The sequence below is a fragment of the Aquimarina addita genome (genome assembly GCF_039539305.1).
GTDB lineage: Bacteria > Bacteroidota > Bacteroidia > Flavobacteriales > Flavobacteriaceae > Aquimarina > Aquimarina addita.
The window spans coordinates 173,014-230,684 of sequence record NZ_BAABCW010000006.1 but is presented as its reverse complement, the minus strand read 5'-3'; the positions used below and the strand labels follow the sequence as shown (position 1 = coordinate 230,684).

Sequence of the window (57,671 nt, the reverse complement as noted above, 5' to 3'; positions counted from 1 at the left end):
GTAGCTTTTATGCCAACATTAATTATCGTTGTTAAAAAGTAACGATAAAGCCGATTACAGGTATTTATGATTGATACATTTTCACAAAGTTTACGTACAATTATTTAAGAAAGATTTTTTTAAAATACTGTTCGTTTTTTAAGAAACAGTATTTTTCTGAAATACACTTTGCAAAGCTTCCACCATTTTTGAAGCTCTTTCTTTTACCTGTTCTTCTGACCATCCTACTTTGATAAGACATGAAATAGTTCTCCCCATCCAGATATCACTATCAGGAAAAGAGCGTCTATTTTTTATTAAACCATCTTGTTGTTCTATAGAAAGTTTTCCTAACGATTTTTGTTCTAATAAATGCTCCCATTTTTTATAGTAATGCCAATTATTATCAAACCAGTAAAAACAAGCATCTACCTGATGTGCTCCTAGTACTGTATGTCCTTTTTTAGCAGTTGTTGCCGAGGGTAAAAAAATGTTCAAAAAAGCATAACTTTCTACTCCGGATTCAGGAACTCTTCTAAAACTAATTTCAGGAATCTCCTGTAAAGCTTCTCTCAGAATTGTATAATTTCTTTTTTGCAGTTTTATAGTGTGATCTAATTTACGTAATTGCGCAATTCCTACAGCAGCATTGAGTTCTGAAAGTCTGTAATTATAACCTAAAAAAGGGTGTGTTTCTGCTCCTCGATCAGAACCAATATGATCGTGACCGTGATCTTGATATTTATGAGCATTATCTGCATAACTATCCGAATTCGTAATTAATGCTCCCCCTTCTCCACAAGTAATTGTTTTTACATAATCAAACGAAAAACAACCGATATCTCCATAGCTACCTAAAGGCTTTCCCTCATAGGTTCCACCTATGGCTTGGCATGCATCCTCAACCAGTAATAAATTATGCTTCTCACAGATATTCTTTAAAGCCTTAAGGTCTGCCATTGAACCACACATATGCACAGGCATTACTGCTTTTGTTTTTGAAGTTATTGTAGATTCGACTGCTTTAGGGTTAAGAGTGAGGGTATCATCGATATCACATAATACAGGAACAGCACCTACAGATAATATAGCTTCAAAACTAGCTACAAACGTAAATGTAGGCATAATCACCTCATCTCCGGCTCCAATACCAGCGGATGCCAAAGCCACGGTTAAGGCAGCAGTACCACTTGATACTACCTGCGCATGTTTGGTTTGCATTTTTGAAGCGAAGTCTTTTTCTAATTCTAAAGCTTTATAATGACCATTTCGATTGCCATCAAAACCATAACGCATCAAGACTCCATTGTCCAATACATCCTGAACTTCTTTTTTTTCTTCAGCTCCAAATAATTCAAATCCTGGCATAGTTTTTTTGTTTAATTAAGAACTTACCACTACTTTATAAGTTTTTATGCTCTTAGTACAGGTTAGTTTAGTTATTCTTAAAACAAAAATACCGAAAAGAGTTTTTATATTTATAGTATAGCTTTTATCTTTTCTAAAAAAAAGGTAAAAAAGTATATTTTTCGAGCTATCAGGGTGTACATAAAGATGAATTTTTTTCTGATAGCCTATACAGGAAGATTAATTTTAATTGTAGCTCATTTAATAATTATCAATAATCATATCTACAAAACTAAAGTAACGACTAGGATCTCTTAAAGAAGAACTATAAGAACCTTGTGTTCCTAATACTTCACCCTTGTGGTTGAGCGCAATTATCTGAGGAAACCCTTTTTGTTTATTGTATTTAGCAAGTAATTTTTTATTTTCTTTTAGCTGATTTTCTGATATAATATCTGTTCTTCTTGGGATATCAACTTTAACAAGTACCAGTTCTTCTGTTTTTTCTTTGAATTTTTCTGTTCCAAAAAAATCTTCTTGTAACATTTTGCAAGGAGCGCACCAGTCGCTTCCTGTAAAATACATTAGTATAGGTTTATCATTTTCTTCAGATATTTTTAATGCTTCTTCAAAATCATCAATCCATAATAGATGATCTTCTTGCGCAAATACTTGCATCGGAGAATTTACTACTAAAAGTAAAAGTAAAAAAAGGGGTTTCATGAAATGAGATTTGGTTACATACAAAAATAATCTTTTTTTAACAACTTCAATAACCTTGCCAATATATTGGTAATGATTGTGTTATAGTAAAATTACAGTATCATTAATAGGTCGTCTCACTTTTTTAAAATCTGCAAACATATCATCATCAGCCCTATATCCTATAGGTAGTACTAATACCGATGTAAGTCCAAGTTCATGTAAATTCAATATTTCATCATATTTTTCAGGAATAAAACCTTCCATTGGGCAAGCATCGATCTTTTCTGTTGCACATACTGTAAGTAAATTACCCATCGCTAGGTATGCTTGTTTTGTAGCCCAGTTAGAAATTTCTTCAGGATGTTTTTCTTTAAAAGAGTTAATAAGTTGGTCTTTAAAAGGCTTTAAAATCTCATCTGGAGTATTTCTAATTGATTTAATCGTGTCAAAATGTTTGTCAATATAGGCAGTGTCTATTGTAGTTTCGATACAAATTACCAGAATATGTGATGCGTCTGCTATTTGCTGCTGATTCCAGGAATGAGGGGTAAGATCAGCCTGTTTACTCTTGTCTTTTATAATAACCAGTTTTAGTGGTTGTAATCCATAAGAGGTTGCTGTAAGATTAAAAGCTTCTATAAGTAAATCAATCTTCTCTTTTGGAAGAATTTTGGTAGTATTAAATTTTTTCGTTGCATAACGCCATTTGAGGCTTTCTATAATTTCCATCTGTACTTTTTAAAAAGATACTGCAAATATAGGAGTATAAGATTTACCTTTGATATGTATACTCATAAGAAAAAACTATATCTCAATTGTATGAATACTATAAATGAATTAATTCAGAAATCTGAAACCAGAATTTTTAAAGCAGTATTTCCTAATACTACAAATCATTATGAAACTTTGTTCGGTGGAACTGCTTTACAATTAATGGATGAAGCTTCTTTTATCTGTGCTACTCGTTTTAGTAGAAAAAAAGTAGTAACGATTTCTACAGGCAAAATTGATTTTGAAAAACCAATTCCGGCTGGAACAATCGTTGAGTTAATAGCTAGAATTCAAGAAGTGGGAAGGACAAGCTGTACCGTTTTGGTCGAAATATTTAGGGAAGACATGTATAGTTATGATCGTGAAAAAGCAGTTTCTGGCTTGTTTAAATTTGTAGCTATTGATAAAAATAAAAAACCAACACCAATTATTGATCTTAAGGAATGAAATAAAAATTTCATGAGACTGCTGTAGATGTTCGACTTTTTTATAATCGCCTTTACTTTTTTAAATAACTCCCGTTTAGTTGTTTTATTTTAATTCTAAAAGCAGCAAAGAGTAAGGTCATAAACGGACTTATAATATTAAAAAATGCAAATGGAATGTATTCTACCATTCCTGGTTGTCCAAGGAGTACTTTTGATTGATATGCACCACAAGTATTCCAAGGAATCAAAACGGAGGTAACAGTTCCTGAGTCTTCTAGTGTTCGGCTTAGATTTTCTGGAGCAAGCCCTTTGTCTTTAAAAGCTTTAGCATACATTCTACCTGGTACTACGATAGCTAGATATTGATCAGAAGCAGTTAAGTTTAAAGCGAGGCAACTTACTACAGTACTAGCAAAAAGTCCAAAAACTGAATCAAACCATCCTAATAAGGTTTTACTTATTCTGGCTAATGCACCAATTGCATCCATTACTCCACCAAAAACCATTGCACATACAATAAGCCATATAGTTCCTAGCATTCCATTCATTCCTCCAGAGGTAAATAAGTCATTTAATTCTTTGCTGGACGTTTCTACTCCTGTATCTACAGTTATTGCTTTCATAACACCTTTATAGGCGGTATTAAAGTTTAAGGTTTCACTACCAGCAATATTCATAACGATATCTGGTTGAGCCACAATGGCAGCAATTGCACCTAGTAGTGTCCCTGCAAGTAAAGCAATCAAAGGAGGAGTTTTTTTAATAATAAGTCCGATCACTATTATCGGCACAATAAATAACCACGGAGAAATATTAAATGCACTACCTATAGCAGTAAGTTGATCAGTAATATCCGGACTACCGGTTGTATCCAGTGTAAAACCAATTATAATAAATATTATAAGAGTCAAAATAACTGTAGGTATAGTGGTATAAGTCATATATTTAATATGCGAAAATAATTCACCTCCTGCCATAGCAGGAGCGAGATTAGTGGTGTCAGATAATGGTGACATTTTATCTCCAAAATAAGCTCCGGAAATTACCGCACCCGCTGTCATACCTATTGAGATACCCAGCGTATTTCCGATACCGATAAGCGCAATCCCAACAGTTGCCGAGGTAGTCCAGGAACTACCCGTCGCGATAGAAATAATGGCACAAATAATAACACATGCTGCTAAAAATATAGTGGGATTAAGGATTTGTAATCCATAATAAATCATTGTGGGTATAATACCACTAATAAGCCAGGTACCAGCTAAAGCTCCAACCATTAATAAAATGAGTAAAGCACTAGTCGTTGATTGCACATTTCTGGCCACTTCTTCCATCATTTGTTTATAGGATACTTTATTAAAAAAACCTACTATTGCTGCCACAGCAGCACCTAATAACAATATGAACTGATTACTTCCGCCTAAAGCATCATCTCCAAAAACAAAAAACACATTATAAAATAACATACCTACTAATGCAACGATAGGAATCAGTGCTTCCCAGATGTTTAATTCCTTATTTTCAATTATTTCTTCGGTTTTAGGATCTGAAGGGGTAATATTTTGACTTTCCATAGAGTGAGTTCGCAATTTTTAACGATGTAATGTTACGATTTTAAAAAGATGTATGCAACGTATTAATTACGTTTAACGAAACGGTTATAGTTCTTATTAATCAATAGGAATTGTTAAACGGTTTTGTTAAATTAATAAGTTAGTGAGAAAATATTGATGGTCTTTTTACTTGTGTTTTTTATTCTATAACTTCTATAGAATATGTTATTTAATTAGTAGCAAAATACTGGTATAAAAGCTAAAAACATTAATTATACGTATTTAATCCTTTATAACTGCTTTTTGTCGATTATCAATTGATTTTTGATGACTCATTTTGTGATGTTGTTTTAAGGGTTCATTACTTTTGATGTATAGAAATAAAATATAGATAACATTAAGAAAGAACTTCCTAAAATAATTCTGATTACCCCTTTTATAGCCTAAACCTATTTTTGCCCCATTAAAAGAAGCCTCATACCCCAAGAGGCTTTTTTGCTGTTTCAATTTTTTATTTAGAAATTAGTAGAAAAAATAAATGCAACATTCTAAGATTATAAGAGGATTAGAATTATTTCTATTATTTGTTTTACTTCCTGTTAGCCTATTATTTAATTATCCTGTAGAATTTAAGATAGGATTCATATTAGTTGGTTTTATATATGTTATTATGCAAATAAAAAGATCAGGTCTTTTAAAATTTAAATTACCTGAGTCAATGTATTGGAAAGTATTTTGGAAAGAAACACTTATAAAATTGAGTATTGTAATTGTAGTTACAAGTTTGTATGTGTTCTGGGTTGCTCCTGATCAACTATTTGCTGTGGTTATTCAAAAACCGGGAATGTGGATTGCTATTTTATTTATCTATACCTTCTTATCCGTTTGGCCTCAGGAAATAATTTATAGAACCTTTTTCTATGATAGATATGAGAGGCTATTTAATAATAAATGGTTATTTATATTCATAAATGCTATTCTTTTTTCTTTAGCACATATTTTCTTAAAAAGTTTTTTAGTGCAATTACTTACATTCATCGGTGGTTTATTTTTTGCGTTTACTTATCAGAAAACAAAATCTACAACGTTGGTTTCTATTGAGCACGCTATATACGGCAACTGGTTATTTACCGTAGGTATGGGAGAAATGTTAGCCTTCCCAGGAGTTGATTAACTGGATGTAAGATGTTCTACAAGCTGTTTTATCGCTTTTCCTCTATGACTTATATTGTTTTTTTCTGATAACGATAGTTCTGCAAATGTTTTATCAAACCCATCTGGTAAAAAAACAGGATCATAGCCAAATCCTTTATCACCTTTTTTCTGCTTTGTAATAGTTCCTTCACAAATACCTGAGAACGTATTGAATACTCCATTTATATGCAGAGCAATTACAGTTTTAAATTGTGCTTTTCTATTTTCTTTATTGGATAGCTCTATGATTAGCTTATCCATATTAGCTTCTGGATCTCTGGCATCTCCTGCATATCTTGCAGAAAATACACCTGGTGCTCCATTAAGAGCTTTGACTTCTAAGCCCGTATCATCAGCAAAACAATCATAGCCATAGTGAGTACGAATATATTCAGCTTTTTGTAGTGCGTTTCCTTCGATAGTATCAGAGGTTTCTGGAATATCTTCTATACAACCAATATCAGAAAGACTAACTAATTGAATGTGCGAAGGTAGTAGTGATTGTACTTCCTTAATCTTGTTGACATTGTTTGTTGCAAATACAAGCTTCATTTTTAGTTTTTTAATTGTTTTGAGAGTTTCAGAGTTTCAAGGTTTATTTTAAATATCTGATACTTCATACTTTGTACTTCGTATCATTTTCAGGCTTTTGCATCATAATTAGCAACCCATTTTCCTTGTACTTTTAATACTTGTTCAATTACGTCTCTAACGCATCCTTTTCCTCCTTTTTTATAAGAGATATATTTAGAAACTTCCTTTATTTCTGCTACTGCATCTTGGGGGCATGTTGGCAATCCTATAATTTTCATCACAGGTAAATCAGGGATGTCATCGCCCATATATAAAACATTCTCAGATTTGATACCATGGGTTTCCATGTATTCTTTTAATTGATCTACTTTTTGATGTGCACCTAAATAAATGTCTGTAATCCCAAGGCCTTTTAGTCGTTCTCTAACACCTTCATTTTTTCCTCCAGAAATAATGCAGACATTGAATCCTTGCTGTGTAGCCGCTTTTAGGGCGTAACCATCTTTGATATTCATAGTTCTTAACAATTCTCCATCTGTAGTGATAAGGACATCTCCATTGGTTAATACGCCGTCAAAGTCAAAAATAAAGGTGGTAATGTGTTGTAGATATTCTTTATAGCTTTTTTCCATAATTAGATTGTATTGATTGTGTGAGTAGAGTATATAATTCTTTTTGAGAATCTTTTTTTAATATGTGTAGATGTCTTTGTAGTGTTTTATTATCTTTTCTGATAGCTGGTCCGGTTTGTGCTTTATCAGGATCTAATACTGTTATTTTTTTTGCAGTTTCCTGGATAAGTGGATGTAAAATTTCAAAAGGAATCTCATTTTCTGAACAAATTTGATTTCCTACAGAAAACAAATGGTTGGTAAAATTATTAACAAACACTGCTGCCACATGTAATACACTTCGTTGCTCAGAAGAAATATCATATACTTTTGGAGATAATATCAGTGCTAATTTTTTAAGCAATAATCTATCTGTATCTTTTTCGGCTTCTATGCAAAAAGGAATAGTGGAGTACTTAATTGTAGAGTTAATACTAAACGTTTGTAAGGGGTAAAAAACACCTCTCCGATTCACACTATTCATGGATAACATTGGAACACTACCTGAAGTATGAACAATTAATTTATTTGTAAAAGGTAAATTGTCAGAAACTTCAGATATGGCATCGTCACTTACAGCTATAATGTATATATCGGCTTCAATAAGATCTCTTAAGTTCTTTGTTATGTTTTCCTTTTTCTGATCTTTATGAATAGAAACTCCTTTGCGATTATAGCATTGTATAATGCGTACTGATTTTTGATTTGTAAAAGCAGTATATATATGTTTAGCTACGTTCCCGGCACCAAGAATAATAATAGTAATCATGTGGCTAAAATAAGGAAGTTACTGCTAAAAATATAACAACTTATATACTTCTGTTAAAACGAGTAAATCGAATAATGAAAATTTAAGATAATCGTAGCAAAAACACTAAATTTGCCGTGCAAAAAAAGAAGCATTATGCAGAAGAAGTTGGTCAATATTTTATTTTCTACACGATTAACCGCAATTTTATTTATCGTTTTTGCTATTTCTATGGGAATAGGTACTTTTTTGGAGGACGATTATGGCACTACAGCAGCTAGAATTTGGATTTATAATACTTGGTGGTTTGAGGCTATTATGGCTGTGTTTATGATTAATTTCTGTGGTAATATTGTTAGATATCAACTCTATAAAAAAGAGAAATGGGCAACGTTGTTGTTACACTTGTCTTTTATTTTGATTCTATTAGGTGCATTTGTTACACGATATATTAGTTATGAAGGTGTAATGCCAATACGAGAAGGTGAAACAACAGCTACTTTTCTTTCAGAAAAAACGTATCTAACTGCTTTTTTAGATGGTGAGATTGATGGAAAACCTTTACGAAGAGTAGTTTCTGAAGCATTAGAACTGGCAGAAGCTACCGCTAATGATTTTACAATAGAAACAGATTACAATAACAATCCCGTAACCATTCAATACAAAAACTATATCCAGGGTGCAGAAATGGGATTGGTAGAAACTATGGATGGTAAAAATTATCTAAAAATAGTAGAAGCTGGTGATGGCAATCGACACGAACACTATTTAGAAGATGGAGAAGTTTCTAATATCCATAATATTCTGATTGCATTTAATAAACCAACCAAGGGAGCTATCAATATTACGTATGATGAAGATGAATATTTTATAGAGTCTCCTTTTGATGGTACGTTTATGAGAATGGCTGATCAGAAAAAAGGCATTGTGGTAAAAGATAGTGTTCAGCCGTTAATGCTGAGATCACTATATCAGACAGCAGGTATGCAATTTGTAATACCGGATCCTGTGATGAGAGGAATTTATGATGTAACTCCTGTTGCAGTAAAAGAGAAAGGACAGCAGGACGCATTAATTATAGGTGTTACGGTAAATGGAGAGTCTAAAGAGGTTAAATTGCTAGGAGGTAAGGGATACGCTAATGATATGCAGAAAATTTCTTTAGGTGGATTAGATATGTATTTTAATTATGGATCTAAACGGCTGGAGCTGCCTTTTTCATTAAAACTCAATGACTTTATTGCAGAAAAGCAACCAGGAACAGAAAAAGTTTATAAATCATATATGAGTAAAGTAGAACTTATAGAAGATACTAAAAGCCCGGAACCTTTTGATATTTATATGAACCACGTATTAGATCATAAGGGATATCGCTTTTTTCAGGCGTCTTTTGACCCGGATGAAAAAGGTACCGTATTATCTGTTAGTCACGATTATTGGGGAACGATGATCACTTATGTAGGTTATATATTATTATATCTCGGACTTATGCTGATTCTATTTACAAAAGGTTCCAGGTTTAAAGATTTAGATAAACAACTTGCTAAAGTAAAGATTAAAAAGAAAGCATTATCGGTTTTTATCGGGATCTGCATATCTACATTTTCATTTGCACAACAACAGCCACAACAATCGGGTCACGTAAATCATATATCCACATTACCTAGTAAAGCTAGAATTGATTCTGTGATCAAGGCAAATGCAGTAAGTAAAGAACATGCTGCTAAATTTGGAAGTATTGTAATTCAGGATGATCGTGGGAGAATGAAGCCAGTGAATACATTTTCATCAGAATTACTGCGTAAGTTAAGTAAAAAAGATACTTATGAAGGATTAACTGCGGATCAGGTTTTTGTGTCTATGGTTGAGAATCCATTTATTTGGTATAGTGTTCCTCTTATAGAGATAAAAAAAGAGAATGATAGTATTCGTAGAATTCTGGGGGTTGCTAAGTCAGAGCTAAGAGTTTCTTTAATTGATTTGGTAGAACCTGATGGGACCTATAAGTTGGATCCATACCTGGAGAAAGCCAGTAGTACTAATACGCCAAGTAGTTTTGAGAAGGACTTTTTAAAAACCCATGAAAAGTTTTATTTATTAAATCAGGCATTAGGAGGAGGGATTCTTAGAATTTTCCCAGTACCAGATGATGAAAATAATAAGTGGGTTTCCGTACCACAACTTAATGAGCATAAGTTCACAGGAATGGATTCTGTATATACGAGACAGATTATTCCTATATATAGACAAGCATTACAAGAAGCCAGAGCAAATAATGATTATAGTAAGCCTGATCAATATATAGAGAGTATCAGAAGTTTTCAACAGAAGTTTGGAGGAGAAGTATTACCTACAGATGAGAAGATAAAAGCAGAAATCGCTTTAAATAAATATGATATATTTAAAACTTTGTATAGATATTATCTTTTAGTCAGTTTGTTCTTGATGTTCTTTATTGTTTTTAAAATATTCATTGATGCTAAAGGTTTGAGACTAAGTTTTTTTAATTTAATAGTCTTTACCATTCCAGAAAAAGTATTTCGATTTATAATTAATGGAACTATTGGGATAGTAGTCATTCTTTTTATGTTACATACGGCAGGATTAATTACAAGATGGTATGTTTCTGGTCATGCCCCATGGAGTGATGCATATGAGACCATGATTTATGTTTCTTGGATAGTGTTGGCTTTAGGATTGGTGTTTGGAAGAAAAAGTAATCTTACACTTGCAGCTACGGCTTTTGTAACATCTATTATATTATTTTATGCACATCAGAACTGGACAGATCCGGCGATTGCATTATTACAGCCAGTATTAGATTCTTATTGGGTATTGATTCATGTGTCTATTATTGTAGCGAGTTACGGTCCTTTATTTATAGGTGCAATATTGGGAGTATTGTCGTTAATTTTAATGATTTTAACCACAAAATCAAATAAAAAGAAAATGGCTCTAAATATCAAAGAAATTACCATTATCAATGAAATGGCATTAACTATAGGACTTGTGATGCTGACCATTGGTAATTTTTTAGGCGGTATGTGGGCTAATGAAAGTTGGGGTCGATATTGGGGATGGGATCCAAAAGAAACGTGGGCCTTAATAAGTATTATGGTATATGCCTTTGTAATACATATGCGATTAGTTCCCGGATTACGTAGCAGATGGTTTTTTAATTTAATGTCGGTATTAGCAGTCGGATCTATTATGATGACATATATGGGAGTTAATTTCTATTTGAAAGGTTTACATTCTTATGCTAGTGGTGATCAAGTAGTGACCCCTTCATCGGTTTATTATAGTGTGATCATATGGGCTGTTTTAGGAGTATTATCTTATTGGAGATATCGCATACATTATAAAAAATGATATGAATACAAGGTGGTTGTATTTTTTGGTATATTCTTAAAAATAACTATACAAAAACTATACAGCCTTAATTTTTTAGCATAATTGTTAACAGTATTGAATAATAATGATATTTTTATGATCTTATACAAATCATTAAAATTCAAACATGGGCATTCTTTCATTTGTTGGCTTTACACTTTTAGTCGCAATCATATCTTATTTAGCAACCAGGAAAACAGATGAGTCATCATCAGATGGATATTTTCTTGGTGGGCGTAGTTTGGGTGCTGTAGTAATTGCAGGTTCTTTATTATTAACGAATTTATCAACAGAACAAATTGTTGGATTAAATGGTGCCTCCTATAAAGAAGGTGTCTTAGTCATGGCTTGGGAGACGTTAGCTGCTATAGCTATGGTAGTTACGGCAATATTTTTGTTGCCAAGATATTTGAAAGGCGGAATTTCTACAGTACCTCAGTTTTTAGAAAACAGATATGATACTACAACAAAAGCAATTACATCAGGACTATTTTTGACAGGTTATGTTGTAGTATTTTTGCCAGTAGTTTTATACTCAGGTTCACTTGCAATTACAACTATGTTTGATGTTCCGGAAATATTAGATATTTCTAAGGACACTTCAATTTGGATTTGCGTTTGGGGTATCGGTATTATAGGATCTATTTATGCAGTTTTTGGAGGGCTAAAAGCAGTTGCAGTTTCAGATACTATAAATGCTGTAGGTCTATTGATCGGAGGAATAATGATTCCTGTTTTTGGTTTAATTGAGATTGGAGATGGTAGTATATCAGAAGGGATAAGTACGATTATGAATACTAATCCAGATAAATTTAAGGTGATCGGTGGTCCTGAGTCATCTATACCAGTAGCGACAATATTTACAGGGATGATGTTGGTTCAACTATTCTATTGGGGAACAAATCAAGCAATTATACAAAGAGCATTAGGAGCTAAAAACCTAAAAGAAGGTCAAAAAGGCTTATTGCTAGGTTCTTTTTTGAAAATATTAGGACCAATAATTGTGGTACTACCCGGAATTATTGCGTTTCATATTTTTAATGGAGAATTAGGCGATGCAGATGAAGCTTACCCTGAACTAGTAAGAAAAGTGTTGCCAGTATCTCTTGTTGGTTTCTTTGCCGCTGTATTATTTGGTGCGATTCTCAGTTCATTTAATAGTGCTTTGAATAGTTCAGTCACTCTTTTTGGGCTGGATATTTATAAGGAGTACATAAATAAAGAAGCTACAGAAAAACAAGTAGTGAAAGCAGGAAAGACATTTGGAGTTGTATTAGCATTATTAGCAATGCTTGTTGCTCCATTTATTGCAAATGCGGGAAGTATATTTGAATATTTACAAGAGGTAAACGGAATTTATAGTATCCCTATTTTAACAATTATAGTCGTTGGATATCTAACAAAGAAGGTTCCGGCAATTGCTGGAAAAATAGGAATATTATCTGGATCTATACTTTATATTATAAGTCAGTTTGTTTTACAACCTTATTTTATTAGTAATGATCTCAAAGCAGAGTCTCCATCTATTTTACAAGAACTAGCTTTTGTAGAACAAAATTTATCAAGTGAAAAAGCGGTTACCGTAGATTATGAGAAAGCTATAGAAGCAATAAATAAGAAAGAAAATAATACAAAAGACGATATAGAATCGATTAAAAAGTTAAAAGAATCGATTGATTATAAAAATGTTTTAAAAGCTATTAATGAATATAAGAACAATTCTGATCAGGGTTTAGGATCCATTAAATTGTTAACAAAATCAATGAATGAACTGACAACTTCCTTTAATTATGTAAAGGATGAATATAAAGAAAAAGGTATCATATTAAATCCAGACATAAAAACGAGTATAAAGGAGGTAAAAGCAAGTATTGATAAAGTAAATGTTGTTATAGATAGAACTAAAAAACTAGCCTACCCACATTTTCTTCATATAATGGCTATTCTTTTTGTTGTGAATATACTCATTATGTTAATAATCGGTAAATTGTATCCTAGAGAAACGGCATATGAACAATTGTATACTCAAGAAGTAGATATCACTCCTTGGAAATACACAAAAATTGTAGGTGTGATTGTATGCTTAATTGTTATATCTACTTATATCTATTTTAGGTAATTGAAATCTTTAAAAGAAACATTTTTATTTTTATTATATATTGGATCGCTGATAGTTTCATCTCAGGAACTTCCGCCGATCGAAGCATATCTGCCGGAAGCATATGGAGGAGAAACTCAAAATTGGTCAATATCTCAATCAGACAATAAATATATATATGTAGCTAATAACAAAGGACTACTAGAATTTAATGGTGCCACCTGGGAGTTATATGAGACACCTAATAAAACCATTATAAGATCGGTTAACGTAGTTGGTGATCGAATTTATACCGGGTGCTACATGGATTTTGGTTTTTGGAAAAAAAATGAATATGGTAAACTAGAATACACATCCTTAAGCAATCCGATTAAAGACAGTCTTATTGAAGATGAGCAATTTTGGTATATTTTAGATGTAGGAAACCGAGTTCTTTTCCAATCCTTACATAGAATTTACATATATAATTCAGACACTGGCGAAATTAATAATATTAGTGCTGAACTGGCCATGCTCAGTATGTTTGATGTAAATGGAGTAGTTTATTATCAGGAGTATCAGAAAGGAATTTTTAAGATTGAGAAAGGGGAACCCAAACTCGTTACAGATCTTTCTATTTTAGACAATGATAAAGTTGTTCATATTTCCGACTCTTCAGAAGGGCTTATTATTCTAACAAGCGCCAACGGTTTTTTTATATATAAAGACGATAAGATCAAGCCCTGGGAGATAATGAAGCTTGATTTTTTTCAAAAAGCGACAATTTATAGTGCAATTAGACTACAGGATAAAAGCTTTTTATTAGGAACTATATCAAAAGGTGTTATACATATATCAGAGGAAGGAGTAATTCTGTCCCAAATTAATCAAAGCAATGGATTGAGTAATAATACCATTTTATCTTTATTTGAAGATAATGAAGAAAATATATGGTTAGCTCTTGATAATGGAATTAATTGTGTCAATCTTAAATCACCAATCAAAATTTTTAATGATGATCGTGGCAGTATTGGCGCAACATATGCGGCTGCAGTTTTAGGTGACTTTCTTTATTTGGGGACCAATCAGGGATTGTTTTATAAGAATAGAAATACAAATGAAGCATTTCAATTTATAGAAGGTACTAATGGACAGGTATGGAGTCTGTTTGTTCATGATGATTTGTTGTTTTGTGGACATAATTCCGGAACATTTTTAATAGATAATTCTAATGTTTCCAAATTGATTTCGCCTATTGCCGGAACCTGGGAATTTGCTACTGTACCAGGATATCCAGAATTGCTGATACAAGGAACGTATAATGGACTTAGTCTTTTAGAAAAGAAGGATAACAATTGGCAATTTAAACATAGTATCAAAGGGTTTAGGTATTCTGCCAGGTTTTTAGAATTATATGAAGACGAATTGTGGATAAATCACGAATATAAAGGAGTTTTTAGACTTAAACTAGATGGTGATTTTACTACTGTTAAACAAGTGATTAGAGATAGTAGTCTGTCAAAAGGTAAGAACTCAGGAATCATAAAATACAAGGAGGCTCTTTTGTATGCTAATGAGCAAGGGATTTTTACTTATAATAAGGAGAATAAAGAGTTTAGTAAAGACACTGTTTTAAGTAAAGCTTTTGCAAAAGATCAGTATATATCAGGGAAATTAATAACAGATAATTCTGGAAAATTATGGAGTTTTTCTAAGGAGGATATTAATTATATTTCTCAAAGTCAATTTTCTGATGATCTTAAAATTACTAAAATACCTATTCCAAGTTCTTTAAGAAAACAAATGATAGGGTATGAGAATATAATGCATCTTCAGGAAGAAGAATATTTATTGGGAACAGCTAATGGATATATGATTTTAGACTTATCCATGATTGATTTAGGTACCCATGACATTGTATTAAATAGTGTTTCTATAAAAGAAAAACACACCGATTTTGAAAAAATATCGTTATCAGAACAAAATCCGGTTTTTGATGCTGGTCTTAATACAATTTTGTTTACATATAATATTCCTGAGTATGATAAGTATTTGATCTCTAAGTTTCAATATAAGCTTGAAGGTTTTTATGATGATTGGAGTGAGTGGTCTACAAAAACATCGATTATTTTTGAGAATTTGCCATTTGGAGAGTATACGTTTAAAGTGAGAACTAAGACAGGTAATCAACTGAGTGATCATATGGTTGTCTATAATTTTGTTATAGATAGACCTTGGTATCTATCTGTAATGGCTATCATTATTTATATAATTTTGTTGATTATAGCGATAACTTTTACACATAGAGCATATAAAAGGTATTATACCAGGCAAAAGCAGAAATTAGTCGAGGATAATAAAAAACAGTTAGAACTTAAAGAATTAGAGAGCGAACGAGAGATCATGAGATTGAATAATGAAAAACTACTACAAGATATAGAAAGTAAAAATCGTGAATTAGCTTCGTCTACTATGAGTATTATAAAAAAGAATGAAATTCTCAATACGATTAAGAAAGAAATAGAAAAATCAACACAAGAAAAAGGAGGACTTAAAAATGTAGAAAGGATTATTGATAAAAACCTGAATAATAAGGACGACTGGAAACATTTTGAAGAAGCATTTAATAGCGTGGATAAAGATTTTCTTAAGAAAATAAAGACAAAACACACTGATTTAACACCACACGATTTACGTTTTTGCACTTATCTAAGACTTAACTTGTCTTCTAAAGAAATTGCCCCTTTATTGAATATTTCTGTAAGAAGTGTCGAAATAAAGAGATATCGTTTAAGAAAAAAGTTAAAATTAGAGCATGTTCAAAGTTTGGTTAACTACATCTTAGAGATCTAACACTACAACAATACCAAAATATACCACAACATTACCTATACTATAACGTTTTAGTTCACATAATATTAAATAAAACATAAATTTCTTCAATTTTTAAAAAGGTCTTCCCACACTGTTTTTACTGGTTTTTTAGTTATACACTATCTCTTTTCAAAAGACTGTATATTTTTTGTTGTAGTTCTATATTGAGGATTTGATAAAGTTTAGGTTTAGATTTGAGTAAATCAAACAAAAACTTTTATGAAAATTAAATATTTCTTAATGGCTGTGTTTTTATCCACAGTTATTTATGCTCAGGAAATTCAGATTACGGGGAAAGTAACAGATGTTAATGGACAGGAATTACCAGGAGTTAATGTAATTGTCAAAGGAACCTCTAATGGGGCGGTTACAGATTTTGACGGTTTTTATACATTATCTAACATTTCTAACGGAGCAATTGTAACATTCTCATATTTGGGATTCATTACATTAGAAAAGACAGTGGTAGAGGATACTGTTTTAAATATTGTTTTAGAAGAAAGCAGTGAATCGCTTGAGCAAGTAGTGGTTATTGGATACGGAATGCAAAAAACGAAAAACCTTACAGGCTCAGTATCTGTGTTAGATTCAGAAACTATTGATGATTTAAGGCCTATCCAGGTAGAACAGGCACTACAAGGAACGGTTACTGGTGTTAATGTAGACGCACCATCCGGATCACCCGGTGAAAATCTAAATATTACTATTAGAGGGATTAGTTCTAATGGTAGTAATCAGCCTTTGGTAGTTATCGATGGATATTATGGAGAATTAAATTCTATAAATCCTAATGATGTAGAATCAATTACAATTCTTAAAGATTCACAAGCAGCTATTTATGGGATAGAAGGAGCAAATGGAGTAGTATTGGTTACTACAAAAAAGGGAAGGAAAAATAAAAAAACATCATTTAGTTATGATGCATATACAGGATTTCAGCAAACGACTAAAAAACTATCACTATTAAATGCTACAGAATATGGAGCATTATTAAATGAAAGTTATGCAGCTAATGGACAGGAATTATTGTTTTCAGATTTATCTCAATTAGGAGAAGGTACGGACTGGCAGGAATCTGTTTTTGAAACTGCTCCGATCATCAGTCATAATATGAGTTTCTCCGGAGGAAGTGATAGAATTACTTACTTTGTTAGTGGTTCTCATTTGGAGCAAGCAGGTATTGTAACTAAAGAGATTTCTAACTTTAAACGTAATACTGCAAAGATTCGTTTGGGGGTGGATCTTTCGGATAAATTTGATTTCGACACCACTATAAATTATTTTCATAGAAAGAGAAGGAATACAAATAATGGTGAAGATGAGTATGGATTAGGAACGTTACTCTTTAACGCAATAAACTATGCTCCCACATTTACAGAAGATCAAGAAGATGTGAATGGTTTCTTAGGAAATGAAGTTATCAATCCACTTTCGCAAACTAGAAATACATATAATAGATATACAGAGAATGGCTTAGAAGGAATGGGGCGTCTGGATTATAAGCCTGTAGATGGATTAAAAATAACGACCAGAATAGGATTTAGAACCCTTAATGCGGATTATAAAACATTTAGTCCTATTGTGGATTACGGGGCAGGTAAAGTTTTTAATACTATTAGAAGTAGTGTTACAGAGGGTAGAGTAAAAAGTGATGAATATACGTTTGAACTTTTTGGTACATATAATAAAGTGTTCGCAGAAAATCACGATATTACTATTACAACAGGTTTTAGTTTAAATGAATCTTTTTATAGTGAATTAACTGCTACAGGATTTGATGTTCCTAATAACTCTTGGGAGTTTGCTGATATAAGTTTAGCAGATGGTTTGAATACATCAAAAGCAACTAGTAAATATTCATTAAACGATAAACTAATTGGCCAATTTGCTAGATTAGAGTATAATTTTGATGAGCGTTATTTATTTTCTGCCCTATTAAGAAGAGATGCTGCATCTGATTTTATAACTGACAATAGAGTTGATTATTTTCCCTCCATTACAGCAGGATGGAATGTATCAGAAGAAGCATTCTGGTCAGATACTGCTTTTGTAAATTATTTTAAATTAAGAGGGAGTTATGGGCTTTTAGGTAATCGTGTAGGAGGAAATTTGTATAGAGCCTTATTAGATGGAGAGGCTACTTATGTTTTGGATGGTCAGATTGTAGATGGTGTAGCTAATGGGAGAATCTCTAATAGAAATGCTAGTTGGGAAGTAGCAAAAAAAATAGATATAGGAACAGATGTAAAGTTTTTAGATAGTAAGATATCTATTATAGCTGACTTTTTTATAGAAGATAGAGAGGATCTGTTAATATCAGATTTTCCTGTTTCAGGAATCACAGGAGTAGGAGCTCCTGGTGCTGGTGCGCCAACTGTTGGAGCAGGAACTACAAGAAATACGGGATATGAATTTCTAATTTCATATAATGATAAAATATCAAAAGATTTTTCTTTTGGAGTAAGTTATAATGTATCTTATATAGAGAATGAAGTTGTTAAAATTACAGGAGATAATTTTGTAGAAGGAGGTGTTTTTGGAGTAGGACAATTGGCTCCTTCCAGAATGGAAGTAGGTAAGCCTATCGGATATTTCTATGGTTTGCAAACAGATGGAGTTTTTCAGAATCAGGCAGAAGTAGATGCGCACCCATCACAATTACAATTGGGAGCTGAGGCATCTCCAGGAGATATAAGATATGTAGATACTAATAACGATGGTATTATTGATTTTGATGATAGAACAGATATAGGAAAACCACAACCCGATTTGTATATGGGTTTTAATCTTAATTTTAAATATAAACAATTTGATTTTGTAGCTTATTCATATGCTAATCTTGGACAAGAAATGGTTCGTAATTATGAACGTGACCAACCTAATGTAAATCGTTTGGATTTGTATCTGGATAGATGGACAGGTGAAGGAACCAGTAATACAGTACCACGAGCTACTACAGGAACAAGTACCAATAAACTATTCTCTGATTTCTTTGTAGAGGATGCTTCTTTCTTGAGAATTCAAAATGTGCAATTAGGATATTCTTTACCTGAAAACGTGCTGGAATCAGTAGGGATTAATAAACTGAGAATATATGTATCGGGCAATAATTTATACACATTTACAGATTATAATGGTTTTGATCCAGCTGCAACGACTGGGGATGCTATTGGAGGTGGTATCGATTATGGGTTTTATCCAATTTCCAGACAGTATTTGTTAGGTGTAAATCTTAATTTTTAAAATTGAAAGCGATGAAAAAAATAAAAATAATACTATATACTTTTGGCTTATTAATATTCTCTGGTTCTTGTGGAAATGATTTTCTTGATGAAACAGATGTGTTTTCGATCGATTCAGAAAACTATTTCAATTCAGAACAAGACTATAACGACGCATTAATAGGTGCATATGATCTTCTTCATTCGACGTATCGTGGAGTAATGCTAGGAGAAATTGCATCAGATAATACCCTTAGTGGAGGAGAAAGCGCTACAGATGTAATATCTATCCAACAGATTGATGATATGATTCATACACCGGTTAATAGTAGTTTAAAAGATATTTGGGACTGGATGTTTGCAGGAGTTTATAGAGTAAATTACATACTCGAGTTTCAAGATAAAACAGATTTTGAAGGTAAGGAGCAGATTATAGCAGAAGCTCGTTTTCTTAGAGCATATTATCATTTTGAACTAGTAAAGTGGTTTGGTGCGATTCCACTTAAAGGAGATCAACGTTTTCAGGTAGGTGATGAGACTTCCATTCCTAGATCACCTGTAGAAGATGTATATGCTTCTATAGAGGCAGATTTAATATATGCATCTAATAACTTGACAGTTACTGCACCTCAAATTGGGCGTGCTACAAAAGGAGCTGCTCAGGCATTATTGGGAAAAGCATATTTATATCAGGATAAGTTTTCTGAGGCTGCTACTATTTTAGATCAAGTAATAGTGTCGGGAGCTTACGACTTAGAAAGTGATTACAATCTAATATTTGAAAGCGCAGGAGAGAATGGTGTAGGGTCTGTATTCGAAGTTCAATATACCGATGCAGAAGGTGCAGGGTTTGACTGTTTACAATGTAGTGAAGGAAATGTGGCAGTAGGATTTAATGGAATCAGGAATTACAACGGTCCTACTTTTGACTCTGGATTTAGTTTTAATATACCAACCCAAGATGTAGTAGATGAGTTTGAAGCGGGCGATTTAAGATTAGATGTTGCTATACTGGATATTGATGCTTGGTCAGCTGGTAATGGCGCCACATTTACTATTGGAAATAAACATACCGGGTACTACAATAGAAAGTATATTGCCCGTAAAGGAGATTTAAATACAGGAGATCAGAATCTTACAAATCCCAATAACTACAGAGCAATTCGTTATGCTGATGTTTTATTAATGGCAGCAGAAGCAAATAATAGAAAACCTGCAAGTGATGACGCTAAAGCACAAACATATTTAAATCAAGTACGAACACGTGCAGGTTTAGGTGATATTACATTAGGAGGAACTGCTTTGACAGATGCTATATATCATGAAAGAAGAGTAGAATTAGTAGGAGAAGGGCATCGTTTCTTTGATTTGGTAAGAACAGGAAGAGCTGCCGCAGAAATTAGTGGTTTTACAGCAGGAAAAAATGAAGTATTTCCTGTGCCAATAGAAGAAATTCAATTTGCTAATGGAAATTGGACTCAAAATGAAGGTTATTAAGAAAAAAATAAGCATTATGAAAAAAAATAAATATTTATATAGTCTAATTCTGATGGTAACCTTTTTTGTAGGATGCTCTGAAGATGAAAATGATTTGTCATTTATCAATTCTGTTGCCTCACCAACAGAGGTTTCTGCAATTACAACAATAGCTCAGGATAATACAGGTTTAGTTACTTTAACTCCCTTAGGTACTGCGGTCATAAATTTTGCAATCGATTTTGGAGATGGATCAGAAATAGTTGAAGCTATCGAGCCAGGTAGTAAAATTGATCATATTTATACAGAAGGAAGTTATCAAGTGAAAATAATAGGTAATGGTCTTAGTGGAAAATCAACAGAAACTACGCAAACAGTAGAAGTTTCTTTTAATGCTCCAGAAAACCTTGTTGTTACTATAGAAAATGATACCACTGTATCAAAACAGGTAAATGTTACTGCAAGTGCAGATTTTGCAATGTTTTTTGATGTATATTTTGGGGAAACGGGAAATGATGAACCTGTGACAGCTACTATTGGTGAAACTGCATCTTATGTGTATACCGATCCAGGTACTTATACTATTAAAGTGGTGGCAAAAGGAGGTGCCTTAGCAACAACAGAATATACAGAAGAGTTTTTAGTAACAGCCATTGTACAGCCAATTACATCTGCGGCAACACCTCCTGGTAGAGCTGAGGAGGATGTAATATCTATTTTTAGTGCGGCTTACATTGATGAAGGTGGAGCTGATTATTTCCCAGATTGGAATCAAGGGTCTCAGGGCAGTGGTTGGGGACCTTTTGATGTCAATGGAGATGATATGTTACAGTATACGAATTTGAGTTATCAAGGTATTCAATTTGGAGCTGCTGTAGATGTTACCTCAATGGAGTTTATTCATTTAGATGTATGGACAGCAGATGAGATTACCATAGAGACCTCTCTCATTAGTGTTGTTAATGGAGAGCAACCTTATGTAAGTGATTTAACACCTAATGAGTGGACCAGTATCGATATTCCTATCTCAGCATATACTGATCTTGGATTAATTGTAGATGATATTCACCAACTCAAATTTGTTGGAGCTCCTTGGGCAGAGGGAACAGTTTTTATTGATAATATTTATTTTTATAAAGGAACGGTACAAACCATTGGGGCAGCGCCGACTCCATCATTGCCAGCGGCAAATGTAATTTCGATGTTTAGTGATGCATATACAGATATTCCTGTTGATACCTGGATCACTTCTTGGTCAAATGCCGTCTTGAATGATATTGTATTAGATGGTAATGCTACTAAGGAATATAGTGCTTTGGATTTTGTAGGAATAGAAGCTACAACAACTACTATTGATGCTACATCCATGACTCATTTTCATACAGATATATATTCATCTGATTTTACTGAATTTAAAATAAAATTAGTGGATTTTGGGGCAGATGGAGCATTTGGAGGTGGAGATGATGTTGAACATGAGATAACGTTCTCAAGTCCTGCAACAGGAACCTGGGTTAGTCTGGACATTCCGTTGTCAGATTTTACCGGATTAACAACTCGTGCAAATATAGCGCAACTAATTTATGCCGGATCTCCAACTAGTAATACTACAGTACTAATCGATAATGTATATTTTCATAACTAATAATTAAAAGAAAAGCTATGAACGCAATAAAAAAAATAAAATACATTCTGATCGCAAGTATTTTGCTCGTAATCGGATGTGAAGAAGAGGATAAAGCCTTTGGTGATATTGTAATACCTGGTAATGTAGCAATTTCTGCAGAAATCATTGGTGTTGATACAGAGAATGTCAATGGGGATGGTAGTGGATTTGTATTGTTTACTGTTTCCGCAGACAACGCAATAACGTATGAATTTGATTTTGGAGATGAAAAATCTGAAATTGTTCCTTCCGGTTCAGTGACCCATAGGTTTAGTGAGCCTGGTCTAAATACATATTCTGTGCAGGTAATTGCCTCAGGTACTGGAGGTGTTAAAACAAGTAACGCAATAGAAGTAACGGTTTTCAGTTCTTTTGATGATCCGATTGCAAAAAGCTTTTTATCTGGGGCTTCCTATGATGAAGAAAATGGAGTTTTTACAGAGAATTCTTCCAAAGTTTGGTATTGGTCAGCATCAGAATCAGGCCACTTGGGTCTAGGTCCTTCGACTGAAGGAATTGATGGTGATTGGTGGTATCCTAAATGGTATATAGCTAGTGCATTTGAAAAAGATAACCTATTAGATCCTGAATCTACTGAGAACTCTAAATGTATTTATACAGATGAACTTACTTTTACAGTAACCGATGGTGAACTTACCTATGAACTAAACAGTAATGGTGGAACATATTTTAATGCTTCCTATGTGGATGTAGCGGGAGGCTCTGCGAGTGAAGATTATTGTTATGATTTTGATGTTTCGGGAGTAAAAATTGTGTCATTAGCTCCTGCAGGAAGTGGAGTGCCATTAGATCAAACTACTGATACCGCAATTAGCTTTTCTGACAATGGATTTATGGGATATTATATAGGAACAAGTACTTATGAGATTTTATCAATTACAGAAAATAAAATGGTAGTAAGAGGAATCATGGGTAACAATCCGGATTTAGCTTGGTATCACACATTTACGACGACTAAACCTGTTCAGGAAGTTGATGAACCAGGATCTTTTGAATCCATATATACTAATGAGATTTGGTCTGATGAATTTAACACCGATGGAGCACCTGATGCATCAAATTGGACATATGATCTAGGAACAGGAGATAATGGATGGGGTAATGGAGAAGCTCAGTCTTATACAAATGATGCCAGTAATGTTCTTATAGAAGGAGGTTTTCTTAAGATTACAGCAAAAGCTGAAAATGGAGGGTATACCTCTGCCAGAATTAAATCAGAAGGGTTATTTGATTTTACTTATGGGCGTGTAGAAGCGAGAGCTAAATTACCTACAGGAGGAGGTACCTGGCCTGCAATATGGATGTTAGGCTCAGATTATTTAACAAACACTTGGCCTAATTGTGGAGAAATGGATATTATGGAGCATGTGGGAAATAGGCAAAATGAGATTTTTAGTACATTACACTATACAGGTAGATCGGGTGGTAATGGTGTAACCGATTCTATTGTAATTGATGATGTATCAGATGCTTTTCATACCTACACTATTGATTGGTCTCCGGATGAAATTGTTTTTCTGGTAGATGATACGGTATATCATACTATAGAAAATAATAGCTCTTTACCTTTTGATAGTGATTTCTTTCTTATCCTTAATGTCGCTATGGGAGGTGGTTTTGGTGGAGATATCGATCCGGCATTTACTGAGTCTACAATGGAAATAGATTATATAAGAGTTTACCAATAGCATGCACAACTAATTTTTTATTCTTTTTTATGGAGAGTTATTTTAATAAGATAGCTCTCCAATAAAATAATTCATCAAATCAAAAAATAACAGATCCTTATCTAATGAAAAAAAACAGTATTTTTTATTTAATAGTAGCTTTTGCTTTTATAGTAATAAGTTGTAAAAATAAAGTACAAAAAGCAGAAGCCATAGTTTCTGAAAGTACAATAGAAAAACCTTTAACATCAATAGATCCATTAATTGAAGCCAAAGTTGATTCTTTGTTATCGATAATGACTCTGGAGGAGAAAATAGGGCAGATGAATCAGTATAATGGCTTTTGGGATCTTACAGGTCCTTCGCCAAAAGAAGGTGCAGCAGCAGAAAAATATGAGCACCTTCGTAAGGGTTGGGTTGGTTCAATGCTCAATGTCACTGGAGTTAAAAATGTCATGAAAGTTCAGAAAGTAGCGGTAGAAGAATCCAGGTTGGGTATTCCTTTGATAATAGGATTTGATGTAATTCATGGGTATAAAACAATGAGTCCTATTCCATTAGCTGAATCTGCAAGTTGGGATGTAGAAGCAATTAAAAAATCAGCACAAATAGCAGCAAAAGAAGCTGCCGCCTCAGGTATTAATTGGACTTTTGCACCCATGGTCGATATTTCCAGAGATGCGCGATGGGGTCGAGTGATGGAAGGTGCGGGTGAAGATCCTTTTTTAGGATCGAAAATAGCCATTGCCAGAGTAGAAGGTTTTCAGGGAGATGATCTTTCTTCTGATTCTACAATTGCTGCATGTGCTAAACACTTTGCAGGTTACGGATTTTCAGAATCAGGAAGAGACTATAATACTGTAGATGTAGGTACTTCGACATTACATAATATAATCTTTCCTCCGTTTATTGCAGCAACTAATGCAGGAGTAAGAACTTATATGAATTCATTTAATGAATTAAATGGAATTCCTGCAACAGGTAATAAAATGTTACAACGTGATATTCTTAAAAAAGATTGGCAGTTTGATGGTTTTATCGTTTCAGATTGGGGGTCAATCATGGAAATGTCAGCTCATGGATATGCCAAAGATGGTAAAAGTGCTGCGGAGCTTGCGATAAATGCAGGATCTGATATGGATATGGAATCGCATCTATATGTTGCTCATTTAGCAAGTTTAGTAGAAGAAGGTAAAGTAGATGAACAATTAATTCACGATGCTGCAAAAAGAATTCTTCGTGTGAAATATGAGTTAGGACTATTTGATGATCCCTATAGATATTGTGATGAACAAAGAGAGAAAGAGGTCGTGGGTAGTTTGTCTAATAAAGAAGCAGTATTAGATATAGCTAAAAAATCAATTGTATTACTAAAAAATGAAAATAACTTGCTTCCGCTTAAAAAAGAAGGTCAAAACATTACATTAATTGGAGCATTGGCCAGTGATAAAAATAGTCCTTTGGGGAGTTGGAGAATTGGTGCAGATGATGATACGGCAATCTCCGTTTTAGAAGGAATGCAAAAATACGAAGGAAATATAGTGACTTATGAAAAAGGAGCAGAGGTATCCATAGGAGCCACTTTATTCCCTAAAGAAGTAAAGATAAATACAACAGACAAAAGTGAGTTTCCTGCAGCAATTAATGCCGCAAAAGAAGCAGATGTTGTAGTCATGGTTTTAGGAGAAGTTGGATTTCAGAGTGGAGAAGGACGTAGTAGAACAGAATTAGGATTACCTGGAGTACAGCAAGAACTTCTAGAAGCTGTATATGAGGTAAACAAAAATATTGTTTTAGTACTTACTAATGGTAGACCTTTAGTAATTACTTGGGCAGATAAACATATTCCTGCTATCGTAGAGGCATGGCAATTAGGATCTCAAAGCGGACATGCAATAGCACAAGTACTCTACGGAGACTATAATCCAAGTGGAAAATTACCTATGTCTTTTCCTAGGAATGTTGGACAAATTCCTATTTATTATAACTATAAAAATACTGGGAGACCAGTTTTACCAGAAGAAGATGTTGTATTTTGGTCACACTATTCTGATCAGGAAAATACACCCTTATATCCTTTTGGTTATGGATTAAGTTATACTAAGTTTGAATACCAAAATATTCAGATTCAAGAGGTAAGTATTTCTGTAAAACACCCCAATATTAAAGTGTCTGTAGATATTACTAATTCTGGAGACTATGAAGGAAAAGAAGTAGTCCAATTATACATAAGAGATCTTTTTGCCAGTATAACAAGACCCGTAAGAGAATTGAAAGGGTTTGAAATGATTTCTTTGAAACCAGGAGAAACAAAGACTGTAGATTTTGTGTTAGATAAAACTACACTTGGTTTTTATGATAATAATGGTACCTGGATTATAGAACCAGGAGAATTTGAAGTATATGTAGGAGGGAGTTCTAGAGCTGTGCTTATGTCTAATTTCAAATTAAAATAAGAATAATGAAATATTTTATTTGTATTGTTTGTATTGTGTTTGTTTCCTGTGCTAATTCAGATACTATTGTTTGGGAAGAGCATTTTGAAGGAAATGAATTAGATCAAACTTTCTGGAACTATGAATTGGGAGATGGATGTCCTGATTTATGCGGATGGGGTAATAATGAAAGACAATTATATGCAGAACGTAATATACATCTTCAGGATGGCAATTTGATTGTTACCGCTACAAAGAATGACAGTGTATATCGATCAGGTAAAATTACTACCAAGGATAAGATAGAATTTAAGTATGGTACGATTGAAGTGCGTGCTAAATTACCTACTGGTCAAGGTTTGTGGCCTGCAATATGGATGTTAGGTGCCGATATTTCTGATATTGGATGGCCTGATTGCGGGGAGATAGATATTATGGAGTTTGTAGGGAAAGAACCTCATACCATATATAATTCATTACATACCCGACAAAGTTATGGAAATACTATCAATTCAAAGAAAACGATAATTAATGATATAGAAGAAGGTTTTCATACATATAAATCCGTATGGACAGAAGATAAAATTCAATTTTTTATAGATGACAAACCAGCATATACTTTTTCGCCAGAATTAAAGAATAAAGATACCTGGCCATTTAATAAACCTTTTTATCTAATTATAAATCTGGCAATCGGAGGAAACTTTGGAGGTCCAGAGGTAGATGATACAATTTTTCCAAAACAATTTATAATAGATTATATTAAAGTGTGGAAATAACAAACAGTTATTTTAGAAAACTCATTTTTTAAAGTATCTGGAGTTTCTACACTACTGAATATCTTTAGTTAGCATAGCAACTGATAGTTCTTTCTATATTAATTATAAAATAAACCAGTTTTTTAAATTACTCTTATGAGATTTTTAATCGTATTTATTCTTTCTTGTACTCTTGCGTTTAGTCAGGAAAATAATTTAATTAATGTTTATAATCGAGATCAGATAAGTCTTAATGGTGACTGGAATTATATTGTTGATCCTTATGAAAATGGTTTTTATAATTATAGATATCAACCATTTGAAAATTCAGCAACTCCGGGTAAGGCAGCATTTTTTATGAATTCAAAACCAGAGAATGAGTCAGATTTAGTGGAGTATGATTTTGATTCATCTGATATAATATCAGTTCCGGGAGATTGGAATACGCAAAAAGAGAAACTTTTTTACTATGAAGGAACACTCTGGTATAAAAAGTCTTTTAATTATCAAAAGTCCAAAGATGATAATAAAGTCTTTGTATATTTTGATGCAGTTAATTATCAGGCAGACGTTTATCTAAATGGAAAGAAATTAGGAAAACATATTGGCGGTTTTACGCCCTTTAATTTTGAAATCACAAACCTGTTAAAACAAAAGGAAAATTTCTTGGTTGTTAAAGTTGATAACAAAAGAAAAAAAGAAGGGGTGCCTACCTTAAATACGGATTGGTTGAATTATGGCGGAATTACAAGAGATGTTCGATTGGTGGAGGTGCCAGAAAATTTCGTAAAAGATTATGTCATACAATTAAATCCAGATGATAATACCCAAATAAAAGGGTTTATTACACTTTCGGGTAAAGATATTGCTAAAAAAAAGGTAGAATTAAGTATACCAGATTTACAGCTTACTAAAGAGCTGATTACAGATGAAAACGGAACCGCATCTATCGATATACAAGTAAAAAATATGATCTATTGGGAACCAGAGCATCCATATTTGCACAAGATTTTAATAAAAACAACAACAGATTTTATAGAAGATCAAATAGGTTTTAGAACTATTAAAACCAAGGGGCACGATATTTTATTAAATGATAAAAGTATATTTTTAAAAGGAATTTGTCTACATGAAGAAAGTCCTATAAATAAAGGGAGAGGACATACTAAAGAAGATGCAAAACAATTATTGAATTGGGCCAAGGAGTTAGGGTGTAATTATGTGAGGTTAGCTCATTATCCTCATAATGAACATATGGTTAGATTGGCAGATAAAATGGGGATTATGGTATGGGAAGAAAATCCAGTATATTGGACTATAGAATGGGAGAATAAGGATACTTATAAGAATGCAGAAAATCAATTGATAGAAGTTATTGATAGAGATAAAAACAGAGCTTCGGTCATTATATGGTCCATGGCAAATGAAACACCTACTAGCGAAGCAAGGAATTTATTTCTCACCAATCTAGCAAAAAAAACAAAAGCATTAGATCCTACTCGGTTGATAAGTGCTGCATTAGAACAACATGACTATAAAGACAGCAAGGTGATTCGTACTATAGACGATCCTTTTGCTGAGGTAGTAGACATATTAAGTTTTAATCAGTATATAGGTTGGTATGATGGATTGCCAGAAAAGTGTAATGATATAAGCTGGAAAATAGTACAAGATAAACCCGTATTAATTTCTGAATTTGGAGCTGGTGCAAAACATGGGTTTCATGGAGACAATTTAACCCGATGGTCAGAGGAGTACCAAGCCAATTTATACACAGAAACATTAAAAATGTTGGATAGAGTAGAACAATTGAGAGGTTTTTCTCCGTGGATCTTAGTAGACTTTAGATCTCCAAGAAGAGTACTACCAGAGATTCAGGATGGATATAATAGAAAAGGATTAATTTCAGAAAAAGGAGAAAAAAAGGAAGCTTTTGATGTTTTGAGGAAGTATTACGAGCAAAAGAAATAGTAAAATGTATTTTATCCAGCTCTAATAACTAAAAAAACTTTTTGAAGGGATACCTATTGAAATATCTAACCCGGTATAGGTCAATTTTCATTATGAACCTTAGATTTTAAAGCATTTTTATTATTTATCAATTACTATAGCTTATTGTTTTTAAATAATAGGTTATTTTTTTATGTCTTTTATAAAGAGGTTTTAGAAGTTGGGATCTCATTAAAATTCACGCTAGATAAACAAATATATATTCATTCTATTCGAATATAGGTTGTGTCCTTAAAAGTTTTCTTCAATTAACTATTTTTAGAGTGTTAAAATAAACTACTATTAAAATTGTTGATATTAATTATTATCTTGCTTGTTATATTGATAGGGTATTACCCTTACTTGTATATAAATAAACCATAAAAACATGGCAACACTGACTACTACATATATATCGATTGCAAATACGATCATTTCTTCATTTCAGAGCCTAAAACTGGAGCAAAAATTAAGTTCGCATCATCATTTGGAGCTTATTTGTAGGGCTGATGTTTTGGAACGTAGCTCTTTAGAGTTGGTAGGAGATAGTAAGGATTTTCTAGCAGAGACAATTTCGATATCAATAAAATCGCAAAATGCCTTTCAAGGATATAAAGAATTACAATTCAAGGGAGTCGTAACAAAAGTAAAGACAGTAAAGGGATTTCATAGAACAACAGGTGATCTTATTGTAATTGAGGCAAAAAGCATGAGTGTTTTATCCGATGATGGACATCATAATGCATCGTTTGTAGATCGTAATTTATCAGAGATTTTGGAGCGGACCTATCAAGGATATGATACAGGTAAGTTAGAGACATCTTTTTCTCCCAGAGAGACAAATACTTTACACTATAGTGTACAGTTTGAAGAAAGTAATTTTTCATATACTAAGAGATTAGCTGCGATATCAAATAATTGGTTTTATTATAATGGAACCCAACTTGTTTTTGGTAATCCAGGTACTCAAGAAACTCCACTTAAATATGCAGTAGATTTACAGGAATTATCTATAGAGATAGAACCTCTACCTAATAATTTTAATTATTTCACGCATGATTATTTATCAGATGAATTATATGAAAAAAGATCGCGAGAAATTAGTAATAGCTCTTCCGGGTATCATAATCTGGCAAGTAATAAAAGTGCTGTTTTATATAATAAAGAAACCAAAATATATCATAATCCCTATACGGATGCAGAATTACAACAACGTTTTGATAGAGAGGTAACCTTTCATACACAAGCTATAGAATCTAAGCAGGTTATTGCTACAGGTATTAGTGATAATCCCGGAGTGAATCTAGGAGAGATTATAAAAATAGAAGGATATGGTAGCTTTAGGATCATAGAAGTTATACATTCAAATACAGAAGTTGGTAATTATCAAAATCGTTTTAAGGCGATTACAGCAGATTTAGAAGTATATCCTCTTACAGACATAAAGAGTTATCCAAAAAGTACAATTGAAAAGGCCGTGGTCATAGATAATCATGATCCAGAAGGATTAGGCCGAGTAACGGTACAATTTCCCTGGCAAAAGCAAATAGGAGAAACTACCCCTTTTATACGGGTAATGACTTCTCATGCAGGTTCTGGACGTGGATTGTATATGATTCCGGAAATAAATGATGAAGTAATCTGTCAGTTTGAAAATAATAATAGTGAAAGACCTTATGTTTCAGGATCATTTTTTAATGGAAATAAAAGACCCGATCGTTGGGGAACTAAGGATAATGATCTGAAAGTAATTAAAACAAAAAGTGGCCATACTATTGAATTAAATGACACCAAGCAATCAGAAAGTATTACAATTACAGATAAAAAAGGTAATAATATAGTCATAGATACCGCTGGAGAAACGATAAGTATTAATGCCCTGAAAGATATAAGTATTAATGCAGGAGAGAATATACAGATATCTGCAGGAAAGAATATTTCTATCAGTGCAGGAGAAAATTTTGATACTAATGCTGGAAAAAATGTTTCTTTAGTTGCTGGTGGTAATATGGAGTTAAATTCTGCAGGTAATATGATAGAAAAATCTGATAATCGTACTGATATTATTCAAAAAGATTTTAGCAGACAATCTGGTATTTCTGATGAATACGCGAATGAAGTTCATTTAATTAGCGCAGAAGAAAATTTGACAATACAAAGTTCAAAAAGTATTAATATTAATAGTGCTGAAAAGAGTAAATTATTTTAGATATGGCAATAATGAGACAAGCAGAAAAATATAAAATTGTAGTAGAAGATACTTATAAATGTATAGTTGGTAAAAAACTTTTAAAAAACTCAACAAAAATGACTTTAGAAGCTCTTAATGGAAATCTTAATTTGAGTAGTAATAAAAAAGTAATTGGTAATGGGGGAGTCTAACATAAGATTTGGAGACCCCGAGACAACCTCAAGAGATAATGTTCCTTCTGATTGTACTACATCTCAAAGAATTAGATTACAGAATGAAGTAAATAAAAATTGTAAGGGTCAACGATCAAAATGTTTTAATACTGACACTTGTACACTATTATCTGAAAAAATGCTAAGAATTAATAGGTGCATACAGTCAAGAACGACTATAAATACTACCTGTTTTAAAGGTGGAGATGCAGGTCATAATCAGGCAATAATGCAAGCGATAAATTCTTTAGTTAGATGTCAAACTATTTATGCAGTTTCTTGTGGAGAACCAGTGAGTGCGCCTGAGCCTGTCAACTTGCCAGAACCCATTCCTGATGATGACTTTATGGATAAAATGGAAAAAATAACAGGTTTAACTGGAGCAGCATTAATAATATATTTAATAATTTCTGAAGGAACTAGATTATTTCCTCCAAGAAACCTTATTCCAATTCCTTAATTTTTTTGTATGAAAAAAATAGATTTAATTTTAAAAATAAAGCAAGCTTTTGATTTAGAAAAATATCCTGGAGATGATAAATTAGTTTATGACAATAGCGGAAAACATTTAGAGTGTTTAGAAACTAAAGAACTATTTAAAAATAAAAAATGGAATGATTTACCTAATACCTTTTTACTAGAAGCTTCTACATCGCTAAATTTTTTTTCAAAAGAATCTTTTAAGTATTATTTACCTGCATACTTGATCTTTTCTTTGGAAAACTATGAAGAATCAGATGATATTCCAAATAATCTGGTTTATCTATTAACGCTTCCTTCTGAAGCTGATACCATAGTAGTAGCTAATGCAATAAAGAAGCATAAAATAGATAAGATAATGGGCGATATCGATTTTAATGAAATATTACAAAATAATTTAAAAAGTACGAATAAATTGATTCATCTTTTTTTTGAAAAAGTTAATTTATTTACAGTCGAGCAACGCGAAGCAATTTTACAATTTTTAAAATATATAGATGAAGAACATTCAGATGACTATTTTAATAATGAGCCAAAGATAGCTATTGACAGGTATTGGTTTATTTATGCTTAGAATGAAAAATCTAAACCTTTAAAATTAAAAATAAGAACAGTTTACCATAGTGTAGGTTATGTACTTGTTTTTTGGATATTGAAAATAGATTCTGTAGAAATAAATATTAATAGAAAACTCTAAATTCCAGAATATGATAGGAATTTTAAAAATAATAATATACGGTTGTTTAATTTTAGGGTTTTTTACTCAATGTATAGGACAAAAAGAAAAAGGAGTAATTTATCCAAAAGAAAAAATTATGACTACGGATATATTTGATATTGAAAAATATAATCAGGTAATCGAAGAAAAGAAAATAAAAGGATTACCAAGAAGCAATATACGTACTGAAATATTGGAAGATGGCACCATTATAGAAAGTTCTCAATCCCAAAAAAAATATGTTACAGTCCGAATCATTCCTAAAACCCCTAAAATTTTTGAAACTTATAAAAAATATTATCCTAATGGTTTTTTAGAAATGAAGATGCAACGTTTTATGGGGTTAGCTATGGGAGCTAATATTATCAAAACGGGTATTTCAGAATATTATAATGAAAAGGGGGAACTTATAAAAAAGGTGGATGAGGAAGTTAAGTATGCTGATATTGTTATAAAACCAATGGATTTATTTGAAATTCTAAAAAAAACTCCCTTGTTTATTGAGGTAAATAAAGAAGAAGCTTCTCGTTTTAAAGAAATTTTTGATATTGATAAGAAAGTAGCAGAAATAACCTCAGAAGATATACATATAGCATTAAAAAAGTATGTAATTCTTGATGTTACGGATCAGGAACAGGTAAGAAATGTATTTATAAACTTATCAAAAGATGAAAAAACTTGGCGTGTTACCAGAGATATTTATCCATTGGGGAGAGTAAAATTAGAAGTTGATACTAACACTGGAAAAGTATTATCACAAACTTATCAACAAGAAACACGATCATAATAAATAAACCTTTTAATAGCATAGATTCATAAATTTACATTGAAAACCATATACAGGACACATACAATTATAAAAGGAGATACGTTGTTGTCTATTGCTAAGGATAATAACCTTAATGCGGAAGAACTAAAAGCATATCATAATTCGAGAGTCGAAATTTATGAACAGATTGAAAATAGATTGCCTTTTACACTTCAATTTGTAGTGCTTCCTCCAGACGGGTATATTTTAGAAAATGGAAAAGAAGTATGGGGGAATAAGGATGAACCTGAGCCAGAAACTGTAATCACTCAGTTTTATGGAAAACTTGATAGAGAGACTCCAGAAAATGAGCTTATCTATGGAGTTCTGAAAACAATACAATCTGGAGAAAAAGAAACGATTATTAAATATAAAGTGAGTGTTCGTTTTTATCCTGAAAATGAGGAGACATATAATTATGTTACGGTAAATTTAATTTCTAAAATATTTATCAATGATCAGGTTGCGGATTTGATAGCGGATCAAATGGCAGTGGATTGTATAGAGAGTATATACCCAGTAATTTTAAAAATTGATAGAAATGGACTATTAGAAGATGTAGTTAATCACGAAGATATATTGCAAAGATGGGAAAAACAGAAGAAAAAGAAGTTACAATACTATCAGGGTAGGATAGCAATAGCATACTTTAAACTCTTCGAACAGACATTGCAAGAGAAAGAACTTTTCTTCTCATACTTACAAAAAGATTGGTTTTTTAAAGCATTTTTCCATAATATCTATTCGGTTTATAGAGACAATGATATTGATAATTATATTGACTTTTCAATAATACCTAATACCAAAGATGTGGAATATAATGTGGCTAAAGTAGCAAATAAGGTATTGAAAAATAATAGAATGCGAATTGAAATTAAAGGAAAATGTAGTGATGCCAGAAATAAAACTGAATTAACGAATGGCGCCTATTTTCATATTGAAGATAATAAACAAAAGAAACCAGTAAAGGGTACTTTTAGAGCGATATATTTTCTAAGTCCAAAAACCCATAAGATAGATTCTTTATATATGTCGTGTAATTTAAAATTAGATGAATATAAGTCGGGGACAATTACGATTTCGGAAATAACTGACACAACATTAGAAAAAAATCATCAATCTTTATTTTTAGAAGAAGACACGAATGGTGAAAATGAAGACAAGAAAAGTTCATTTTGGAAACGAATATTTTCATAAATTGTTAGTATTATGAGTGAAAAACATATAGTCGTAAATGGTGCGATGTGTAAATGCCAGCAAGGTTTTGTGCCAGACATAATCAAAGTTGAAGCAAATACCACTGAGTATGCCAATGATAAACAAGGAAGTAGTAAATTAATACTGACTACTTTGGACATTGGACAACCGTTTCAGGCAAAAACCTTCGGACAGTGTAAATTACAGCCTACAGGAAGTAGTTATAAGCCATGCCAGCCAATGATTACAGAATGGACAGGCTTTTATGAAAATGTAACCTTAAAAAACGGTGGCAATATCATATTAGAAGATAGCAAAGCTACTTGCGCTATTGCAGGTGCTCCTTGTGTTTCTATAACCAATCATGGACAGGTTGCAGAGCCCAGTCAGCAAAACATGGATAATGCGGATGAAGATACACAAGCACAATTAAATCCTATGGTAAATACCAATGATATAGGAAATAAAGAATATACAGGAGAAGGAATCACTGTTTCAGCTAAATAATTTGTATGGCAAGAGGGGTAAAAAAAATAAAAATGACGAGTCAGGCACATTATGCATATAGTGCGAGTTCTGCAACAGTTAAACCAGATCAACCATTAACATTTGAAGTAGAGGAGTGGTTACCAGCAACTAGCAAAGAAGATAAGGAAAAAGGAGTTTTTTGGTTACTCCAGACCAATGATCGAAAAACAATTTTATATAGAGTTCGCGGTAAAGAATTTCAATCAAGCTTCAACAAAAAATTATGTGGTTCTTATTCTTATTACCTAGAAGCCAGTTTATCTGGTAAACGAGATTTTAAGAATTCTGCGGGGCTTTACATTAATGGATATACAAAACCATTGATTGTTAAAAGTGAATGGAGAGCTGAACCAGAAGGTAGTGATATCAGAAAAAAACCTATTGCTTATGGTGATGTTGTATACCTATGGTTAGAGACAGAAGGGCTAAACGGTGATTATATATCTATAGAAGTCTATAATAATAGATCGTATGTCTTTGACGATACTTTGATGGTTAAAAAAAGTAGAATTAAAGTAAAAGAAGGAGAGGCTTTATACAAAATAGGGGATACAAACCTATGGATGAGTAAAGTAGTTAATATTACTGACAATGAAGAATTTTATATCAAAGTAAAAAATTCAAAGGGTCAATATATTTTAGACGCTAATAATGATGCTATTCACGCTAGATTCCTTAGAGCAAAAAATGAAATGTCTAGCAATGTTGCAAAAGTTTCTGAGAATATGTCTCCTACTAAGGTGTTTAAGCCAGAGGTAAATGCAGAACGTTTTGAACCCTGTAGGTTTAATAAATTAATTTTAACTATTCCTAATGTTAAGGATGGTAAAATAGAAACAAAGCCGAAAACGATATTTGATAATGGAAAAAATTTAACAAATGTCAAAAATATAAAAGAAAGAATTTTTAGAAGTATTTATTTTAAGTTTAATGACTATAGTATATCGCCAGTTTCGCAGAAGGTATTAAATAATATTTTAGGTTTTCTTTTAGAACATCCAGGGACTAAAATTGAAATGAATGGTTTTGCTTGTGTAATTGGGAAAGAAGAGTATAATCTAAAATTATCACAGAAAAGAGGAGACGCAGTTAAAGATTTTTTTGTTAAGGGTGGATTAGATGGTGATAGAATTTATAGTATTGGAAAGGGAGAGTATAATATTCAGGACCCAGATGACTACGATAAACGTAATGAAGAAGTATATTTAGATGCCCGTAGAGTAGATATAGCTTTTAATTTTGATAATCATGATGCTAATTCAATAGTAGTCAAAACGATACTTCCTAGCAGTCCTAAAAGTGTTATTTTAGATATTGAAAATTTCGAAGTGAAGGATTGTTATAGAGATAAAAATAAACATGAAAATAAAATTGTAATTAATTCTCCAGATGCAGAAGTATTTAATGGTTCTGGATCATCTGTTAATTTCAAAGCTCAATCTGCTTTAGCTAAATATAATCCTGCACCTTTACAATATATCTGGCCAAGATATAATTTATTAGAAGGGGTTAAAGGTAATGGGATTGATGCTGCTGCTATTTATAACGTTCATATACATAGTTGTAGATATTATTCTAATAAAAAAAATCCTACTGTAAAAATAAAAGCATATCCTGACATAAAGTGGACACTTAAGTTTTTCTTAAACTTAACAAATGATTTAGCTGTAACTTGGAAAGATCAGCCTGCCTCAAAGCATAAAGAACTACAGAAAAAAGCTGGGAAAATTGGAGCAGAAAATAGATGGAAACAAAAAGATGCTTCTTTTGGATTTAGCTTAAAAGCAGAATGGGATATAAATAGTTCAGGTAGTTTTGGAAGAAATGAAGAACTTAAACAGGAATATGAAAAAAAGTTTAAGAAATTATTCAGTCTTTTTTCTTCTATTGGAGATATGTCTAGAGGAATTACAAAAAAAACTGGTGGGCAGATTAGAAATATTGGTTTTAAAGGTGTTCCTATAATATTTGCCATAAAACCACCTAATCTTGATATACAGGGAATTTGGTTCTTAGAAAAATTAGATAATAAATTAGGAACGAATGTAGATATTTCTTTTAATGCAACTCCACTTATTGGACTAGAAATGACTATAGACTTACTTTGCTTAGTTGTAGGAGGAGTTGCCGGAGCTTTTACAGGTGGTACTGGTGCGAAACCCGCGATGGAACTTTATGGTGTATTAAAAGATGTTATGAATACTGGAGTTGATATCGGAGATGATGATTTTGGATTTAAAGCTAGTGCAGACGTATACATAGATTTAGTGATTTCTAGTACGATAACAACTAAGGTTGGTTTTAAATTTAACACCGTTGGAAAGGCAAAAGACTCTAAATTTGCATTAGAAGCTACGAATACATTAAAAGTGGAAATCAAAGCTGGTATGTGGGTAAAAGCAGAGGCTAATCTTATCATTGTAAAGGTTGAAGGGTATTTCGAAATGAGTGCTTCTGGATCTGCAGCCATTACTTTCGGACATGGTGTCAATTATGATGATAAAGGACTTTATTACCGACCTAAGCTAGGATTTGATGGAATTATTGCGGAATATGTGGTAAAAGGAAAAGTCGGTTTGTCTTCTAAAAAAACTATATTGTGGGGAGGAACACCAAGTAGTGACAATGAGGATATTATTGCTCAGGATAAAGTACTTCTTGTTGAACCTTTTGATGTAATTAAAAGTCTTGAGGAAAACTTTGACTTTGATGCAAATATACCTTTAATAACAAATCCTTAAATATTTATGAAATTAATAACAAAATTAATCATTATGGCAATAATTTTTCAATCCTGCCAATCTCAATCCAGAACAGATTTAGCACAACTTACGTGGTCTGAAGATTTACTTGTCGATTTGATTCCAGAGTCTGATAGAGCTTCTTTTACTTCAGACAAAATTAGCCCTGATACTGGAATACCAATTTTCTATACAAAGGAAGTATCTAACTATAAATATGAAAATATAAAATTTGAACAGACAAAATTCGGAAATAATTCAGTTGGTTTTTATGTGTATGATGCACTTAAAAAAGGAGAAAAGAATGAAATAGCAGGAATCAAAATAAATATAGAAAAGCAAAATGAAGATTTTTTTAATCTTTTAAAAGAGAAGTATGGTACTCCAATAATATTAAGTCCAATACCAACAAAAGTAATGGACGGTGTAATATATGGAAATAGTGGATATTTATGGAAACAAGATAAGATATCCATTGTCCTAAGCGATTTTTATAAATCTAGAAATAATGAACAATATATTTCAACGTCTATTTATATTATTAAAAATGATGTAGTGGATTTGACTTCTCCAGAACGTACCTCTTTAGAAAGATTAATTCAAACGCACACTAAAAAGTAAAGAATATTGTTATGAATATATTACCCTATTACATGATTGACTTTAGTGCAGCGGGATGCTTATTTGAAATAAGAATCAATGATTACCCTGTAATTACACAAAATGTAAAGGGTCAGGTGTCAACATATATACCTATTAATTATGCTGTTCTAGAAAGTGGTGAACAAACAATAACGGCTACTCTATTACCTGTCCTTGGTGAGACTCAGCTAAGTCCTAAAGCATATCTTACATTTAAAATCATGCTTTTTGATGTAACAAATGATTTTGTTTTTAAGAATCAGTTAGCTGAATTTAATTTAGAACCTAAAAGTGATCAGGTTTTACCTCTTTTAAAACAAAATGATATTTTTGAAGCAGAAGTACCATATTGTTTAGACGCTTGGCAAGATGGTATTAACCTTAATGATGTAAAAGATGTCAAACAAAAACTTATTGAAGCATATGTAGCACTAGGCAGTAATATAGAAAAAGGTCAATACAATTTATTTATGGATAAGATAAATAAAAGAGAAGTAAATATGGCTACTTCTATGTATTTGTCAAAAGATGAAACTAAATCTAGAGTTTCAGAATTAATTTCAGATTTTGAAAATGGTTTTGAATTAATGCCGTTAGAAGAGGCAATTATTAACTTTTATGCTAACGGTAAGGCTGTTGCTTTGAAAAAAAGTAATGGGGAATCTGCTTTGTATTTGTTTAATAAAAAAACAAAACAAGAATTAATGTTGGATATAACTTTCTATATCCCAGAAGGGAAATCGGAATTCGAAGTAATTTAGGATTTGTCGACAGAATTATATAAAATTATAATTAGAACTCAATGAGTTTAATATAAATCGAAGAAATGGTTATAGATTTATTGTGAAATAATAGACTGTTTAATCTTAAATGTTCTCAATTTTTTTTGAATGATTCATTTTATTTAACAAAGGCTTTTTAACAAGATTAATAGGTGTAATTTGCTTTATGTTTTTATAAAAAAGAACCTTTTGAACAACTTTTTTTAGATTTTGATTTTTATTATTCCAAAGAGAATAACTAATTTGAGATTATTTGATGAAAAGTAACAAATAGGTTGATTGCAAGCAATTAAATATGATTTAATTCAAAAATATTATTATGAAAATCAATAAAATAAAGAATATAACCTTTATATTTTTGATGCTTTTTGCAATAACAAATATCGAAGCTCAATTCGATATTGAAGAAACAATGAATGAAGTTTTGGTTCTTGATAAGGTAATTGAGACAAGCAATCCTAATTTAATGTATGACCATACGTTTGATATAAAAAAGTACACAAAAAATGGTAATAATTATGAAATTAATTCATATTCCAATAAAAAATTTAATAATAAGATAGCGTTATTTGGTATTGTGGTCGAATCCTTTCAAGTAACAATTGTTAATGATATAATTTTATTTATAGAAATAGATTTAGAATTTAGTAATTCTAATGTAGAACATATACAAAGTGAGTTTACTAAATATTTTGGTCAATATGTTGATGAAGTCTCAAAAGTAAAAGGAAGTCAACGAAAATTGTTTTATAACAAAGATCGATTAGGCTTTTTTATCAATGCTTTTTTGGAAACTGATCTCAATGATGGTGATCTTACTATTGGATATGTAACCAAGGAATATATAGATTTATCCTATGCTAAATAGCACATCTAATTATCCTCATATTTGTTATTCCACGCGAAACTCAGTGTACTTCAAACAAATTAAATTTTTCCTTAAACATGACAATTGAGCTTGATCCCCAATGATCTCCCTTGATCCTTTATTTAGGGGACAAGACAATATTAAACAAAAAAGCCCCACTATATAGTGAGGCTTTTTGTGAGCCCGATAGGATTCGAACCTATGACCGCCTCCTTAGAAGGGAGGTGCTCTATCCAGCTGAGCTACGAGCCCGTAACTCTGAAAAAATAGATCGTCATACTTAAAAGCATAACGATCTGCTATTCTGTCGGGGTGGCAGGATTCGAACCTGCGACCTCCGCGTCCCAAACGCGGCGCGATAACCGGGCTACGCTACACCCCGAAACGATTATCAAAAAAATAGCGGAGAGACAGGGATTCGAACCCTGGGTACCCTTTAAGGGGTACGACGATTTAGCAAACCGTTCCTTTCGGCCACTCAGGCACCTCTCCTAATAATGTTTTATGAACTTCACATTGTAGTATTCCTAAATGCGGATGCAAATGTAACTTTTATGATAATATAAAGCAACATTTTTTTGTCATTATTTTTGATTTGTAATAGTATTTTTTTTAAAAAGTTGAGAATCAGTTTTTTCTTATTATATAAATTTTAAACTATTTTTTTAGAATATTAAAAATATACCTAAGAATTAAGGTTTTCATCAAGAATGCTATATTTGTGTTGCTTGATTTTATGATAATATTGTATATTCCAATAAAATTTCAGAAAATGAAAAACAACATTCTTTTATTCATAGTATTTATTACAAGTGTATCTATATACGCTCAAAAACCTGTTTTGTCAGAAGATTTTACTTTTGAGATGGGAGAAAAATATAAAAGAATTAAAAGTTATAATACTTATAATATAGCTTCAGGAAACAGAATGGTTTCTATAAAGAAAGGAAGAACGGATATGACGATCCAGAGGTTTACTTTAGATGATTTAAAGGAAGATATCAAAAGAAGGCAGATTATAGAGGATAAAGGAGAGTTTCAGACAGTTATGAAAATGGGAAATAAGGCGGTAGTGTTTTATACTTCAAAAGATAGAGCATTCGCACAAAATATTTCTCTAACAGGTAGTATTGCAGAGAAACCCATACTTGTAGGTAGTGATAGAGATAATGTTGCCAGAGATTGCGGTTTTAAAAGTACATACGGTTTTGATGCCGGAGGAAGAATTAATCAATTTGTTTTCAAAAAATCATTTGATGAAACTAAATTATTAGTATTATTTAGAGTGAAAACAGCAAACGATAAATCTGATGAAATAGGGATTAGCGTATATGATGCATCATTAACTCCCATATGGCAGAGAAAAGTAAGATTACCATATCCAACAGCACAGATAGAAAATGAAGATTTTACTATCGATAATGAAGGAAACTTTTATATGACAGCTTCGATTTTTGGTAAAGATTCTAATGATAAAGACAAACTAAAAGATTCATTTAGAACAGAGGTCTTTAAAATTATGGAAAATCCAAAGGATATTACTAAAAGTACAATCGATATACCGGGTAAATCGGTTCTGGATGCTGTAATTGGTTTAGATAAAAATGGTAAAATAAGGGTGTCTGGTTTTTATGTAGATAATGCTGATAAAACAGAGGCTTCTGGCATCTTTTCTGCCAGATTAGATACTACAGGTATAGTTAAATCAATAATTAAAAATGATTTTCCTTCAGAAAAGGTACAGCAATATGCACTCGAAAGAGAAGAACGTGTTAATGAAGGAACACAAAAAGCTAAGGATAAAAAGAATTTTGAAGACTTAAAAGTAAATGATATAGTATATACAGCTGATGGGAGTATGGTATTATTAGGAGAACAGCGATATGTTGAATCTTTTACCACCTCTAGTTCCTCTGGATCCAGGACTACATATACTTATTTTTACAGAGATATTATTGCATCTAAGTTGACAGAAGATGGTACCATAGCCTGGTTTCATAAATTACCTAAACATCAAATTGCTACCAGAGGTAAAAGTAGTTTGTCATATTATAATTTTAAGAGAAATAATAAGCATTACCTGTTTTATATAGATGATTTTACTAATCTGAAACGATCTTTTAATGAAAATCCAACACGGTATTTTGATGGTAAAAAAGAGTTTTTATATCTGACATCATACACGATTGATGATGCTACTGGCGAAGTGATAAAAGAGCCAATTCTCACAGGTAGTGATATTAGAAATGCACGTCTTGATTTGCTGGAAGTTACTAAAGTAGGGACTCCTTCTAAAAAAGATATGATCTTTGAAGCCTATGATGGTAAAAAAAGTAACTTATTGTTAAAGGTTTCTGTTGAAGAATAAAATTTTATTTCAACATATTTTCCTCCATTTCAATCATTTTTGCTACATTTCTGATAATATGTTTGTGTTTACGAACAAAAGGGTTCGTTTTATCCCATACATATCCGGCTAATACAGCACATATTTGTTCTTTAAAGACTTTGTTGGGTTTGTCATGTAACATGATCTTCTGTAAATTTCCTGTATACCATTCTTTTACATAAGTTGCAAAAACATGAACACCCTCTTTCATATAATCAACAAAATCAGACTGCCAATCTACTTCTTCATTGTGTAGTTGTTTAATTACTAATTTTGCCGCAAGTAAACCGCTTTCTGTGGCAAATGAAACACCAGATGAAAATACAGGGTCAAGAAACTCAGCGCTATTACCAGTGAGTACAAAACCATCTCCATATATTTTTGTTACATTTTTAGATATATTCTCTACTTTATGGGGTTCGAATAAATAGGGGAGATCTTCAAATTGTGTATTATAATAAGGCGAAGTTTTCATCATTTGTTGAAGTACTTCTGTATGATTTCCTTTAAACTGATGTATCCATTGCATAGGACCTACAAAACCAATACTTGTTGTGCCATCAGAAAATGGGATGTACCAAAACCAGACGTTGGTCTCTATAATTTCAAAAGTAATTCTAGTACCCTCATTTCCTTGTGGTCGTCGTATATCTTTTACGTGTGTAAAAATGGAACCATGTTTTGCAATCTTTGGAGGAGCTTCTAATCCAAGTTGTCTGGCAATAACCCGCCCGAAACCGCTGGAATCAATAATGAATTTAGCATAAATCTCTTGCTCTGTACCATTTGCTTGTCTCACTGTTGTTACTGAGTTGGAACCATTAAAAACAACTTTTGTTACTTCGGTTTCAAAATTTACAGATACACCTTGTCTGATCACTTCATCAATTAATGTTTTGTCAAAATGAGCTCTAGGAACCTGCCAGGTCCAATCCCAACCATCTCCATGTTTCTTACTAAAATCAAAATTTCCGTGTACATTATTTTTAATAAATCGAGCTCCCTTCTTTTTCTGATATCCCTGTTGCATCAGACATTCTAGTAAACCAGCTTCTTTAAAATTATCCATGCATCTGGGAATTAGACTTTCTCCAATCTGAAAACGAGGAAATTTAGTTTTTTCAACAACTTTTACATTGATCCCGTGTTTGTTTAGGTATGCAGCCGTAACACTTCCTGATGGACCTGCTCCAATAACCAATACATCTACATTTTCTTTTTTCATATAATTTTAAAGGTATATTAAATACACTACATTTGACCTTGATAAAAATAAATTCTAAAGTTTTATTTTTACAATATATAGAAAAAAATTACTTGCTACCTAATGCTGATATCAAAAGAAAGATTAGAGATAAAAGATTTTCTTAGTGTTATTTTTAATAATGAAAAAGTACAAATAGATAGATCTGTTTTTGAAAGAATTGATGAAAGCCATACCTTTTTATCTCAATTTTCAGAAAATAAAGTGATTTATGGGGTCAATACTGGTTTTGGTCCTATGGCTCAATATAAAATTGCAGATGAAGATAGGATCCAACTTCAATTGAACCTGATTAGAAGTCACGCATCTGGAGTGGGCAAACCTATGGAGCCAGCGTATGTAAAAGCACTGATGCTGGCAAGATTGAACACACTGTCGTTAGGTAAATCGGGAGTACATAGATCTGTTATTACTGGTATACAAGAGTTAATCAATAAAAAAGTAACACCCCTTATCTTTGAACACGGAGGTGTAGGCGCTAGTGGAGATCTGGTGCAATTGGCACATTTAGCTTTAGTATTACTTGGAGAAGGAGAGGTATTCTATAAAGAAGAAAAAAGGAATACAGCCGATGTTTTTAAAGAATTAGATCTGCAACCGATAAAAATAAAGTTAAGAGAAGGCTTGGCAATTATGAATGGTACTTCTGCGATGACAGGAATAGGAATTATAAATGTAATTAATGCACAAAAATTATTGGACTGGTCTATCTGTTGTTCCTCTGCAATTAATGAAATTGTAGCTGCGTACGATGACCATTTGTCTCAAGAATTAAATCATAGTAAACTCCATGTAGGACAACAGGAAATTGCAAAAAAAATGAGAAATCATTTAGCAGACAGTAAACTTACACGAGATCGTAATGAGTATCTGTATTCAGATCAAAACGGAGATACTTATTTTAAAGAAAAAGTACAAGAATACTATTCATTGCGATGTGTGCCTCAGATTCTGGGGCCTGTATTTGATACCATCCGAAATGTAGGGAAAATTTTAATAGAAGAACTGAACTCTGCTAATGACAACCCTATTATTGATGTAGAAACAAAGCATGTATATCATGGAGGTAATTTTCATGGTGATTATGTTTCTTTGGAAATGGATAAATTAAAGTTAGTGGTTACTAAATTATCCATGTTAGCAGAAAGACAGTTAAATTATCTGTTGAATTCAAAGTTAAATGAGATACTACCTCCATTTGTTAATCTAGGAAAATTAGGACTTAATTTTGGAATGCAAGGCATTCAGTTTACAGCGGTTTCCACGACAGCAGAAAATCAAATGTTATCTAATTCTATGTATGTTCATAGTATTCCAAACAACAATGATAATCAGGATATTGTTAGTATGGGTACGAATGCAGCAAATATGACTAAAACCGTTATTGAAAACACCTTTGAAGTTTTAGCTATAGAATTAATGACAATTGTACAGGCATTAGAATATCTGGATTTTGATGATAAATTATCAGTCAAAACTCAGGAAATAGTTACAGAAATCAAAAAAATAGTTCCGCCATTTACTAAAGATTATATCACCTATCCTTTTGTACAAAAGGTGAAAGACTTCTTGAAAAATAATGAAGTTTATTAGTTTTTTAATAGATTAGATCCTGTCAGTAGTTAAAGTTGTTGATATTTTTTCGATATTGTTAATTATGTATTAATTTGGAATAGTAATTGCTGCTTAACAGTCGCAGTACATAATATTAAATTAAAGAGTTTAGATGAAATACGCCCTAGTTACTGGTGGATCCAGAGGAATAGGAAGAGCAATAGCCATAAAATTGGCTACAGAATTAAAGTATCCTGTACTTGTCAATTATTCAGCTAATGATGAGGCAGCCATGGAAACTAAGAAGATTATTGAGGAAGCTGGAGGGCAGTGTGAATTATTAAAATTTGGTGTAGAGGATCAGGAAGTAGCACATTCGGTATTAGATACTTGGACAGGTAAGCACCCTAATGATATTATTGAAGTGATTGTCAATAATGCTGGTATAACTAAAGATGGGTTATTTATGTGGATGAAACCAGAAGATTGGAGTGCTGTATTAAAAGTGAGCTTGGATGGTTTTTATAATATAACAAATCATTTAATTCAAAAAATGCTGACCAATCGATATGGACGTATAATTAATATTGTTTCTGTATCAGGTGTTAAGGGAACACCTGGTCAGGTTAATTATTCTGCCGCAAAAGGTGCACTCGTAGCTGCGACAAAAGCATTGGCTCAGGAAGTTGCTAAAAGAAAAATAACGGTGAATGCAGTTGCACCAGGTTTTATAAAAACAGATATGACTGCAGATATGGAGGAGAAAGAACTAAAGAAAATGATTCCTGCCAATCGTTTTGGAGAAGCAGAAGAAGTAGCAGATTTAGTGACTTTTCTATCTTCTAAAAAATCTTCATATATCACAGGTGAAGTAATTAATATTAACGGAGGTATTTATTCATAATAATATATGCGTAGAGTTGTAATTACTGGGATGGGAATTTATTCTTGTATTGGCGTCAATGTAGAAGAAGTTAAAGAATCATTGTATCAGGGAAAATCAGGAATTGTATACGACCCCGCTAGAAAAGAGTTTGGATACAGGTCGGCATTGACTGGTACCGTGCCTAAACCGGATTTAAAAAAAGAATTGAGCAGAAGACAGCGTGTTAGTTTTGGAGCAGAGTCTGAGTATGCATATATAGCATCTACACAAGCATTTAATCAGGCTGGAGTAGATCAGGAATTTTTGGATACGAAAGAAATAGGGGTATTATTTGGTAATGATAGCACAGCAGCATCTGTAATGTCTGCAATTGATAAAATAAGAGAAAAGAAGGATACTACATTAGTAGGCTCTGGTGGCGTATTTAAATCCATGAACTCTACAGTGACTATGAATTTATCCACCGTTTTTAAACTAAAAGGGATTAATTTTACCATAAGTGCTGCTTGCGCTAGTGGGTCACATTCTATAGGGATGGGATATTTATTAATCAAGCAAGGCTTGCAGGATTATGTGTTGTGCGGTGGGGCTCAGGAGATTAACAAGTATGCTTTTGGAAGTTTTGATGGGCTGGGTGTCTTTTCGGTAAATGAAGATAATCCGGTAGAAGCCTCTAAACCGTTTGATGCTAAAAGAGATGGATTGGTCCCTAGTGGAGGAGGTGCCGCCTTATTTATGGAATCTTATGAAAGTGCAGTAAAAAGAGGAGCTACGATATTAGGTGAAGTGATTGGATATGGTTTTTCATCAAATGGAGAACATATTTCAACACCTAATCAGGAAGGACCAGCAAGAGCTATGAAAAGAGCTGTAGAACAAGCTAATATATCACCTGGGGATATTGATTATGTTAATGCACATGCAACTTCAACTCCTATCGGTGACAGAAACGAGGCAAAGGCAATTCACGAAGTTTTTAGAAACTCGAATCCATATGTAAGTTCTACTAAATCCATGACGGGTCATGAATGCTGGATGGCAGGAGCTAGTGAGATTGTGTATTCTCTTATTATGTTAAATAATTCATTTATAGCACCTAATATTAACTTAGACGTTCCTGATGAGGATTCGGCTAAGTTAAATTTGGTAAAAGAAACGGTAGATGAAAAAATTGATGTATTTTTATCAAATTCTTTTGGATTTGGCGGTACAAATTCTGCAATCGTAATTAAAAAGATTTAGCATTAGGAAAACTACGTAAAAGATGATGGAAACAAGTGTAATTGTCAAAAAAGTAGATCATTTTTTGATAGAAGAATTTGAGGTGGAGCCAGAAGACATTGTGGTTGATGCCAGCTTAAAAGATACTTTAGATCTGGATAGTCTGGATTATGTCGATCTCGTAGTTGCCATAGAGGCTACTTTTGGTGTTAAATTAATAGGAGATGATTTTATTGGTGTAGAGAGTTTTCAGGATTTTTATGACCTCATAGAACGTAAGGTAAATATTTAAACACGATTAATGACCCAATGGGAAGGTAAGTCTAAAGGAACACCTTTAGGATATAAAATATTCATTTTCTTTATTAAGAATATAGGATTGAATGCCGCCTATTTTATTTTATATTTTGTTGCAGCTTACTTTATTGTGTTCTCCTTTTCAACCACAAAAACAAGTTATTATTTTTTTAGAAAAAGACTAAAACAGTCAGTTTCTTTAGCTCTTATTAATGTGTACCGTAATTATTTTGTGTTTGGTCAAACTCTGATCGATAGAATGGCTATTTCTTTTGGATTAAAAGATAAGTTTACATTTACACATGACGGAAGAGAAAAAATACGACCCTTTTTAGAAAAAGGAGAAGGAGGTATTATTTTTAGTGGTCATATAGGAAGTTTTAATATTGCTCGTTACTTTTTTGATGAATTTAGTAATCTTGATATAAAAGTGAATATGGTAGTGACAGATCAGGAACACGATCAGATTAAAGAGTTTGTAGGAGCAGTATCTTCCAATACATACATGAAATTTATTGTTTTGAAAGAAGACATGTCTCATATTTTTGAAATGAATGCAGCACTTTCTAATAATGAAATACTCATATTCGCAGCAGACAGATATGTAGAAGGAATCCAATCACTGGAACATAACTTTTTTGGTGAAAAAGTAAAATTTCCTCTTGGACCTTATAAATTAGCAGCCAGAAGAAAAAAACCGATTCTTTTTATGTTTATTATGAAAGGAAAAGGTAAGCGATATGACCTATATGCGCTGAAACCAGTATTAGAGGAATTACCGGTTCAACCTGCCCATATCGTGAGTGAATATTGTAAAAGTATGGAAATGATGGTACGTAAATATCCTTTGCAATGGTTTAATTTTTATGATTATTGGGATGATTTTTCTAAGGATTCGTAGAGAGGTATTGAGATTTTCTTCATTAATATAGGTTTAGTAATCTCATTTACAGTGTTATATTAAATGATAGGGGTAAAAAACCTTTTTTTAAATATTATAGGGCGAGTTACATATGAGACAACTGAGTTTAATTTGCTATTTTTATTTCATTTAGATGTATGAGTAATCGATTAGAACAAGCGATACTGGATAAAGAATTTATCAAACGATTAATACCTCAGAAAGATCCTTTTGTGATGGTGGATCGATTGTTATATTTTGATACAGACACTCTTACTTCGGGATTAGAAATTACTACGGATAACATTCTGACTGATGGCGATAATTTTTCTGAAGCAGGTTTACTGGAGCATATGGCACAAAGTACTGCTTTATATAGAGGATATCAGGGGTATCAAAACGAAGGAGCCAATACCACACCCAAAATTGGTTTTATAGGAGCGATTAAACATGCAACCATCTATATGTTACCAAAAATAGGAACTACATTAATAACAACCGCCAAGATCATTGCAGAAGTAATGCATGTTACGCTGATCGATATAGTGGTAAAAGATACAAATGGGACTATCATTGCTTCTTCACAAATGAAAACTGTAGTTACAAATGCATAAAGATAAAATACAGGATCATTAGTTTTGTTTATTGGATATTTTATTAGTACTATCATACTTGTTACAGTAGATTATGAAAAGAAAAAAACGGTTGAAAGAAGTAGAGACCGATATAAAACATACACACGAAGTACGGGTACGGTTTAATGACTGTGATCCGCTGAATGTCGTCTGGCACGGTATATATATAACGTATTTTGAGGAAGGACGTGAAGCATTTGGTCGTAATGAAGGGATTTCATATTTAGATGTAAAAGCAAATGGGTATGTAACACCAATAGTCAGTTCTGGTTGCCAACATAAATTGCCGCTTACTTATGGGGATATTGCTACAGTAGAAACTATTTATGTAGATAGTCCGGCAGCAAAGATAATTTTTAGATATAAAGTATATAACCAAAAAAAAGAATTAGTTTGTGTAGGAGAAACAGTGCAGGTATTTATTGATGATAATGGGGTGATGTCACTGACGATTCCTCAATTTTTTATGGATTGGAAACATCGGGTAGGGTTGATATGAGAAAAGTATATATGATTTCTGATGCGATTATCTCACCTCTTGGTTTTTCTACAGAGGAAAATATACAAAATCTACGTCTCGAGACTACAGGTATTAAAGAGATTAATGATGCCCGGCTATGGTCTGAACCATTCTATGGAGCACAGATTCACACAGAAAAATTAGAAGAAGCATGGAGTGTGGTTCCTATCAAACAATCTTACACCAGATTAGAAAAAATGATGATTCTATCGGTCATTAAATTGATAGAAGAAAATCCATACTTAAATATGATGAAGTGCGGAATCATTATTTCTACAACTAAGGGAAATATAGATGCTTTGAAGGATCAAAATAGAAAAGAATATTTAGACAGTATTGCCAAAACAATCCAACATCATTTTAGCTTAAAAACTAAACCTATAATTCTTTCTAATGCTTGTATATCCGGAGGGTTAGCACTTGCAGTCGGTAAGCGAATGATTCAATCAGGAGAAGTAGATGATATGGTAGTTATTGGCGGAGATATATTGTCAGAATTCACACTATCCGGTTTTTTCTCCTTTCAGGCAATAAGTAAAGTTCCCTGTAAACCTTTTTGTAAAAATAGAACCGGAATTAGCCTTGGCGAAGCTGCCGCAGCTGTTTGGATAAGTTCACGATCTACTATCAATACTGCTAATGGTAAGGAAGCTATAATTATTAGCGGAGATGCGTCTGCAAATGATGCCAATCATATTTCTGGACCCTCACGTACAGGAGAAGGATTATATATTAGTATTCAACGTGCGTTGAAAGAAGCGGGATGCAAAAGTAAGCAGATTGATCATATCAATGCACACGGCACTGCTACCATGTTTAATGATGAGATGGAGGCAATTGCGTTTAATAGAGCGGAGTTACAGCATACACCTGTAACAAGTCTGAAAGGGTATTATGGACATACGCTGGGAGCATCTGCATTAATAGAAAGTATAATAGCAAAGCATTGTCTTCTCAATAATGAATTATTTGCTTCTTATGGGTTTGAAGAACTAGGCGTTTCTCCATCCATAGATATTGTAAGGGTACATAGAAAACAAGAAATACGAACTATTTTAAAAACAGCTTCTGGTTTTGGAGGATGTAATGTAGCATTAGTATTAGAAAAAGTTACAATTTGATAAAAGAAACATATTATATATCGGGTTGGTGCACAATCAGAGAAGGTACTGTTTGTAAAAATGGTACTCTTTATTATAAAGATTCTGATGCTGATACAGCAAAAGATTTTGCTAAAGGACTATACGCGTTTATGAATTTGAAATATTCTAAATTTCATAAAATGGATTCATTATGTAAGCTGGGATTTTTGGCATCAGAATTGTTATTAACAGACAGGAAAGATATACATCAGGATACTGCATTAGTAATGTCAAATAAAGCATCAAGTCTGGATACGGATAGAAGCTATCAGGAATCGATTAATGACCGTGCTAATTTTTATCCTTCTCCGTCAGTATTTGTATATACGCTCCCTAATATTGTGATGGGAGAAATTAGTATTCGACATCATTTAAAAAGCGAGAACGCTTTTTTTGTTACAGATTATTTTGATGCATCTTTTCATACAAAGTATGCAAATATACTTCTTAGCACTAAAAAAGCGAGTCAGGTCATTTGTGGTTGGGTAGATTTGGATACTGATAAATATGATGTATTTTTGGCTTTAATAGCTAAGAAAGGAAAGAAAAAATTAACACAATCTTCATTACATAAAATATACAATCAATAAGTAGTATGCCCGAATTAAAAGAAGAACTAAAAGAGAAATTAATTACTCAATTAAGCCTTGAAGATATCGAAATTGGCGAAATAGGAGATAATGATCCATTGTTTGGATCAGGATTAGGATTGGATTCTATTGATGCACTAGAGCTTATTGTAATGCTTGAAAAAGATTATGGGATTAAGTTAAAAGATCCAAAAGAAGGTAAAGCTATTTTTGAATCTATTACGGTGATGTCAGATTATATTATTAAAAATCGCACAAAATAATATGCATAAAGGAATTGCCATTACCGGCATAGGAATCATATCATCTATCGGAAATACGGTAGACGAAAATTTTGATGCTTTGCAATCGGTATCTCATGGTATTTCCAGAGTCGAACTATTAGAAACCCGTCATAAGGATGAGATTATGGTGGGTGAGATAAAAAGATCAAATAAGGACTTAGCCTATGAACTGGGATTAAAAGCTACTCATAGTTTTAGCAGAACCGCATTAATTGGTGCTATTGCAGCAAAGGAAGCGATTAACAATGCAGGGATTACAAATGCTAATACTTATAGAACTGGTTTTATTTCCGGGACTAGTGTAGGTGGCATGGATACTACAGAAAAGTATTACCTTACCTATAAAAAAAACGGAGATAATATACGTTTCATACAAGCACAACATGCGGGTTTTACCACACAATCTATTTCTGATTACTTAGGTTGTAATGGTTATGTCTCTACTATTAGTACTGCGTGCTCGTCTGCCGCTAATGCAATTATGCTGGGGGCAAGAATGATTAAAGCAGGTAAACTGGATCGTGTAATTGTGGGAGGAACAGATGCATTATCAAAATTTACGATCAATGGGTTTGGGACATTGATGATTTTGTCTAATGAAATGTGTACACCTTTTGACAAGAATCGTAAAGGTTTAAATCTGGGAGAAGGAGGAGCTTATCTTGTACTGGAGCATGATGATATCGTAGCAAAGGAAAAAAAGAAGGTGTTAGGACGTGTTGTAGGTTGGGCTAATGCAAATGATGCTTTTCACCAGACAGCGTCTTCTTCTGATGGAGAAGGAGCATATCTTGCGATGAGTAACGCGCTTAAAGTTGCTAATATGAATCCCACAGATATTGATTATATCAATGCGCACGGTACTGCAACTCCTAATAATGATTTGTCAGAAGGAATTGCAATGACAAGAATTTTTGGAGATCATCAGCAGACACCAATTTTTAGTTCTACTAAAGGATTTACAGGACACACATTGGCAGCAGCAGGTGCGATTGAAGCAATATGTTCTCTATTATCACTACGTGAAAATTTAATATTCCCTAATCTTAATTTTAAAGAACCCATGACGGAATTTTCATTAGTTCCTGAAACACAACTATTATCAAAAAAAATTAAGACAGTACTATCTAACTCTTTTGGTTTTGGAGGTAATTGTTCCACCTTAATATTTACCAGATGATGGATCCTTGTTTTATTAACGGTATCGCTAGCATTTCTGCGCAACCTACGACCAATCCCACATCTTTTCTTGAAGAAATTATTTCTTATCACCAGCCTATTTTTAAAGCAAAAGATCCTGATTATAAGCAGTATATATCTCCTGCAACGATGAGGAGAATGTCAAAAGCAGTAAAAATGGGTGTCACAGCCGCTACAATGGCATTAGAAGCATCCGCAACCAGTATACCAGATGCTATAATTACGGGGACAGGAATGGGGTGTAAACAAGATTCTGAACGCTTTTTAGAAAATATTCTACATAATGATGAAGAATTTTTAACCCCTACACCCTTTATTCAGTCGACACATAATACAGTAGGGGGTCAGATAGCATTAGGGCTAGGTTGTAAAGCTTATAATATAACTTATGTACAAGGATCAGTATCTTTTGAACTTGCAGCCATGGATGCTCAGTTAATACTTTCTGAAGAACCTTCAAAACATATCTTAGTGGGAGGTATTGATGAGGTGGCAAAGAATTCTATTGTTCTGCATACGTATGATGAGCAGATAAAGGATACTGATGCTGTGGATGTAATGAATCTTTTAAACACAAAAACTATTGGTTCTGTGAGTAGTGAAGGTGCTACTTTTATGGTTTTAGGTTCTAAGAAAACGGAAAAAAGCCTTGCTAAAATTATAGATATTCATACTATAAGTAAAGCAACTCCAGACATAATACAAGAACAAATAGAGACTTTTATTATTAGGCAAGGGATGACATTACAAGATATTGATACTGTTATTCTGGGTAATAATGGTGATATCAATTTTGATCATTATTATACGTCATTACAAACGTCTATATTTTCTGATATGGAGCAGTTATGTTATAAACATTTAATTGGCGAATACCCTGTTGCTTCTGGTTTTGGTTTCTGGCTGGCAAGTAAAATATTTACATTGAATAAAGTACCATCGGTTCTTAAAGTAAATCAAATAAAAGCTAAGAAACACATTAATATTCTATTATATAATCAGTATTTGGGTAAGGATCATAGTATAGTTTTATTACAGAAATGTTAAAGCGTACTGCCATCAATATCATTTTTTTATGCTTAGGGATAAGTTTCCTGTTAGGTTATCTTTTTGGTTTTTTTCCTTTTTGGAGTGGGATATTCCTTTCGCTATTGTGGGTGATGATCACAGGTTATGGAGTTTTAGTTATGAAAGCACAATACTTTATACGGAGTTATAGTAATAACCCGCATATAAGTAATAAAGCAGTAGCATTAACGTTTGATGATGGTCCCAACGAACATACAGTAGAAATTTTAAAAATATTAGAACGTTACCACGCAAAAGGAACCTTTTTTTGTATTGGAAAACAAATTAAAGAACACCCGGAAATATTTAAACAAATCATAGAGAAAGGACATTTGGTTGGTAATCATACTTACGGTCATAGTAAGTATATTGATCTTTATGGAGTGAATCGATTTGTAAACGAGATAAGAAAGACTGATCAAATCATTAAAGAATTCTCTGGTAAGTCTACTCTTTTATTCAGACCACCTTATGGAATAACAAACCCTACTGTAGCAAAAGCGCTTAAGATTACAAAACACAAAGTAATCGGTTGGAATAGAAGATCTTTTGATACCACCATTCCTTCTGAGTCTGTAATCTTCAAAAAAATAACAAGCAACTTAAAAAATGGTGATGTCATTCTGCTTCACGACACAAAAAAAATTACAGCAGCTGTATTGGAACAATTGTTGCTATTTTTACAACAGAATAACGTTACAACCGTTATGATTGATGAACTATTTTCAATTCAAGCTTATGAGTAAGTATCTCTTATTTTTATTTTTAATTGTGTTTAGTACAGGTAAGGCGCAAGAGGATAAAATGACAATATCAGAGGTTGAGATATTGAAGAAAGAAGTTCATAAACGCGCTCAGGAACTTAAAACGATCACCAGTACTTTTATTCAATTAAAACATATTGATTTCCTTTCTAATGATATTAAGAGTAGTGGGGATTTATATTTTAAATCACCAAATATTATTAAATGGTCTTACACGAAGCCCTATGAATATAGTGTTATCTTTAAAAATAAAAGTTTGTATATCAATGATGCTGGAAAAAAGAGTGATATAAATTTAACATCAAATAAAATTTTCAGAAATTTAAATGATCTGATAGTAAAGAGTGTAAGTGGTAATATGTTAGATGACCCTCAGTTTCTTACAGAGTTTTATAAATTGGATGGCTTTTATGTAGCGACGATGAAACCAATAGATAAGACATTAAGTACATTGTTTACAGAAATTATTCTAAATTTTAATATACAGACATTTTTAGTAGAAAAAGTACTGTTAGTAGAATCTTCTGGGGATTATACATTAATCAAATTTGATAATATAGATATAAATAATACAATTCCTGATGCGATATTTGCTCATTAGTATAACGCTACTTCTGTTTTACGGATGTAAGGTGGCCACAGTTAAGAATTTTGATACAATAGCTTTATCATCTGATACTATCCATAATCCATATTTTTCTAATATGGATATGGATTATGTTTATAAAGCAACAATTGAGATATACGGTAATAGGATAAGTGGTATTTTTGTTGTTAAAAAGTTAGGAGAAAAACAACATCGTATTGTATGTACATCCCAGTTTGGTAGTACATTTTTTAATATTGAATTTATCGATGGCGGACATATTATTCATTCTATTGCTCCAGAACTGAATAAAAAGATGATTTTGGATATATTGCTACAGGACTTATCGTTATTAATAAAAGAAGAAGACACTCCGGAAGAAGGTTATACCAATGATCATTTTTATGTCTTAAAAAATCAAGTTGAAAAAAGAAGTAATTTTTATTTTTATAGAAAGTCGGATACTTTATTACAAAAGATTATGCATACTTCAAAAGTAAAAGAGAAGTTTGAAATACAGTTCGAAGCTATTTCTGAAGCGAAGGTGGCAGAAAAAGTAACAATTACACATCAAGGCATAAAATTAGCAATACTATTGAATCGATTAAAGAATTAAAATATTATGCTGATAGCTGATTTATATACAATACATAAAAATGAGATAACAGATGAAGTACAAACTGTTGAGATCACTCTAAATCCAGATTCTCACATATTTAAGGGTCATTTTCCTGATAACCCGGTAACGCCTGGTGTATGTATGTTACAAATTATTAAAGAATTGACAGAGGATAGAGTAGGGCATGCATTATTCATGAAAAAAGCTTCAAATGTAAAATTTCTGGCTGTTATTAATCCTGAAAAAACACCTGATTTAGTAATTACAAATCGATTTAAGGATACAGAAGAGGGGATAAAGATACAGAGCATTTTTACCTTTGGAGATGTTATTGCCTTAAAAGTTACATTGATATTTGCTCAATTATAAATATAAATTGATATGAAATTGATGAGCCTTTTTATTGGATTATTTTTTATGATAATCAATTCTGCTGATATGAATCAAATTAGAGATCTGTATAAGCATGCACACGAGTCTAAAGAAAATACAGATCGTTTTTATGAGCTTACTAAAGAATCAGATCAACAAGATCCTGTTGTACTTGGATATTATGGATGTGCTACTGCATTAAAAGCTTCTTTTGCTGACGGGGTCTGGAAAAAACTGTCATTGTTTAAAGAAGGAAGAAAATTAATAGATAAAGCTATCATTTCTGCACCTAATAATATAGAGCTACGTATGATCCGATTGAGTGTACAATATGGAGCTCCTAAAATTTTGATGTACTATAGTGAGATCGAAAATGATAAAGCTTTTATTCTTAATAACGTAGATGCTGTTTCTTCTTCCGGTTTACAACAATTTATAAAAGCTTTTATTGCGAACTCAGAAGTTTTTAAAGAATAAGGAAGTTAAATTCTTCTACTATGATTTTAAACCTGATTTTTTTAATCAATAGAACCCCTTAGAGATTTGTTTCGAGTGTAGGTATAAAATCAGGATGAAGTAGTCTTGTTTACTGATTCTTAAATTGAAGCGGTTTTATTTTGATACCTTGTAAACTCTTAGGTCAAGATAGTTCATTTAGAAAATTTTTCATACTAAAAGTTATCAGGAAAAAGTAACATATTGTTCCGTTAAGACATATACTATAGTAGCAATTATACTTCAAAATAAGAAGTATCAATTTTCAGT

Annotated in this window: 51 protein-coding genes and 3 tRNA genes (1 of these 54 running past the window's edge); 42 read left to right on the top strand and 12 right to left on the bottom strand. The window is 32.4% G+C overall.

What is annotated here, in order from left to right; translation table 11 throughout:
• Window position 1 carries a 1-nt sliver of a 3,4-dihydroxy-2-butanone-4-phosphate synthase gene (gene ribB / locus ABD816_RS09910; RefSeq protein ID WP_344926927.1) on the top strand. Its footprint begins 1,151 nt before the window's first position, so only 1 of the gene's 1,152 nt is visible here; the start codon falls outside the window, past its left edge; only part of the stop codon is in view: it crosses the left edge, with 1 base visible at window position 1.
• A gap of 137 nt (window positions 2-138) precedes the next feature.
• Here ribB and ABD816_RS09905 read toward each other — a convergent pair whose 3' ends face one another.
• The 3 genes from ABD816_RS09905 to ABD816_RS09895 form a co-directional block, all read right to left on the bottom strand.
• Window positions 139-1,347 carry a DegT/DnrJ/EryC1/StrS family aminotransferase gene (locus tag ABD816_RS09905; RefSeq protein ID WP_344926925.1) on the bottom strand — a complete coding sequence of 403 codons (1,209 nt, stop codon included), beginning with the start codon at window positions 1,345-1,347 and terminating at the stop codon, window positions 139-141.
• Between the two features lie 240 nt (window positions 1,348-1,587).
• Window positions 1,588-2,049 carry a thioredoxin family protein gene (locus tag ABD816_RS09900; RefSeq protein ID WP_344926924.1) on the bottom strand — a complete coding sequence of 154 codons (462 nt, stop codon included), beginning with the start codon at window positions 2,047-2,049 and terminating at the stop codon, window positions 1,588-1,590.
• An 81-nt stretch (window positions 2,050-2,130) separates the two neighbouring features.
• On the bottom strand, window positions 2,131-2,760 hold the full coding sequence (locus tag ABD816_RS09895; RefSeq protein ID WP_344926923.1) for an NAD(P)H-dependent oxidoreductase: 630 nt from the start codon (window positions 2,758-2,760) through the stop codon (window positions 2,131-2,133).
• A 90-nt stretch (window positions 2,761-2,850) separates the two neighbouring features.
• Here ABD816_RS09895 and ABD816_RS09890 point away from each other — a divergent pair, with 90 nt between their 5' ends.
• Window positions 2,851-3,249, top strand: a complete 399-nt coding sequence (locus ABD816_RS09890) for an acyl-CoA thioesterase (protein WP_344926921.1) — start codon at window positions 2,851-2,853, stop codon at window positions 3,247-3,249.
• Between the two features lie 52 nt (window positions 3,250-3,301).
• Here the strand turns inward: ABD816_RS09890 and nhaC are convergent, their stop codons facing one another.
• Both nhaC and ABD816_RS09880 read right to left on the bottom strand, forming a co-directional pair.
• The gene (gene nhaC, locus ABD816_RS09885; protein ID WP_344926919.1) at window positions 3,302-4,804 is read right to left on the bottom strand and encodes a Na+/H+ antiporter NhaC; all 1,503 of its coding nucleotides are present in this window, start codon (window positions 4,802-4,804) and stop codon (window positions 3,302-3,304) included.
• Window positions 4,805-5,065: 261 nt separating this feature from the next.
• Complete coding sequence (locus ABD816_RS09880) at window positions 5,066-5,290, bottom strand: hypothetical protein (protein ID WP_344926917.1); 225 nt, start codon at window positions 5,288-5,290, stop codon at window positions 5,066-5,068.
• Between the two features lie 31 nt (window positions 5,291-5,321).
• On the opposite strand from ABD816_RS09880, the gene ABD816_RS09875 reads away from it, so the two are divergent.
• Window positions 5,322-5,957 (top strand): CPBP family intramembrane glutamic endopeptidase, encoded by a 636-nt coding sequence (locus ABD816_RS09875; protein ID WP_344926916.1) that lies wholly within the window; start codon window positions 5,322-5,324, stop codon window positions 5,955-5,957.
• On the opposite strand, the gene ABD816_RS09870 is transcribed toward ABD816_RS09875, so the two are convergent.
• From ABD816_RS09870 to ABD816_RS09860, 3 genes are all read right to left on the bottom strand, one after another.
• Window positions 5,954-6,529, bottom strand: a complete 576-nt coding sequence (locus ABD816_RS09870) for a non-canonical purine NTP diphosphatase (protein ID WP_344926914.1) — start codon at window positions 6,527-6,529, stop codon at window positions 5,954-5,956. The genes ABD816_RS09875 and ABD816_RS09870 overlap by 4 nt on opposite strands.
• A gap of 89 nt (window positions 6,530-6,618) precedes the next feature.
• Window positions 6,619-7,143: a KdsC family phosphatase gene (locus ABD816_RS09865; RefSeq protein ID WP_344926912.1), complete on the bottom strand. Its 525-nt coding sequence runs from the start codon at window positions 7,141-7,143 to the stop codon at window positions 6,619-6,621.
• Window positions 7,127-7,891 carry a Rossmann-like and DUF2520 domain-containing protein gene (locus ABD816_RS09860; protein WP_344926910.1) on the bottom strand — a complete coding sequence of 255 codons (765 nt, stop codon included), beginning with the start codon at window positions 7,889-7,891 and terminating at the stop codon, window positions 7,127-7,129. The genes ABD816_RS09865 and ABD816_RS09860 overlap by 17 nt, the downstream gene beginning before the upstream one ends.
• A gap of 135 nt (window positions 7,892-8,026) precedes the next feature.
• Between ABD816_RS09860 and ABD816_RS09855 the strand changes: the two genes are divergently transcribed.
• The 21 genes from ABD816_RS09855 (at window position 8,027) to ABD816_RS09755 (ending at window position 40,614) form a co-directional block, all read left to right on the top strand.
• Window positions 8,027-11,242: a cytochrome c biogenesis protein CcsA gene (locus tag ABD816_RS09855; RefSeq protein ID WP_344926908.1), complete on the top strand. Its 3,216-nt coding sequence runs from the start codon at window positions 8,027-8,029 to the stop codon at window positions 11,240-11,242.
• A 148-nt stretch (window positions 11,243-11,390) separates the two neighbouring features.
• Entirely contained in the window at window positions 11,391-13,382 is a 1,992-nt protein-coding gene (locus tag ABD816_RS09850) for a solute:sodium symporter family transporter (protein WP_344926906.1), read from the top strand.
• On the top strand, window positions 13,383-16,193 hold the full coding sequence (locus ABD816_RS09845) for a helix-turn-helix and ligand-binding sensor domain-containing protein (RefSeq protein ID WP_344926904.1): 2,811 nt from the start codon (window positions 13,383-13,385) through the stop codon (window positions 16,191-16,193). It abuts the gene before it with no gap.
• Between the two features lie 240 nt (window positions 16,194-16,433).
• A complete protein-coding gene (locus ABD816_RS09840; protein ID WP_344926902.1) occupies window positions 16,434-19,457 on the top strand; it encodes a SusC/RagA family TonB-linked outer membrane protein in 3,024 nt (1,007 codons plus the stop codon).
• Window positions 19,458-19,468: 11 nt separating this feature from the next.
• On the top strand, window positions 19,469-20,932 hold the full coding sequence (locus tag ABD816_RS09835; protein ID WP_344926900.1) for a RagB/SusD family nutrient uptake outer membrane protein: 1,464 nt from the start codon (window positions 19,469-19,471) through the stop codon (window positions 20,930-20,932).
• 16 nt (window positions 20,933-20,948) lie between these two features.
• Complete coding sequence (locus ABD816_RS09830; RefSeq protein WP_344926899.1) at window positions 20,949-22,556, top strand: PDZ domain-containing protein; 1,608 nt, start codon at window positions 20,949-20,951, stop codon at window positions 22,554-22,556.
• A gap of 17 nt (window positions 22,557-22,573) precedes the next feature.
• The gene (locus ABD816_RS09825) at window positions 22,574-24,286 is read left to right on the top strand and encodes a family 16 glycosylhydrolase (protein WP_344926897.1); all 1,713 of its coding nucleotides are present in this window, start codon (window positions 22,574-22,576) and stop codon (window positions 24,284-24,286) included.
• Window positions 24,287-24,390: 104 nt separating this feature from the next.
• Window positions 24,391-26,721, top strand: coding sequence for a beta-glucosidase BglX (gene bglX / locus ABD816_RS09820; protein ID WP_344926895.1), 2,331 nt, complete (start codon window positions 24,391-24,393; stop codon window positions 26,719-26,721).
• Window positions 26,722-26,726: 5 nt separating this feature from the next.
• Window positions 26,727-27,479, top strand: coding sequence for a glycoside hydrolase family 16 protein (locus ABD816_RS09815; protein WP_344926893.1), 753 nt, complete (start codon window positions 26,727-26,729; stop codon window positions 27,477-27,479).
• A gap of 135 nt (window positions 27,480-27,614) precedes the next feature.
• Window positions 27,615-29,429 carry a glycoside hydrolase family 2 protein gene (locus ABD816_RS09810; protein WP_344926891.1) on the top strand — a complete coding sequence of 605 codons (1,815 nt, stop codon included), beginning with the start codon at window positions 27,615-27,617 and terminating at the stop codon, window positions 29,427-29,429.
• A 406-nt stretch (window positions 29,430-29,835) separates the two neighbouring features.
• Window positions 29,836-31,656 carry a type VI secretion system Vgr family protein gene (locus ABD816_RS09805; protein ID WP_344926889.1) on the top strand — a complete coding sequence of 607 codons (1,821 nt, stop codon included), beginning with the start codon at window positions 29,836-29,838 and terminating at the stop codon, window positions 31,654-31,656.
• 2 nt (window positions 31,657-31,658) lie between these two features.
• The gene (locus ABD816_RS09800) at window positions 31,659-31,829 is read left to right on the top strand and encodes a hypothetical protein (RefSeq protein WP_344926887.1); all 171 of its coding nucleotides are present in this window, start codon (window positions 31,659-31,661) and stop codon (window positions 31,827-31,829) included.
• Window positions 31,816-32,310: a hypothetical protein gene (locus tag ABD816_RS09795; RefSeq protein WP_344926885.1), complete on the top strand. Its 495-nt coding sequence runs from the start codon at window positions 31,816-31,818 to the stop codon at window positions 32,308-32,310. The genes ABD816_RS09800 and ABD816_RS09795 overlap by 14 nt, the downstream gene beginning before the upstream one ends.
• A gap of 9 nt (window positions 32,311-32,319) precedes the next feature.
• On the top strand, window positions 32,320-32,904 hold the full coding sequence (locus ABD816_RS09790; RefSeq protein ID WP_344926882.1) for a DUF6714 family protein: 585 nt from the start codon (window positions 32,320-32,322) through the stop codon (window positions 32,902-32,904).
• 133 nt (window positions 32,905-33,037) lie between these two features.
• Window positions 33,038-33,835, top strand: a complete 798-nt coding sequence (locus ABD816_RS09785; RefSeq protein ID WP_344926880.1) for a hypothetical protein — start codon at window positions 33,038-33,040, stop codon at window positions 33,833-33,835.
• A gap of 39 nt (window positions 33,836-33,874) precedes the next feature.
• Complete coding sequence (locus ABD816_RS09780) at window positions 33,875-35,053, top strand: LysM domain-containing protein (protein ID WP_344926878.1); 1,179 nt, start codon at window positions 33,875-33,877, stop codon at window positions 35,051-35,053.
• A 12-nt stretch (window positions 35,054-35,065) separates the two neighbouring features.
• The gene (locus tag ABD816_RS09775) at window positions 35,066-35,560 is read left to right on the top strand and encodes a DUF4280 domain-containing protein (protein ID WP_344926875.1); all 495 of its coding nucleotides are present in this window, start codon (window positions 35,066-35,068) and stop codon (window positions 35,558-35,560) included.
• A 5-nt stretch (window positions 35,561-35,565) separates the two neighbouring features.
• Window positions 35,566-38,322, top strand: coding sequence for an OmpA family protein (locus tag ABD816_RS09770; RefSeq protein WP_344926873.1), 2,757 nt, complete (start codon window positions 35,566-35,568; stop codon window positions 38,320-38,322).
• 33 nt (window positions 38,323-38,355) lie between these two features.
• Window positions 38,356-38,943, top strand: a complete 588-nt coding sequence (locus ABD816_RS09765) for a hypothetical protein (RefSeq protein ID WP_344926871.1) — start codon at window positions 38,356-38,358, stop codon at window positions 38,941-38,943.
• An 11-nt stretch (window positions 38,944-38,954) separates the two neighbouring features.
• Complete coding sequence (locus ABD816_RS09760) at window positions 38,955-39,725, top strand: hypothetical protein (protein ID WP_344926869.1); 771 nt, start codon at window positions 38,955-38,957, stop codon at window positions 39,723-39,725.
• A 340-nt stretch (window positions 39,726-40,065) separates the two neighbouring features.
• On the top strand, window positions 40,066-40,614 hold the full coding sequence (locus tag ABD816_RS09755; protein WP_344926867.1) for a hypothetical protein: 549 nt from the start codon (window positions 40,066-40,068) through the stop codon (window positions 40,612-40,614).
• 178 nt (window positions 40,615-40,792) lie between these two features.
• On the opposite strand, the gene ABD816_RS09750 is transcribed toward ABD816_RS09755, so the two are convergent.
• The 3 genes from ABD816_RS09750 to ABD816_RS09740 form a co-directional block, all read right to left on the bottom strand.
• Window positions 40,793-40,866, bottom strand: a tRNA-Arg gene (locus tag ABD816_RS09750).
• Window positions 40,867-40,921: 55 nt separating this feature from the next.
• Window positions 40,922-40,996 (bottom strand) — tRNA-Pro (locus tag ABD816_RS09745).
• Window positions 40,997-41,017: 21 nt separating this feature from the next.
• Window positions 41,018-41,106, bottom strand: a tRNA-Ser gene (locus ABD816_RS09740).
• 280 nt (window positions 41,107-41,386) lie between these two features.
• Here ABD816_RS09740 and ABD816_RS09735 point away from each other — a divergent pair.
• A complete protein-coding gene (locus ABD816_RS09735) occupies window positions 41,387-42,982 on the top strand; it encodes a hypothetical protein (RefSeq protein WP_344926865.1) in 1,596 nt (531 codons plus the stop codon).
• 4 nt (window positions 42,983-42,986) lie between these two features.
• On the opposite strand, the gene ABD816_RS09730 is transcribed toward ABD816_RS09735, so the two are convergent.
• Window positions 42,987-44,228 carry an NAD(P)/FAD-dependent oxidoreductase gene (locus ABD816_RS09730; protein ID WP_344926863.1) on the bottom strand — a complete coding sequence of 414 codons (1,242 nt, stop codon included), beginning with the start codon at window positions 44,226-44,228 and terminating at the stop codon, window positions 42,987-42,989.
• A gap of 102 nt (window positions 44,229-44,330) precedes the next feature.
• Between ABD816_RS09730 and flxA the strand changes: the two genes are divergently transcribed.
• The 17 genes from flxA (at window position 44,331) to ABD816_RS09645 (ending at window position 57,383) form a co-directional block, all read left to right on the top strand.
• On the top strand, window positions 44,331-45,860 hold the full coding sequence (gene flxA, locus ABD816_RS09725) for a flexirubin biosynthesis tyrosine ammonia-lyase FlxA (RefSeq protein ID WP_344926861.1): 1,530 nt from the start codon (window positions 44,331-44,333) through the stop codon (window positions 45,858-45,860).
• 133 nt (window positions 45,861-45,993) lie between these two features.
• Window positions 45,994-46,725 (top strand): flexirubin biosynthesis SDR family reductase FlxB, encoded by a 732-nt coding sequence (flxB, locus tag ABD816_RS09720; protein ID WP_344926859.1) that lies wholly within the window; start codon window positions 45,994-45,996, stop codon window positions 46,723-46,725.
• Window positions 46,726-46,731: 6 nt separating this feature from the next.
• Window positions 46,732-47,949 carry a beta-ketoacyl-[acyl-carrier-protein] synthase family protein gene (locus ABD816_RS09715; RefSeq protein ID WP_344926857.1) on the top strand — a complete coding sequence of 406 codons (1,218 nt, stop codon included), beginning with the start codon at window positions 46,732-46,734 and terminating at the stop codon, window positions 47,947-47,949.
• 25 nt (window positions 47,950-47,974) lie between these two features.
• The gene (locus tag ABD816_RS09710; protein ID WP_344926997.1) at window positions 47,975-48,220 is read left to right on the top strand and encodes a phosphopantetheine-binding protein; all 246 of its coding nucleotides are present in this window, start codon (window positions 47,975-47,977) and stop codon (window positions 48,218-48,220) included.
• A 9-nt stretch (window positions 48,221-48,229) separates the two neighbouring features.
• On the top strand, window positions 48,230-49,126 hold the full coding sequence (locus ABD816_RS09705) for a lysophospholipid acyltransferase family protein (RefSeq protein WP_344926855.1): 897 nt from the start codon (window positions 48,230-48,232) through the stop codon (window positions 49,124-49,126).
• A 158-nt stretch (window positions 49,127-49,284) separates the two neighbouring features.
• Entirely contained in the window at window positions 49,285-49,740 is a 456-nt protein-coding gene (locus ABD816_RS09700; RefSeq protein ID WP_344926853.1) for a hotdog family protein, read from the top strand.
• 73 nt (window positions 49,741-49,813) lie between these two features.
• A complete protein-coding gene (locus tag ABD816_RS09695; protein ID WP_344926851.1) occupies window positions 49,814-50,260 on the top strand; it encodes an acyl-CoA thioesterase in 447 nt (148 codons plus the stop codon).
• A complete protein-coding gene (locus ABD816_RS09690) occupies window positions 50,257-51,402 on the top strand; it encodes a beta-ketoacyl synthase N-terminal-like domain-containing protein (protein WP_344926849.1) in 1,146 nt (381 codons plus the stop codon). Before ABD816_RS09695 ends, ABD816_RS09690 begins: the two co-directional genes overlap by 4 nt.
• A complete protein-coding gene (locus ABD816_RS09685; RefSeq protein ID WP_344926847.1) occupies window positions 51,399-52,013 on the top strand; it encodes a 3-oxoacyl-ACP synthase in 615 nt (204 codons plus the stop codon). The genes ABD816_RS09690 and ABD816_RS09685 overlap by 4 nt, the downstream gene beginning before the upstream one ends.
• A 5-nt stretch (window positions 52,014-52,018) precedes the next feature.
• Window positions 52,019-52,276: a phosphopantetheine-binding protein gene (locus tag ABD816_RS09680; RefSeq protein ID WP_344926845.1), complete on the top strand. Its 258-nt coding sequence runs from the start codon at window positions 52,019-52,021 to the stop codon at window positions 52,274-52,276.
• Window position 52,277: 1 nt separating this feature from the next.
• Window positions 52,278-53,477 (top strand): beta-ketoacyl-[acyl-carrier-protein] synthase family protein, encoded by a 1,200-nt coding sequence (locus ABD816_RS09675; protein ID WP_344926843.1) that lies wholly within the window; start codon window positions 52,278-52,280, stop codon window positions 53,475-53,477.
• Window positions 53,474-54,544: a beta-ketoacyl synthase chain length factor gene (locus ABD816_RS09670; protein WP_344926841.1), complete on the top strand. Its 1,071-nt coding sequence runs from the start codon at window positions 53,474-53,476 to the stop codon at window positions 54,542-54,544. The genes ABD816_RS09675 and ABD816_RS09670 overlap by 4 nt, the downstream gene beginning before the upstream one ends.
• Entirely contained in the window at window positions 54,538-55,311 is a 774-nt protein-coding gene (locus ABD816_RS09665; RefSeq protein ID WP_344926839.1) for a polysaccharide deacetylase family protein, read from the top strand. Before ABD816_RS09670 ends, ABD816_RS09665 begins: the two co-directional genes overlap by 7 nt.
• Window positions 55,304-55,930 carry a flexirubin biosynthesis/transport protein LolA2 gene (gene lolA2 / locus ABD816_RS09660; protein WP_344926837.1) on the top strand — a complete coding sequence of 209 codons (627 nt, stop codon included), beginning with the start codon at window positions 55,304-55,306 and terminating at the stop codon, window positions 55,928-55,930. The genes ABD816_RS09665 and lolA2 overlap by 8 nt, the downstream gene beginning before the upstream one ends.
• Window positions 55,911-56,531 carry a flexirubin biosynthesis protein LolB2 gene (gene lolB2, locus ABD816_RS09655; RefSeq protein ID WP_344926835.1) on the top strand — a complete coding sequence of 207 codons (621 nt, stop codon included), beginning with the start codon at window positions 55,911-55,913 and terminating at the stop codon, window positions 56,529-56,531. Before lolA2 ends, lolB2 begins: the two co-directional genes overlap by 20 nt.
• Window positions 56,532-56,537: 6 nt before the next feature.
• The gene (locus ABD816_RS09650; protein ID WP_344926834.1) at window positions 56,538-56,903 is read left to right on the top strand and encodes an ApeI family dehydratase; all 366 of its coding nucleotides are present in this window, start codon (window positions 56,538-56,540) and stop codon (window positions 56,901-56,903) included.
• Window positions 56,904-56,915: 12 nt separating this feature from the next.
• Window positions 56,916-57,383, top strand: a complete 468-nt coding sequence (locus ABD816_RS09645; RefSeq protein WP_344926832.1) for a hypothetical protein — start codon at window positions 56,916-56,918, stop codon at window positions 57,381-57,383.
• Window positions 57,384-57,671 lie beyond the last annotated feature (288 nt).

Excerpts from the sequence above, each read along its gene's own strand:
- ABD816_RS09905 (WP_344926925.1), bottom strand. The coding sequence starts at position 1,347 with ATGCCAGGATTTGAATTATTTGGAGCTGAAGAAAAAAAAGAAGTTCAG.
- ABD816_RS09900 (WP_344926924.1), bottom strand. The coding sequence starts at position 2,049 with ATGAAACCCCTTTTTTTACTTTTACTTTTAGTAGTAAATTCTCCGATG.
- ABD816_RS09895 (WP_344926923.1), bottom strand. The coding sequence starts at position 2,760 with ATGGAAATTATAGAAAGCCTCAAATGGCGTTATGCAACGAAAAAATTT.
- ABD816_RS09890 (WP_344926921.1), top strand. The coding sequence starts at position 2,851 with ATGAATACTATAAATGAATTAATTCAGAAATCTGAAACCAGAATTTTT.
- nhaC (WP_344926919.1), bottom strand. The coding sequence starts at position 4,804 with ATGGAAAGTCAAAATATTACCCCTTCAGATCCTAAAACCGAAGAAATA.
- ABD816_RS09875 (WP_344926916.1), top strand. The coding sequence starts at position 5,322 with ATGCAACATTCTAAGATTATAAGAGGATTAGAATTATTTCTATTATTT.
- ABD816_RS09870 (WP_344926914.1), bottom strand. The coding sequence starts at position 6,529 with ATGAAGCTTGTATTTGCAACAAACAATGTCAACAAGATTAAGGAAGTA.
- ABD816_RS09865 (WP_344926912.1), bottom strand. The coding sequence starts at position 7,143 with ATGGAAAAAAGCTATAAAGAATATCTACAACACATTACCACCTTTATT.
- ABD816_RS09860 (WP_344926910.1), bottom strand. The coding sequence starts at position 7,891 with ATGATTACTATTATTATTCTTGGTGCCGGGAACGTAGCTAAACATATA.
- ABD816_RS09855 (WP_344926908.1), top strand. The coding sequence starts at position 8,027 with ATGCAGAAGAAGTTGGTCAATATTTTATTTTCTACACGATTAACCGCA.
- ABD816_RS09850 (WP_344926906.1), top strand. The coding sequence starts at position 11,391 with ATGGGCATTCTTTCATTTGTTGGCTTTACACTTTTAGTCGCAATCATA.
- ABD816_RS09840 (WP_344926902.1), top strand. The coding sequence starts at position 16,434 with ATGAAAATTAAATATTTCTTAATGGCTGTGTTTTTATCCACAGTTATT.
- ABD816_RS09835 (WP_344926900.1), top strand. The coding sequence starts at position 19,469 with ATGAAAAAAATAAAAATAATACTATATACTTTTGGCTTATTAATATTC.
- ABD816_RS09830 (WP_344926899.1), top strand. The coding sequence starts at position 20,949 with ATGAAAAAAAATAAATATTTATATAGTCTAATTCTGATGGTAACCTTT.
- ABD816_RS09825 (WP_344926897.1), top strand. The coding sequence starts at position 22,574 with ATGAACGCAATAAAAAAAATAAAATACATTCTGATCGCAAGTATTTTG.
- bglX (WP_344926895.1), top strand. The coding sequence starts at position 24,391 with ATGAAAAAAAACAGTATTTTTTATTTAATAGTAGCTTTTGCTTTTATA.
- ABD816_RS09815 (WP_344926893.1), top strand. The coding sequence starts at position 26,727 with ATGAAATATTTTATTTGTATTGTTTGTATTGTGTTTGTTTCCTGTGCT.
- ABD816_RS09810 (WP_344926891.1), top strand. The coding sequence starts at position 27,615 with ATGAGATTTTTAATCGTATTTATTCTTTCTTGTACTCTTGCGTTTAGT.
- ABD816_RS09805 (WP_344926889.1), top strand. The coding sequence starts at position 29,836 with ATGGCAACACTGACTACTACATATATATCGATTGCAAATACGATCATT.
- ABD816_RS09800 (WP_344926887.1), top strand. The coding sequence starts at position 31,659 with ATGGCAATAATGAGACAAGCAGAAAAATATAAAATTGTAGTAGAAGAT.
- ABD816_RS09795 (WP_344926885.1), top strand. The coding sequence starts at position 31,816 with ATGGGGGAGTCTAACATAAGATTTGGAGACCCCGAGACAACCTCAAGA.
- ABD816_RS09790 (WP_344926882.1), top strand. The coding sequence starts at position 32,320 with ATGAAAAAAATAGATTTAATTTTAAAAATAAAGCAAGCTTTTGATTTA.
- ABD816_RS09785 (WP_344926880.1), top strand. The coding sequence starts at position 33,038 with ATGATAGGAATTTTAAAAATAATAATATACGGTTGTTTAATTTTAGGG.
- ABD816_RS09775 (WP_344926875.1), top strand. The coding sequence starts at position 35,066 with ATGAGTGAAAAACATATAGTCGTAAATGGTGCGATGTGTAAATGCCAG.
- ABD816_RS09770 (WP_344926873.1), top strand. The coding sequence starts at position 35,566 with ATGGCAAGAGGGGTAAAAAAAATAAAAATGACGAGTCAGGCACATTAT.
- ABD816_RS09765 (WP_344926871.1), top strand. The coding sequence starts at position 38,356 with ATGGCAATAATTTTTCAATCCTGCCAATCTCAATCCAGAACAGATTTA.
- ABD816_RS09760 (WP_344926869.1), top strand. The coding sequence starts at position 38,955 with ATGAATATATTACCCTATTACATGATTGACTTTAGTGCAGCGGGATGC.
- ABD816_RS09755 (WP_344926867.1), top strand. The coding sequence starts at position 40,066 with ATGAAAATCAATAAAATAAAGAATATAACCTTTATATTTTTGATGCTT.
- ABD816_RS09735 (WP_344926865.1), top strand. The coding sequence starts at position 41,387 with ATGAAAAACAACATTCTTTTATTCATAGTATTTATTACAAGTGTATCT.
- ABD816_RS09730 (WP_344926863.1), bottom strand. The coding sequence starts at position 44,228 with ATGAAAAAAGAAAATGTAGATGTATTGGTTATTGGAGCAGGTCCATCA.
- flxA (WP_344926861.1), top strand. The coding sequence starts at position 44,331 with ATGCTGATATCAAAAGAAAGATTAGAGATAAAAGATTTTCTTAGTGTT.
- flxB (WP_344926859.1), top strand. The coding sequence starts at position 45,994 with ATGAAATACGCCCTAGTTACTGGTGGATCCAGAGGAATAGGAAGAGCA.
- ABD816_RS09715 (WP_344926857.1), top strand. The coding sequence starts at position 46,732 with ATGCGTAGAGTTGTAATTACTGGGATGGGAATTTATTCTTGTATTGGC.
- ABD816_RS09710 (WP_344926997.1), top strand. The coding sequence starts at position 47,975 with ATGGAAACAAGTGTAATTGTCAAAAAAGTAGATCATTTTTTGATAGAA.
- ABD816_RS09705 (WP_344926855.1), top strand. The coding sequence starts at position 48,230 with ATGACCCAATGGGAAGGTAAGTCTAAAGGAACACCTTTAGGATATAAA.
- ABD816_RS09700 (WP_344926853.1), top strand. The coding sequence starts at position 49,285 with ATGAGTAATCGATTAGAACAAGCGATACTGGATAAAGAATTTATCAAA.
- ABD816_RS09695 (WP_344926851.1), top strand. The coding sequence starts at position 49,814 with ATGAAAAGAAAAAAACGGTTGAAAGAAGTAGAGACCGATATAAAACAT.
- ABD816_RS09690 (WP_344926849.1), top strand. The coding sequence starts at position 50,257 with ATGAGAAAAGTATATATGATTTCTGATGCGATTATCTCACCTCTTGGT.
- ABD816_RS09680 (WP_344926845.1), top strand. The coding sequence starts at position 52,019 with ATGCCCGAATTAAAAGAAGAACTAAAAGAGAAATTAATTACTCAATTA.
- ABD816_RS09675 (WP_344926843.1), top strand. The coding sequence starts at position 52,278 with ATGCATAAAGGAATTGCCATTACCGGCATAGGAATCATATCATCTATC.
- ABD816_RS09670 (WP_344926841.1), top strand. The coding sequence starts at position 53,474 with ATGATGGATCCTTGTTTTATTAACGGTATCGCTAGCATTTCTGCGCAA.
- ABD816_RS09665 (WP_344926839.1), top strand. The coding sequence starts at position 54,538 with ATGTTAAAGCGTACTGCCATCAATATCATTTTTTTATGCTTAGGGATA.
- lolA2 (WP_344926837.1), top strand. The coding sequence starts at position 55,304 with ATGAGTAAGTATCTCTTATTTTTATTTTTAATTGTGTTTAGTACAGGT.
- lolB2 (WP_344926835.1), top strand. The coding sequence starts at position 55,911 with ATGCGATATTTGCTCATTAGTATAACGCTACTTCTGTTTTACGGATGT.
- ABD816_RS09650 (WP_344926834.1), top strand. The coding sequence starts at position 56,538 with ATGCTGATAGCTGATTTATATACAATACATAAAAATGAGATAACAGAT.
- ABD816_RS09645 (WP_344926832.1), top strand. The coding sequence starts at position 56,916 with ATGAAATTGATGAGCCTTTTTATTGGATTATTTTTTATGATAATCAAT.